Origin of the sequence: Pasteurella sp. WM03, assembly GCF_004570945.1 — a bacterium.
Taxonomy (GTDB): domain Bacteria; phylum Pseudomonadota; class Gammaproteobacteria; order Enterobacterales; family Pasteurellaceae; genus Rodentibacter.
In genome coordinates this window covers 1-57,671 of sequence record NZ_SPPO01000002.1, presented here as the reverse complement: position 1 = coordinate 57,671, position 57,671 = coordinate 1, and the positions used below count along the sequence as shown (strand labels likewise).

Genomic DNA, 57,671 nt, shown 5'->3' with positions numbered 1-57,671 from the left:
CGATTGGGGCGTGAAAACTACTATTAATTTCTACGGTGTCATAATGGCAGCAATAGTGAGTTAAAAAATCCTCTTTTGCCGTGCCTAAAGGATAAACCGTGCCGAGGAGATCGCTATCAGCGTAACCGCCTGTACCAATGTAAATATGAGACATTTAATATCCTAGATAAGAACTTAGTCACTAATTGTAAGAGAGAAGATGAAATTTTAAAACGGTTAAAGATAGATGAACAGTTGCCCTATACCAACTACCTCAAATATTTACTAGAATTCAATGATCACCCTAAAACCACTGATTTTTCCAAAATCTATCACATTTTCTAACCGCACTTTGTAGTGATGAAGTTCTGCAATACGAAATACAATAGACAAACCTAAACCGCTTCCTTTTTCATTTTGCCCTGCCGGACGATAAAAACGTTGCCCTAACCGGGCTAAATCGTTTTCATTCACTCCACCGCCATTATCTTCCACAATCATTTTGTCTTTAGATAAAATGATTTTCACCAAAGCCCCTGATTTTGCATACTTAACGGCATTATCAATAAGATTTCTCAACATCAGCGAAGCTAAAATAGGCTGCCCATTCTTTTCGAAAGGAATGGAATTTTCTTCAAAAGATAACTCAATATGTCGTTTTTGTGCATTAATATAAAGTTCACTAATTAATGAAGGAATGATTTCTTGCCATTTAATAGGGTGTAATTCATCAAGCTCTTTCAAATTATCCAAACGGGATAAGGTCAAAAGTTGCTCAATTAACTGACTCGCACGATCAATCCCCGCGGTTAAATGACTTAATGCTTGATCCCGAATGCTTTTGTCATCACCGGCAAGCTGGGCAACTTCGGTTTGAATACGCAGTGCAGCTAATGGGCTACGTAATTCATGGGCTGCATCGGAAGTAAAGCGACGCTCTCTTTTTAACGTCACTGAAGTTCGGTCAAAAAATTGATTTAAATTTTTCACCAACGGCAAAATCTCTGTCGGGACATTTGAGGTCTCAAGAAGTGACACATCACCCGGTTTTCTTCGTAATAGTTCACGGCTTAATTGGCTAATCGGTTTTAATGCTTGATGAATTAAATAGAAAACCACCGTCAATAAAATAGGTAAACTCCCAAACCAAATAGCGGTTTGCCCAAACACCATTTTATTCACTAATTCTTCACGATATTCTATTTCTTGTCCGACTGCAATTCGCAACTCCCCCTGTGCAACTGGTAACCAATAAATACGCCATTTATCATCATCGTTTTCAATATAGGCGGAAGTAAATCCCTCCTTATTGCTAAAGATAAAATTATCTCCGTTATCACCATCACTTAATAGCCGCTCCCCTGTTTTGGAAAATATCGCAAAAGCAAGGGCATCGTCATCGTATTTCCGTTTTAATGGTTTAAATCCACCACGATTAAAGTTTGTATGATCAAGCAAAATATTTTGTAAATCAGAAGTAGCGAGACGTTCTGCAAATAAAATTTGCTGCGCATCAAAAACATCATAAGCTTCCTTTTTAGCCATAAACCACGCCACGGCTGTTGAAATGAGCCAAACCAACAACGCAGTAAAAAATAATCCGCTCATTAAGCGGAATTTCAAACTTTTATTTGACATCACCTTGTCCTAATGCATAGCCCACTCCGTGAACAGTACGGATAAACTGTTTACCCAATTTTTGGCGTAAATTGTAAATATGAACATCTAATGCTGCGCTACTAATTTCTTCTTCCCACGTTGATAATTTTTCTTCAATCATTGAACGGGAAAGGACACGATCTTTGTTAAACATAAAAAGTTCCAATAACTTATATTCCCGTGTTGTGAGAGAAAGTGGTTCTCCGTTAAACCGAACCGTTCGTTGATTGGGATCGAGTGCCACATTCAAGTGTGTTAGAACAGGCGTGGTATGTCCGTAGCTACGGCGAATTAACGCTTGCAAACGTGCAACAACCTCAGCCAATGCAAAAGGTTTACAAAGATAATCATCCGCCCCTTTTTGTAGCCCTTTTATGCGTTCATCTAAGGTATCTCTAGCCGTCAAAATAAGAACAGGAACAGACTGATGATCCCTCCGCCATTGTTGCAGAATATCTAACCCGTCCATCTTGGGTAAAGTAAGATCCAACACGACGGCATCATAAGGAGCAGAATCCAGTGCATTTAAGCCGGTTTTGCCGTCCGTGAACCAATCCACAATAAATCCGGATTTTGATAGCCCGATTTGCAACCCATTGCCGATTAATGCATCATCTTCAATTAATAAAATTCGCATAAATTTATTCACAAACTCGTTCACTCGTGTGTTCACCTCTCACGAGGTCGCTGGCAAAGCCAACGTTCAAAAAACATTGTTTTTTGTGACCGCACTTTTAAAACAAAATGGTGAGTAAGATACTCACCATTTTCTCATTATTAATTTGCTTTTTCTACGCTGAACACTTCAACTTCCGCTTTTTCAAAAGCTTCATTATCCAGTTTACCCGTGATACGAATTTTATCTTGTGGGCCAACATTTAAACCGTTCCATACGCGATTTTTAATTTCTACTTTAATACGTGCCGTACCATCAGTGAAAAGATATTCATCATCATCAATCTGTTGGGAAATATTCCCTACTAATGTCACAATACTATTATCTCTTGCAGAAAGCGCTTGTTTCACGCTAATTACCTGTACCGCACCTTGTTGAAATCCGCCTTGTGCAGTGTTGGCATTACCACTGAAACCTGCAAATGCAGTCGAAGTTGCAATGGTTAAAAGAGCTGCTAATGTTAATTTTTTCATAAAGTTTTCCTCTTAGATTGTGGTTAAATAACTCATCGTTTAAAACATCTCTGCTTTGTTGAGATATATTAAATAACATAAATCTTAAGAAAAGGTTAAGAAAGGGATACTTTTTTCAAAAGGCTTTTATACTCCCAATTAAACTTTTATGGCTAAGCGACATTTGGTGTCATTAGGCATTCTTAATTTCTTTTAAGTTATCAGAAATGATATCTAACAATGGTTTCCATAATTCAAAAATATAGCTTGCAAGCTCACCACTAGGAATTTAGCTAAGAATTTTAGCATCCCATTTTTCATAACCATCTTCAAACCATTTCCCGACTAATTTCTTCTATCTCCGCAAGATGTTTAATTTTATCATTTTCATATTGCACCATTAATCATGAGCCGGATCTTGTTGTATCAGAGCAAGAAGTTTGATTTCAGCCTGATGTTCTACACCTGATTGATTACGATAATCCCCTTCAAGTTAGCGATTATTGTAAAATAGTACGAATATCACATTGAATCCCAAGGTCTTTCTTTTTGTCTGTGCTTCTGCTACCGTAATTCCCCCTGTTTTGGAATAAGATTTGATTGTAAATAGTTTGTTTGAGACATCATCTCCCCACTTCAGAATAATTTATTCGTTTCTCAATATGGCTTTTCAACTCATATTTTTCTTCATCACTAAGAAAAGCGGCACGGATGGCGTTTTCAAGCAATTGTTTGGCTTCATTTTCATTTAATTGGTATTCTCGTGCCAATAAATTAAATTCTTGCTGAATATTCGTTTGAGAAACAGTCATATTGTCGGTATTTAATGTGGCAATAATTCCCTTCACAAGGAATCTTCTAAGCGGATAATGCTTTAAGTGATCGATAGCTTTAGTTTGTAAATTACTGCAAGGACACATTTCCACAGCAATTTGACGATCGGCTAAAGATTGCATCACTAATTCAGATTCTGCCGCACGAATACCATGTCCGATACGGCTTGCACCAAGATTAATCGCTTGTTGAACATTCTCCGCACCTGCGGCTTCACCAGCGTGAATGGTAAAAGGTACATCAAGAGATCTCGCAAGCTCGAATTCTTTTGCAAAATTTATGGTAGGATAACCAGCTTCAGGGCCGGCTAAATCCACCGCAACCACTCCCGCTTTTCCTGTTGAAAGATATTTTTTTGCCATTCGTAAGGTTTCTAAATTCCCTTCTTGCGAGCCTATACCACGTAAACAACAGAGAATTAAATTGGCTTTAAATAATCGACTTCCCCTTAATCCTTCTTCTAAACCGGCTAAAGCCGCTTCCACCACCTGTGATTGGGTTAAACCGTTTTGGGTGTGAAGTTGTGGAGCAAAACGAATTTCAACATAGGCTAACCCTTGTTGATCTAAACGTTTTAATAAATCAGCAACTGCAGAGGTGATCGCTTCCGAACTTTGCAGTAAAGAAACGGGAATCGCAAAACAGTTAAGGTATTGATTAAGATCGGTGCAATCTTGGGGAGCGGAAACAAAAGAAAGAAGCTGTTCAACATTTTGGGCGGGTAAAGCGATATTCTGTTTTTCCGCCCATTCAAACATCCATTGTGGGGAAAGTGAGCCATCTAGGTGGAGATGTAAATCAATCAGGCTGTATTTGGCAAAATTTTTCATTGTTCTACTCATTATTTAGAAAAAAATTGCACGGCATTTTAATCTCAAAAGAAAAGGAGAACAAGAAAGGGCTGTCAATATAGCCCTTTCTTTACTTTTTACTTCACTTCTCTAAATAAAATCTCACTTGGAATCACCGAACCTTGCCAATAGAGTTCCGTGGAAATTTTTTCTGCTAGTTGTAGAAAGGCTTGAGTGATTTCACTTTCCGGTGCAGAAACAACGGTTGGATTACCGGCATCTAAATCTTCACGAATCCGAATATGTAATGGTAACTGTGCCAACACTTTCACCTCGTATTTTTCAGCCATTTTTTCCGCACCGCCCGTGCCAAAAATGGCTTCGTGATGACCGCACTTGCCACAAATGTGCATTGACATATTTTCTACAATACCTAGTACCGGCACAGAGACCCGTTCAAACATAGAGACCCCTTTTACGGCATCAAGCAATGCGATATCTTGCGGCGTTGTGACCACTACAGCGCCGGTTACCGGAATTTGTTGTGACAGGGTAAGTTGAATATCGCCGGTACCTGGTGGCATATCAATCACCAAATAATCTAAGCTATCCCATAAGGTTTCACTGAGCAATTGGCTCAATGCGCTACTTGCCATCGGACCACGCCAAATAGTTGCACTGTTTTCATCCATTAAAAAACCGATGGAGTTCGCTGATAAACCATGGGCTTTAATCGGTGTGATATGTTGATTGTCAGGAGATGTTGGGCGTTGATGTGGTACGCCGAGCATATGAGGCACAGAAGGTCCATAAATATCCGCATCTAAAATCCCTACTCGCGCCCCTTGGGCTTGTAACGCAAGGGCTAAATTCACGGAAACACTGGATTTTCCTACTCCCCCCTTGCCTGATGTCACCGCAATGATGTTTTTCACACCCTTAACAGCAGGTTGATTATTCGCACGTTTTAAGGTAGCAATTTGATAATTCACGTCCCATTTGATTGCTTTGCAATCTGCTACTTCTAACAGTTCATCAGAGATTGCTTGCTTAAGTTGCGCCACACCGCTATTCCACGCAAAAGGGAATTGTAATGCAATACGTAATGTGTCTCCCCCTTTTTCTACTTTTTTTAGGGTATTCAGTGCGATAAGATCTTTTTGTAAGCTAGGATGTTGAAATTGTTGGAAAATTTGTTGAATTTGAATTTTCTGTTCAGCGGTTAGATTGTCGGAAAAATAGGCTGTCATAATATATCCTGTTAAAAATACTAAGGTGAGTAAATTAGTCGGGATATTTAATCACGGAAAGTGCGGTCTGTTAAGCTAAAGTTTTTCAAGCTAGAAAAAATACCCTTTCTCAGGTAAGATAGCGACAATTTTGTGTAATAAAAGAGAATAAAAATGACATCTCCATCCCGTAAAATTTTAGTCACCTGCGCTCTGCCCTATGCCAATGGGGCAATCCATTTAGGCCACATGTTAGAACATATTCAAGCGGATATTTGGGTGCGTTTTCAACGTATGCGTGGTAACAAAATTTATTTTGTGTGTGCCGATGATGCCCATGGTACACCAATCATGTTAAATGCTGATAAATTAGGTATCACACCGGAAGAATTAATCGCTAAAGCGAAAGCAGATCACATTCGTGACTTTGCCGGTTTTAATATTAGTTTCGATAATTACCACTCCACACACAGCGAAGAAAATAAACAAATCACGGCTGAAATTTATAACAAGTTAAAATCAAAGGGTTTCATCAAAAGCAAAGTGATTGCGCAACTTTATGATCCTGAGAAAAATATGTTTTTGCCGGATCGCTTTGTCAAAGGCACCTGCCCTAAATGTAAAGCGGAAGATCAATATGGCGATAACTGTGAAGTCTGTGCTTCCACTTATAGCCCGATGGATTTAATTAATCCACGTTCTGCCGTATCCGGTGCGACACCTGTTATCAAAGAGTCCGAACACTTTTTCTTTGATTTGCCGGCATTTGAAAATATGTTGCAAGACTGGACACGTTCCGGTTCACTTCAACCTGAAATCGCCAACAAAATGCAAGAATGGTTTGAAAGCGGTTTGCAACAATGGGATATTTCCCGTGATGCACCTTACTTTGGTTTTGAAATTCCAGGGGAAAAAGACAAATTTTTCTATGTCTGGTTAGATGCGCCGATTGGTTATATGGCATCATTCAAAAATCTTTGTGATCGTGAAAGCATTGATTTCAATGCGTTTTGGGCAGAAAACAGCGAGACGGAACTTTATCATTTTATTGGGAAAGATATCGTCTATTTCCATAGTCTATTTTGGCCCGCTATGTTAGAAGGCAGTGGCTACCGTAAACCGACTAATGTTTTTGCTCACGGCTATGTAACGGTGGACGGAGCGAAAATGTCAAAATCCCGTGGCACATTTATTCAAGCCAGTACCTATTTAAATCACATTGACCCTGAATGTTTACGTTATTACTATGCGGCGAAACTGAATAACCGCATTGAAGATCTTGATTTCAATCTTGATGATTTTGTGCAACGTGTGAACACGGATATCGTTAATAAACTGGTGAATTTAGCCTCTCGCAATGCAAGCTTTATCACAAAACGCTTTAACGGAAAATTAGCCGATAAATTAGAAGATGAAGCGTTATTTTTAGAATTTATCGCTCAAGCAGAACAAATCGCCAACTATTATGAAACCCGAGAATTTAACAAAGCGATTCGTGAAATTATGACATTGGCAGATAAAGCCAATAAATATATTGACGATAAAGCCCCATGGGTGATCGCAAAAGAGGAAGGTAAAGAAGCTGAACTCCAAGCGGTTTGCTCAATGGGCATTGAATTATTCCGTGTCTTGATGACTTACTTAAAACCGGTATTACCAAAACTGGCTGAACGCTCAGAAGGTTTCTTACAAAGTGAATTGCGTTGGGATAACCTTCACCAACCTTTGCTTGGGCATACCCTTTCACCGTTCAAAGCCCTTTTCTCCCGTTTAGAGAAAAAACAAATTGACGCAGTGGTGGAAGAAACGAAGAAATTGTTTGCGGAATCAAATAAGTCTGCGGAAAAAACTGCAACAAAATCGACCGCACTTTCTAATGTAGAACCCATTGCCGACACCATCAGCATTGATGATTTTGCCAAACTGGATCTGCGTGTGGCGAAAGTATTAAAATGCGAAGCGGTGCCGGAGTCCAACAAACTTTTACGTTTTAAATTAGATCTTGGCGACCATACCCGCCAGGTATTCTCAGGCATTAAAGCCGCGTATAACAAACCGGAAGAATTAGAAGGTCGGTTCGTGATTATGGTGGCAAATCTTGCGCCACGCAAAATGAAATTCGGCGTATCGGAAGGAATGATTCTTTCCGCTGGCAGTGGTGGCAGTGATTTATTCTTGCTTTCTGCAGATAGTGGTGTCACAGCCGGTATGCAGGTGAAATAATCAATTGAGTATTTATTCAGGCGGCTTCGGTCGCCTTTTTTATTTTTCCATTGAAAATTTAAAACATATAACCTACTATCAAGCTCAACTATTTAACCTATTGGAGATCACAATGAAAAATGAATTAATCTGCTATAAACAAATGCCTATTTGGACAAAGGATAAACTTCCCCAAATGTTTCAAGAAAAACACAATACCAAAGTCGGCACTTGGGGAAAAATCAGCGTGTTAAAAGGTCAGCTCAAATTTTATGAATTAACAGAAGAAAACAATATTATTGCCGAACATATCTTTACACCTGAAACAGATATACCATTCGTTGAACCTCAAGCTTGGCATCGGGTAGAAGCCTTAACCGACGATTTGGAATGTACCCTTGGGTTTTATTGTAAAAAAGAAGATTATTTCAATAAAAAATATAATATGACGGCAACCCATTCCGAAGTAAAAAATGCGGTTAAAATAATTAATTCTTGTAAAACCCTCGATCTTGGCTGCGGGCAAGGCAGAAATTCACTCTTTCTCAGTTTGCTTGGTTATGATGTCACGTCTTGGGATCATAATGAAAATAGCCTGACTTTCTTAAATGAAGTGAAAGAAAAAGAAAATCTGACAATTTCCACCGCACTTTACGATATCAATACCGCCAATATTCAGGAAAACTATGATTTCATTCTTTCCACAGTCGTCTTTATGTTTTTAAACCAAGAACGCATACCCGCAATTATCAAAAATATGCAGGAACATACAAATACAGGCGGATACAATTTAATTGTTGCAGCTATGTCCACAGATGACGTGCCTTGTCCTATGCCTTTCTCTTTTACTTTCAAAGAAAATGAATTGAAAAATTATTACCAAGGCTGGGAGTTGATTAAATACAATGAAGAAATGGGTGAATTACACAAGACCGATAAAAACGGCAATCGGATTAAAATGAAATTTGTGACAATGTTAGCTAGAAAGAAATAATCATCTGATTATAAAAGAAAAAACCGCATTTTGTGATAACAAAGTGCGGTTTGTTTTTTGCGAGAATTTTTAATTATTCTTCAATAGAACGTAATAATTCGTTAATACCAACTTTACCTAAGGTTTTTGCATCCACTTTTTTCACGATCACCGCACAGTAAAGGTTGTATTTACCACATTTTGATGGAAGGCTACCTGACACCACCACCGAGCCTGCCGGTACACGACCGTAATGAATTTCACCGGTTTCACGATCATAAATTTTGGTAGATTGACCAATGAATACGCCCATTGAAATCACACAGCCATCTTCAACAATCACCCCTTCAACTACTTCGGAGCGTGCACCGATAAAACAGTTATCACCAATAATGGTCGGATTAGCTTGCAATGGCTCTAATACGCCACCGATGCCCACGCCGCCGGATAAGTGAACATTTTTACCGATTTGCGCACAAGACCCCACCGTTGCCCAAGTATCTACCATTGTACCTTCGCCCACATAAGCACCGATATTGACATAAGATGGCATTAAAACACAGTTTTTAGAAATATATGCCCCTTTGCGTACAGTGGCAGACGGTACCACACGGAATCCTTCTTGTTGGAAACGTGCTTCCGTGTAGTCAGCGAATTTTAATGCGACTTTGTCATAATATTTTGTTTCCGCACCATCAATCATTTCATTATCGTTAATGCGGAATGAAAGCAATACCGCTTTTTTTAACCATTGGTGAGTGACCCACTCACCATCAATTTTTTCTGCCACACGATATTTGCCGCTATCTAACCCTTCGATCACTTCCTCGATCGCTGCACGGGTTTCTGCATCTACGGTTTTTGGCGTGATATCCGCACGTTTTTCAAAGGCAGATTCAATAATTGCTTGTAAATTTGACATTCTACTTCCTATTTAGTTAATGAATAAAACGGCGTTAGTTGTACCATATTTTTAATATTCAAGCAAAAAACACCGAAAAAAATCACCGCACTTTGTCAATCCAAAGTACGGTGATGAGAAAGCTATCCTATTGGATTAATTAAAAGATAGCCAGTGCTAAGCCAACAAGAAAAGACATACTTAACACTACTGCAACAACGGCATAACCTAAATCACTCATATTTTCTCCTTAAATTGATGTTAAATCCTCGCCATTCTAACAAGAAAAAGAAAAAAAACGACCTTTTTTTAAAAAATTTTTGTTATCCACTTAACTATTCTTAAACAATCCCTATAATGGAAAAAATTTTTTTAAGGAAAATCAACCTATGGCAACGATTAAAGATGTGGCAAAGATGGCTGGGGTATCCACAACCACGGTTTCCCATGTAATTAATAAAACCCGATTTGTTGCAAAAGAAACGGAAGAAGCCGTTCAGCATGCGATTAAAACCTTAAAATATTCCCCAAGTGCTGTGGCAAGAAGCTTAAAAGTCAACACGACTAAGTCAGTAGGCATGATCGTCACCACCAGTGAAGCGCCTTACTTTGCTGAAATTATCCATGCAGTAGAAGAACATTGCTATCGTCAAGGTTATTCACTTTTTTTGTGTAACACGCAAAATGATCCTGAAAAAATTAAAAATCACTTAGAAATGTTAGCAAAAAAACGGGTGGATGGCTTACTTGTGATGTGTTCCGAATATACTCAAACCTCCCTCAATTTACTTGCTAATTTCTCTACTGTCCCAATGGTTGTTATGGATTGGGGACCAAATGGCGACACCGATATCATTGATGATAACAGCTTCAGCGGTGGTTATTTAGCGACAAAATATTTGATTGATTGTGGTCATAAAAAAATTGGGATTATCGCCGGTGAACTCAGTAAAACCACAGCCAAAACCCGCTATGAAGGTTTTGAAAAGGCTATGAAAGAAGCCGATCTACGGATCAATAAAAACTGGGTCATGGAAGGCTATTTTGAACCTGAAGACGGTTATGAATGCATGAATAAAATCCTCGCTCAAGCAGACTTACCCACCGCCGTATTCTGCTGTAATGATGTCATGGCATTAGGCGCCATTTCCTCAATTACAGAAAAAGGATTGCATGTCCCCGATGATATTTCAGTGATAGGTTATGACAACATTCATTCATCACGTTTCTATGCACCGCCATTAACCACCATTCACCAATCTAAATCTCGATTAGGTGCACAAGCAGTGAATTTATTATTTGAGCGAATTGCACAAAAAGACAAAGACGATTTATCACACACCCAAAGCCGAATTGATATTCATCCGGAACTGGTGGTCAGAAAATCCGTTAAAACTATTTCATAAAATTCACTAAAAATGACCGCACTTTAAACATATAGAAAGTGCGGTTCTTTTTTTGGAATATTTAATTTTCTTGTTTTTTATCAATCTTTTTTCTTATAGGGTTTGACCGAACACCTATTTTTAGTTATATCTACCGCAGTTTTATTTTTTACCTTATTTTAGGAGTTTTTATGACACAAGAGTATGCAACTCTACGCAATAACATCAATATGTTAGGGCGTTTTCTCGGAGAAACCATTAACGATGCACAAGGTGCCGATATTCTTGAACTTATCGAAAATATCCGCAAACTATCCCGAGATTCCCGTGCAGGAGATAACAATGCACGCCAAGCACTGCTCGACACGCTCGCGAATATTTCAACAGATAATATCATCCCCGTAGCACGAGCATTCAGCCAATTTTTGAACCTAACCAATATTGCGGAACAATATCAAACTATTTCTCGTGAACATTCACAAAAAGCCCCTTCAGAACGCTCTTTACACGCCCTATTCACACGTTTAAAAGCTGAAAATGCCTCAAAAGAGGACGTCTATAAAACTATTGAAAAACTATTAATCGAACTCGTCTTAACGGCACACCCAACAGAAACAACACGCCGTTCACTCATCCATAAACATGTTGAAATCAATAAATGCTTAAGCAAATTAGAACACGGTGATCTCACTCCAAAAGAACGCAGCGTGATTGAACGTCTGCTCCTTCGTTTAATCGCCGAAGCTTGGCATACTAATGAAATTCGTACCGTTCGCCCAACTCCTTTTGACGAAGCGAAATGGGGTTTTGCGATGTTAGAAAACAGCCTTTGGCAAGCCGTACCGGAATTTCTACGTCAATTAAATGAAAATGCACGTGAATTCTTAGGTTATGATTTGCCGGTGGGGTTAAAACCCGTTCGCATTTCTTCTTGGATGGGCGGAGACCGTGATGGCAACCCATTTGTTACCGCTAAAATTACTCAAAAAGTGCTGAATTTTGCCCGTTGGAAAGCAGCGGATTTATTCCTTCAAGATATCAGCAAACTTGCCGATGAACTTTCTATGGTGAAATGTACTGATGAATTTCGAGCAAAATATGGCGATCATTTAGAGCCTTATCGTGCCGTGGTAAAAGAATTACGTACAAAACTCACCACGACCCTCGCCTACTTTGATGATCTCCTTGCGGATCGTCTGCCTCGTGTCACAGAAAATGACATTATTTTAGAGGATAACCAACTTTGGGAACCGCTTTACGATTGTTATCAATCTCTTATGGCATGCGGTATGCGTATTATTGCAAACGGCTCATTGCTTGATATTTTACATCGTATCCGTTGCTTTGGCGTCACCTTGTCACAAATGGATATTCGTCAAGAAAGTACACGTCATACCAATGCCATTGCGGAAATCACAGGTTATATCGGTTTAGGTGATTATTCCCAATGGACAGAAGAAGACAAACAAGCTTTCCTTATTCGAGAATTAAGTTCACGTCGCCCATTAATTCCACAAAATTGGACACCCTCTGCCGAAACACAAGAAATTCTTGATACCTGTCGAGTGGTTGCCTCACAAAAACAAGGGGTCATTGCCTGTTACGTTATTTCTATGGCTCAAAATGCCTCTGATGTACTCGCTGTTCATTTGTTATTGAAAGAAGCAGGCGTTCCTTATCATATTCCTGTTGTCCCCCTCTTTGAAACGCTAGATGACTTAAATGCAGCCGAAGATGTAATGACTCAGCTTTTCAACATTGGTTGGTATCGAGGCGTAATTAACAACCGCCAAATGGTGATGATAGGCTATTCTGATTCCGCCAAAGATGCCGGTATGATGGCTGCCTCATGGGCACAATATCGTGCACAAGAAGCCCTCGTGAATTTAACTGAAAAACTAGGGATTGAACTCACCTTATTCCACGGACGTGGCGGCACAATCGGTCGAGGTGGCGCGCCGGCTCATGCTGCTCTACTTTCTCAACCACCACGCTCATTGAAAAATGGCTTGCGTGTCACAGAACAAGGTGAAATGATCCGCTTTAAACTCGGTTTACCGGCTGTCGCAGTGGAAACCTTCGACCTTTACGCGAGTGCAATTTTAGAAGCCAACCTTTTACCCCCACCAGAGCCCAAAGCAGAATGGCGTGCCATCATGGATGAACTTTCCACGATTTCCTGTAAAATCTACCGTGACGTGGTGCGTGGTGATAAAGACTTTGTGCCTTACTTCCGCAGTGCGACACCGGAACAAGAACTCTCTAAATTACCCCTAGGTTCACGCCCGGCAAAACGTAATCCAAACGGGGGGGTAGAAAGTCTTCGAGCCATTCCTTGGATTTTCGCTTGGATGCAAAATCGACTCATGTTACCGGCATGGCTAGGCGCCGGTGCAGCAGTACGTCAAGTGATTGAAAGTGGAAAAGGTGATGTGATTGAAGAAATGTGTCAAACATGGCCATTTTTCTCTACCCGAATCGGTATGCTAGAAATGGTATTCAGCAAAGCAGACCTTTGGCTTTCACAACAATATGATCAACGTTTGGTGAAAAAAGAGCTTTGGTATTTAGGCGAAAATCTACGCCAACAATTGAAAGCAGATATTCAAACGGTACTTTCCCTCTCTCACCGTAATGAATTAATGTCTGATTTGCCATGGATTGCCGAGTCTATTGCGCTACGCAATATCTACACAGATCCACTTAATCTTCTTCAAGTGGAGCTCCTCCACCGTTTCCGTGAAAATCCGGATCAAACAAATCCTGATGTAGAACAGGCATTGATGATCACCATTACCGGTATCGCTGCCGGAATGCGTAATACGGGTTAGGTAATAAATGAAATAAAGTTGCGGTCAAAGCTGAGACAAATTTCAGTATTATGTAGCAAATGCACAAAAGTAGAAATTTTAATGATATATAGTGGAGACACATTGTATGTGTTCATTATAGAATCAAATCATTTCATCGGACACACGAAGTGTGTCCCTACATGTCGTTGAAATTTATAATACCCGCTAAAAACAAAAAGTGCGGTTAAAATTAACCGCACTTTTTATCTTCTATTTTTTTCGTTCAATCCATTTTCCATCAATAAAATCAACAATCCATTTTGTTGCCTTGCCGTCTTTTTCTGAAGTGACATACTGTTTTTTCTCTTTACGGCTAAAACGGATAATGGCTTCATTCCCTTCCGGATCTTTTGCAGGAGCATCGGCTAAATATGCCAATTTTTCCGGCAAACGATCCCGATATAATGCTAATTCAGCAACTTTTGCCGGGCGTGTTTCACGGGATTTAGGGAAATTATGGGCTGACATAAATACCCCACTTGCACCATCACGTAATACAAAATAAGCATCAGATTTTTCGCATTTCAATTCAGGGAAATGTACAGGTTCTTCTTTTGGAGGAGCAACTTCACCATTTTTCAAAATTTTGCGTGTATTATCACACTTTGTGCAAGCCATATATTTGCCGAAACGACCTAATTTTAGGTGCATATCCGAACCACATTTATCACACTCAACAACAGGCCCATCATAACCTTTAATTTTGAAAGAACCTTCTTCAATCAAATAGCCGTCACAATTTGGATTATTACCACAAATATGGATTTTACGTTCAGTATCAATAACATAGCTATCCATTGCAGTATCACATTTTGGACAACGTTTACGCTCCATCAATGCTTTTGTTTCGGAAGATTCATCTAATACGTTTAATAATTCAGCTTCGGGAATTAAATTAATCGTCGTTTTGCAACGCTCTTTAGGTGGTAAAGCATAGCCTGTACAGCCCAAGAATACCCCAGTGCTTGCCGTACGAATAGCCATATTTCTGCCACAAGTCGGACATTGAATATCCGTTTCAACCAAGCTATTCGGACGCATGCCGCCTTCCAGTTCGTCTAACTCTGCTTTTGATAACTGATTAGAAAAATCTTTAAAAAATTGATTTAATTCCGTTTTCCAATTTACGGAGCCTGAAGCGATTTGGTCAAGCACATTTTCCATATTGGCTGTGAAGTCATAATTCATCAAATCACCAAAAGATTCATTGAGGCGATCCGTGACAATTTCCCCCATTTTCTCGGCATAAAAACGGCGGTTTTCTGTTCTTACATAGCCACGTTCTTGAATTGTAGAAATGATCGCCGCATAAGTAGAAGGACGACCGATTCCCCGTTTTTCTAATTCTTTTACTAATGCTGCTTCAGTAAAACGGGCTGGCGGTTTAGTAAAATGTTGGCTTGGTTGCACTTCTTTTAAATTCAATTTTTCGGCAACCGCCACTTCAGGCAACTCTTGATCTTCAGGATTTTTCCCCATTTGCGGTAAGACTTTCGTCCAACCATCAAAACGCAAAATTCTCCCTTTGGCTTTTAACGTATAATCACCCGCAGTAACAGTAAGCGTGCTACTATCATATTGTGCCGGTGGCATTTGACAGGCTAAAAATTGACGCCAAATTAAATCATAAAGACGCACAGCATCTTTATCCATTCCTTCTAAATGTTCCGGTAACGTGTTGACATCTGATGGACGAATAGCTTCATGGGCTTCTTGCGCATTTTCTTTACTGGAATAAAAATTCGGTTTTGTCGGTAAATATTGTGCACCAAAACGATTTTCAATATAACTCCGAGCCATATTGAGCGCATCTTGACTCAAATTAGTCGAGTCCGTACGCATATAAGTGATATAGCCTGCTTCATAAAGACGTTGTGCAAGCATCATGGTTTTTTTCACACCAAAGCTCAAACGGGTACTGGCTGTTTGTTGTAATGTTGATGTGATAAAAGGTGCTCTCGGGCGTGAACTGGTCGGTTTAGTTTCTAAATCTGTGACAACGTAATCAGAAACTTTCAAAAAATCGACCGCACTTTGAGCCTCTCTCTGATTTTTAGGATCAAATGTTTTTCCTTGATAGTCTGTCACATCCAAACGGATATTTTCTTTGCCTAAAGTTTGGGTGAGAACGCCTACTTCCCAATATTCTTCCGGTTGAAATGCCTTAATTTCACGCTCACGTTCCACTAATAATTTGACTGCAACAGATTGTACACGTCCGGCAGATAAACCTCGTGCAACCTTTTTCCAGAGTAACGGTGATACCATAAAGCCCACCACTCGGTCTAAAAAACGGCGTGTTTGTTGAGCATTCACCCGATCCATATTCAATTGTTCAGGTTTTTCAAAGGCTTGTTTAATCGCATTTTTAGTGATTTCATTAAATACTACACGGCTAAAACGGTCATCATTACCGCCAATGACTTCACGTAAATGCCATGCAATAGCCTCTCCTTCCCTATCCAAATCGGTGGCAAGATAAACATGATCAGTTTTCTTTGCCAGCGATTTTAATTCTGCTACTACTTTTTCTTTTCCCGGAAGGATTTGATAATTGGCTTTCCAATCGTGATAGGGATCAATCCCCATGCGTTTAACTAAAGCGCTACGTTCTTTTTCTGCTTTAATTTTCGCTTTTTCTTCGACACTCATCCCTTTGGTCGAAATTGGCTTAGCTTTTTCGCCGCTACTTGTCCCCACTGTGGGTAAATCACGAATATGTCCAACACTGGATTTCACCACATATTGGCTGCCTAAATATTTATTAATGGTCTTCGCTTTTGCCGGTGACTCGACTATCACCAAAGATTTACTCATTTTATTACCCAATTTTTGCTAGCATTTTGTAAAATTGGCGGTATAGTGCAAACTTACGGTAGCAAAATCAAGTTTTTTTTGAAATAAAGGGATATAAATGGACAAACTCAATGCGATTTCCATTTTTTGTAAGGTCGTTGAAACCCAGAGTTTTACTCAAGCAGCATTACAACAAAATATTTCTGTCGCAATGGCAAGTAAATTGGTTTCTCAACTTGAAGAACATCTCAAAACCCGTTTGTTACAACGTACCACAAGAAAAATTATGCCCACCGAAGCCGGTATGATGTATTACCAACGTTGCCAAGGGATTTTACAGGATTTAGATGAAGCAGACGCCAGTATTAGCAATATGACCACAAGTTTGCAAGGCAATCTTCTTATTTCGGTACCACGTGATTTTGGCTTGTTATTTATTTCCCCTAACCTACCTATGTTTATTGCGGCACATCCTAATTTACATATTGAAGTAGAATTTAATGATAAAAAGATCGATCTCCTTGCTGAAGGCTACGACCTTGCTTTACGCATTGGCTATATGCAAGATAGTTCTTTAGTGGCGCGTAAAATTAGCACCTCTACTATTCACTTTGCCGCCTCTCCCCGTTATCTTGATCAATACGGTGTTCCAAAAACACCTAATGATTTAGAACAGCATGAAGGGCTACTTTATAAAAGTACATTAAATCAGGTGAACTGGCAAAGCGTACGGCCAAATCAAACACAACGCTTTAAAATCAAATCAAAAGTTGTGAGCAATAATGGATTAGCACTATTGGATATGGCAAAAGCAGGACTTGGGATTGTGAATTTACCCCGCTTTATTCTCGGTGATGCCTTTGAAAGTGGCGAATTAGTGGAAATTTTACCGGAATACAAACAGCAAGAATTGGAAATTCACGTGGTGTACCCAAACCGCCGACACTTACCGGCAAAAGTACGGGCATTTATTGAGTTTTTGGCGAGTTTAGGGCTGTGTTCAGAAACCTAGGATAAATGGCGTGTTAAGCGGACACACGCAGTGTGTCCCTACTGCTCATTTGCTTTTAGCGAATAATACCAAAAAACACAATCAAAATTGACCGCACTTTTTCATCGTCCTGAAACATTTTTTCGTGGTGAATTACACCTCAATTAAAATCAAAATTGCCGCCTCACCGCCCCATTCTCTCGGAGCTTGATGCAACGCACGTACTTTGGGATGTTGAACAAGCCAACGGGGAATTTGTTTTTTCAACGTGAAACTCCCGTAACCGGTCATAATGCTCGCACAATCTACACGTTCATTTTCGCAGGCAAGCAATAAAGCCGCTAATTCCATTTTTGCCTGTTCACGGGTTAAACCGTGTAAATCTAAAAATAATTCGGGAGAAAAGTCCCCTCGGCGTAATCGTTTCAGTAAATGAGAATCCTCACCTTCACGAAGGTACTTTACCATACCATCATTTTCATTAAGAAGAGGTTCATATTCATCGGAAAAATAAAATAAGGTATCCTCTTTTTCACGAATATCACGCAAATGGGATTTTTTTTGACTGCTCTTTTGACGCAGAGCGATAAAAGTATCTTGTTTAATGGGCTTAATACCTTTCGTTTCAGCACGAAATAACTCAAATTCGTCTTTCATTTTTTCTCACTCATTTCAAATTTTGCGTATCATATCATAGTTATAAACCGCCTTATGTGGTATAACTACGCAAATTTTTTTATAAGGAAAATATGATGGAAACCACATATAACCAAGAATTAGTGGCAACAATTTTAGAAGATAATGTTGCTCATGAACTTTATACCATTCAAGATTTTCTCCGTTGGACATATAGCGTATTTAACCGTTCTGATATTTACTATGGGCAGGGATATGATAATGCTTGGGATGAAAGCCTTCAGCTCGTGCTTGCCGGTTTACAATTACCTATTGATCTACCGACCGAATTATTCCACAGCCGTTTAACCCCCTCAGAAAAAGAAAGCCTCGTCCAACTGGTTTTGACCCGTATCGAACAACGTGTACCGGTTGCCTACCTAACAAACAGTGCATGGTTTTGTGGCCATGAGTTTTATGTGGATGAACGCACCATTATTCCTCGTTCGCCAATTAGCGCACTCATTCAGGATCACTTTGACGGATTAGTGAAACAATCGCCACAACACATTCTTGATCTTTGTACCGGCAGTGCTTGTATTGCAATTGCCTGTGCCTATGCTTTCCCTGAAGCGGAAGTAGATGCCGTAGATTTATCCGCTGATGCCTTAAATGTTGCAGAAATCAATATTGCCCGTCACCAATTGGAACACCGTGTCTTCCCCATTCAGTCAAATCTATTTGAGAATATTCTTGGTCAAAAATACGATCTTATTGTGACAAATCCACCTTATGTAGATGAAGACGATCTTGCTGATATGCCGGAAGAATTTCACTTTGAACCTGAACTCGCTTTGGGATCAGGTAAAGACGGTTTAGACATCACCAAACAAATTCTAAAACAAGCACCTGATTATTTAACGGAAAACGGCCTATTGATTTGTGAGGTGGGAAATAGCATGGTAAGCCTAATTGAACAATATCCTGATGTGCCATTTAAATGGGTTGATCTTAAAAATGGTGGGCTGGGTGTTTTTGCGATTAATCGAGAAGATTTAGTGAGATATCACAATATTTTTTGATATTTGATAAAAGTGCGGTCGTTTTTTGAAATTAAAAAACGTACGGCATAGGAGCGTCCCTAATAAGATTTATTGAGAATAAATATCTCACTTATATTTTCTAGGATAATTTTATGATCGTGACAATAAAAGATCTTGCAAAAGAGGCGGGAGTCTCTTTGGGAACAGTTTCTAATGTTCTCAATGGGAAAAATGGGGTAAGTTTAGATAAAATAGAAAAAGTTCAACGAGCGATTGATAAATTAGGTTATCAGCGAAATATACAGGCGGTAAATTTAAAGCGTGGTATCAGTAATAAAATTGCGATTATTTTACCTAATATTATCGAGATGAAATATAGTTATTTATATGAAAACTTAAATTTAAACTTTCAAGAAGATAATTTTATTTTAGAGCTTTATCTTTCTTACAATAAAAAAGAAAAAGAAAGAGAAATAATTAAAAGAATCAAAGAGGAAAATTATCTTTTCGTTATTTCAGATTCTTGTGTAGATAATGCGAAAGAATATGGAAATCTATTAGAAAAGTGTTTATTTATTTATCGGAATATTGATGGTGGTAAGAATATTATTCAGTTCGACTATACTTCAGTAATTGATCATTACATTCAACACTGGGTGAGAGAAGATATAAAACAGGGAATTATTATTAAAGATGAATTTTCTGATTTTTCACAAGAAGATTATGCCTATTTGATGACAAAAGCAATACAGGAAAATATTAAACTAGAGTTTATCGAACAACATAAAAACAGTCATTTACTTGCTTTTGAACTCGCTCAATCAGAAAACCACTCAATGCTATTTACCACTTCGTTTGAAACGGCAAAGTTAATTCATAATGCGTACTATTTTTCAAATAAACCTTTCCCTAAAATTTATACGTTTTATCGAAATAATTTTAATAATGATACTCGCTTTAGGTTATATGGGCTAGACTACGGCTATATAAGTAAAAAAATATTAGCCTATATTAGAAAGGAAAATACAGCCATTGAACCTTTTCATTTTAGTTTTTTAGATTTTCTTCCACAAAATAGAGATCAAAATAAAAATAATACAATCAAAATTCTAGCCGTTAACACTCCCTCTATTGACGCATTAAAGAAACTTATTCCACACTTTACCAAATTAACAAATATTCAAGTACATATTGATACCTGTACGTTTGCAGATATTCCTAATGAGTTAGGAAAAAATACTCGGACAAATCAGTATGATATGGTAAGAATTGATATGGAGAGCTTGCCTTATTTTGCACAATCTTATTTATTGCCATTAGATTTTTTAACAATTGAGACATTAGAAGCTCATTTCTCAGCCAGTATTATTCAAAAATTTTGTCAATTTCAACAAACAATCTATGCTGTTCCTTTTGATCCAAGTATTCAAATGCTTTTTTATCGCAAAGATATATTTGAAGATGCGAAAATTAAACGCTTGTTTTATGAAAAATATAATAAAGAATTAACATTACCAACAAATTTTGAACAATTTAATCTTTTATTACACTTTTTTCAATCGGGAGTTGTCGACTATCCTGAAATTAAAAAAGGTTCAGCATTAATTATTGATGATGAAGGCACACTCGCTAGCGAATTTTTTGTTAGATACTATGCTAATTTCCCTTCTATTTTTAAGAATGGAAACATTTTATTTAACCGGAAAGCCGTAGAAGAGAGCTTAAGCCAACTAAAAACCTTATATGAAAATGCTATTCGACTCGAAAAAAGCTGGTGGAAAGATGAGTCTGAACTCTTTCAACAAGGAGAAATTCCATTACTTCTTGTTTATATGAATCACTTTTCGCCTATTTCCAATCATAACTCGCTCTACCCTGTTGGATTTACTTCTGTTCCGAATCAGCGTCCATTATTGGGAGGAGGATCTTTGGCTATTTTAAAACAAACGCCAAATCAGACCGCTTGCGAATGGTTTATTAGTTGGTTTTTACAACATATTATTCAAGAACAATATAGCCAGCTAGGTGGTGTATCGGCAAGAAATGATTTAATGGATAATCAAAGTATTACGCAATCTCTACCTTGGTTAGCTTTAGCAAAACAGACGAAATTCTACGGCATTAGAGAAAATGTATTGGGTGATCAGGCTATTCACTTACGCCAGATCGAAGCCATTATTGGTAAAGCAGTAAAAGATTATTTATTAAAGGATCGATCAGAAGTCGCTACCGCTGAATTTATACAGCAACAAATAGATCTTCTTTAACCATCTAATGGATTTAACATCTTTCTTTGAAAAATAGCAAAAAGATGACCGCACTTACGGAGGCTATCAGGGTTGGATACCACCAAAACGTTGCCCATTGTGTTGCAATTTCCGGCAATTTATCGTGAGTGAGCGTGTGGTTGTAAATCAATCCAATCAGAGAAGACGAGATGAGTATTCCCAGACCATTTGAAAAAATATGGCGTAAACTTTGGGCTTGTGTGCGTATATGATTTTGTGCTTTGCTGTTCACATACATATCGCCAACGGTGAAAAAAAACGTCCAGCAAATGCCTTGCAGAACTAAACTGGTCAGAATATAGAGTAAAGGTTCTGTGGATATTGCGGACATCGCAAGCAGTAAAGAGCGCACTGCCCAAGCGATGATACCAATGAACATAATCGGTTTAAATCCCCACCGCTTAATCATTAAACTAAGAAAAAGCATCATCAGTACTTCCGATACCACACCAATTTGCATCATATTTGCTGCATTTAGATGGAAATCTTTAAGATAAACAGGCATATAGGCGCTGTAAGCTGTTTTGCTGATCATCACTAAAAGGGTTATCATCATAAAAAGACTGAAATAACGATCTTTAAATAGCTGAAAGGCATCTAAACAAAATAAGGTTCGCCAGTTGAGAGACGTTGTGATTGGCGGTGTATTGGGCAGACTAAAACAATAAATCCCATAAATAATCGACGCAAATGTGGCAACTTTAAAGACGACAACGTGATTAAAAATTTCGTAATAACCCATTGCTAAACCTGAGAGAATAAAACCGATATTCCCCACAACCCGAATAAACGGAAAAAGGCGGCAGTCTTCCAAATGTCGAAAAGCAATGCTGTTGGAAAGGGCAAGAGTCGGATAATAGAGTAAACCTACAGTGAAAATCAGCACGAAAAAAACAGTATGATATTAATGAGAAATCGCAAGTGCGACCTGATAAAGCACTAGACTATTCAGTAAATGTAACGTACCAAGTACTTTTTCTGCGGCAAAAAAGCGATCTGCAATCATTCCGATAAACAATGGGGAAATAATAGTAGCTAAGCCAAGTAGTGTGTAGGTTGTGCCAATAGTATTTCTCATATCGTAATCCGATAATACTGCACCAATCATCATACTCCAAGAACCCTGTACAAAATATTGCAGTAACATCATTGTCATCAATCTGATCGTAAGCATTTTTTGCATAGTACTTTATTACCCCACAGGTAGAACAAGAAATTATGCTGATTTATAATGGATATCGCTGACATTCATTAAACGTTCTGCCGCTTGTTCCGGTGTTAAATCCCGTTGTGTTTCTGCCAACATTTCATAGCCGACCATAAATTTACGCACTGTTGCAGAGCGTAATAATGGCGGATAAAAAGTGGCGTGTAATTGCCAATGATCGAGATTTTCACCATTTTGAAAAAATGGCGCATAATGCCACCCCATTGAGTAAGGAAAAGGGCATTCAAACAGATTATCGTAGCGAGTCGTAAGCTGTTTTAGAGCAAAAGCGAGATCCGTTTTTTCATTTTCAGTCAATTCTTGCATTCGGCGAATATGGCGTTTTGGCAATAACATCGTTTCATAAGGCCAAGCCGCCCAATAAGGTACAACGGCTAACCAATATTCTGTTTCCACCACGTTTCTTCTTCCCTCTTTACATTCGGCATTCACATAATCCAACAGTAAATTTGAGCCGTATTTTTGCATATAGTGATGTAAGTTTTTATCTTTACAGGCAATCTCGTTCGGTAAAAATGAATTTGCCCAAATTTGACCGTGTGGGTGAGGTTGCGAACAGCCCATCATTTCCCCTTTATTTTCAAATACTTGAACCCATAAATAGTGTTTGCCTAATGCTTCAATTTGAGTATTCCAAGTATCAATAATCCCTCGAATTTGTGTGATGGTAAGTTCTGGCAAGGTTTTATTATGATCGGGAGAATAGCAAATAACCTTCGCTAAACCTTGTACGCCCATTATTTGAAACAGAGGGTTATCAGATTGAGAGGTATTAGGGGTATCCGGCATCAATGCAACAAAATCATTGTCGAAAACAAAAGTGCCTTGATAGTCCGGATTTTTTTCACCCGAAATACGATTATTATTGGGACAAAGTAAACAATTAGGATCGTAAGCAGGTAAATCATTATTAGGTAACTTATCGACTTGTCCACTCCAAGGACGTTTAGCGCGATGCGGCGAAACTAAAATCCATTCATTTTTTAAAGGGTTGTAACGTCTATGAGGGTGATCGGTGAGATTGAATTTCATTGTGTATCCTTTTTACAAAAAGTGCGGTAGAAATCACCGCTTGCTTTATACAAGCGGTGAGATATTGAGCAATTATTCTTCAAGTTTAGCTACTTTTAACCCGAGTTCTTTCGCTTTTTGAATAGTTCGGATTTTACGTTCCTCAATGATTGCCACCAGGAAAAGCAATATGACAGCAATAATACAAGCAACATTAAAGACGATGAAGACATCTGCCCAACCGTGTAAATGATGACCGAAAACGGTTAAACCATCACGTTTTGGATCGGCAATTAAAGCAAGCCCGACTTTTGCTGTGGAATCGCCAAATAAGTACCCGAATGTTCCCGCTATACCATTTGCAACACTTACGCCTCTTTTTGGTGCAAGATTGATAATCGAAATAGGAATAAGAGTAAGTGTACCGAAAATCATTGCCCCTAAGCTAAATAAAGCAATGTTTACGGCCATAACACTCGTCCCATCACGGTAAAAATCAATCACAAAAAATACAATGGCTAAACAGACTGTACCCACAGCAGCGGTTCGTCCTTTAAAGAAATCGGCAATTGTGCCCCAGAAAAGGCTACCGATAAATGCCCCTGCCTCAAACCACAAAATTGTATTTACGGCATCATAGTTATTGAAATGTAATGTCTCACGCACATAGAGCGGTGCCCAGTTATCGATCCCAATGCGTAAAATATAGCCAAATACGTTGGCACAGCAAAGTACCCAAACCCAAGGGTTAGAAAGCAGATATTTTTTGAAGATTTCCCATTTTGTCATTGTTTCTGCCGCAGTATTTTCCTCTTCAATAGGCTCTTCAAAAATTTCCTCACTGCGATTCCAGCCTAATTCTTCCGGATCATCTTTCCCCCAATAGAGCCCGATAATACCGATAATTAAGGCAATTACAGCAGGAAAAATAAACATACCGGCAATATTTCCGCCAAAGAATGTATTTGCCCCCCATAAGGCTATAGCACCTGCAATTGCGCCCCCTACATTGTGTGAGCTGTTCCATAGCCCCATTGCAGTTGCACGTTTGGTTCTCGGTACCCAGCGGTAAATCGTACTATAAGAAGCCGGGCCACCAGCTGATTGGAATACGCCGTTTAATCCCCAAAGCACGATAAACACACCAACGACCGAGCCAAAGAAACTTAATACTAATCCCATAGCCATCACAACAATAGACTAGGCAATGAGTAATGCTGAAATGATCTTTTTGGTATTCCTACCATCAATAAAATACCCCAGCACAGTTTTACCGATACCGTACACAATAGAAAATGCCAAACCAATGTAGCCTAATTCTAGAGTAGAAATGCCGTATTCTTCTTTTAAAAACGGCTATGCCGCTTTAAAGTTATTACGGATCAAATACATACACATATAAGCTAAAAACACTACCATAAAGGCTTTTAAGAACTGTTTAAACCATTGGCGACGTTGCTCTGCCGTAGTTAAACCAATGGGTGGAATTTTTTTAATATCAAAGAAACTCAACATACGATGCTCCTATATAAGTCAATTATTGGTTAATGAATATTTCGCAACCTTTAACATGTTTAATATTCAAACAAGCATTACGTAAATCAATAAATCGGGTTAATTCAATAGATAAATCGGATTGGAAAACATTTGCTCCTGAATTGAGATAGCTTTTCCAAAGCGAATAGTCAAAACGCTCCGCAGCTCCGTCTGCATCATTTAGAGTGTTTATCCATAGGCGAACTTTATGCTTATCGGCAAGTGCGACAAGTTCGGGAGTAATGTCAGACATAAAGGTGTGCATAATCTTGAAATTTTCCCCCCACATTTGTTGGAATTTATGAAAATCGGCAACAGGGTTTCCACCTTTGGTGATCGCAAGGTTAATCGGCAGAGGTAAAATGCCTGTTTTATCCGTAACAGCTTTGACTTTTTCAGCATTGTTGTTATAGGCTAACAAGTTGTCTGTACCAAATTCTTTGACTAACGTTGATAGCTTTTCAACATCAATTTCTTTTAAATCCAAATCAAGAAACACCTGATCTTTTGCTACTTCAAGTGCTTCTTTTAACGTGGGGACGCGATGAATTTGCCCATCAAAACCATCGGTTAATTTCAATTGTTTAATTTGTTCTAATGTCAATTTAGAGACGAGCACTTTGCCCGCAAATTTGCCCTCTTTTTCAGCCAAATGAGGAAAAACCTCCTGTACATTCGTTGTTCTATCCAACGTTTCGTCGTGAACAAGAACATAATGTCCATCAGCAGTTAAGCGTGGATCAACTTCAATAATACCTACACCACGGTTAATCGAAAGGTTGATCGCGGCAATGGAATTTTCCGGAAAAATTCGGCTCTCAACACCTGCTTGGGCACGATGCGCCACCGTCATCGGTGAGAAGGGATAAGTTTCAAAATTCTCAAGAATTTTCTTTGTTGCATTATCTGCAAAACTTGTAGACGAAAGAGCTAATAATAAACTTATCGCTAAGGTTCTAGCTAATTTCATAGTGATTCTCCTATAAAAAATTTTACACATTTGAAACGTTTCAAATTTAATAATAAATCAATAATGAAACGTTTCAAAATATAAATTTTCAATAATGAGAGAAAGATCACAAAATTTTACAAAATGATAAAAAGTATAGAGATAAATATGTTAGAACGATGGGGGGAGTAAATATTTATGATTTAATAATATAATTTTTAATTTTCCAATAAAAAAGAGCGGTCAACATTCCCTATGAATTTCAACCGCTCTTTCTTTCCTTTCTACAAATACGATTACTTGACTTCTAATTCCACGTTATCAAACAATTTTTTTACCGCATTGTTATCACGCAAGCGTTCGGCTTTTTCTACCATTGGACGGGTGAGGTGCGGTGAGAAATATTCGATAAAATCATACATATAGTTACGTAAAAACGTGCTTTGCTTGAAGGCGATTTGTGTCATACTGGAACGGAATAAATGACCGGCATCAATCGCAACAAGATCACTATCAAGCTCGGTGTGTGCCATGCCTGCCATAATTCCTACGCCTAGTCCTAAACGCACATAAGTTTTTATTACATCTGCATCAGTAGCGGTAAAAACAATATTCGGTAAAATTCCGGCGGCGTTAAAGGCGTAATCTAAATCGGATACGCCGGTAAAACCGAAAGTATAGGTGACAAGGGGGTATTTCCCGAGTTCTTCAATCGTGAGATTTTTCACTTTTGCCAAGGGATGCTCTAATTTCACTATGACAGAACGATTCCACAAGTAGCAAGGTAATTGAATAAGATCATCAAACAAATAGGGGGCTTCCGTGGTAATTGCTAAATCCACTTCACCGGACATGAGCGCATCATGAATTTGTGTGGGTGAACCTTGATGAATATGCAAACTGACATCAGGATATTGTTTAGAAAAGCGTTCAATCACTGAAGGTAACGTATAACGTGCTTGCGTATTTGTCGTCGCAATACGTAATACCCCATGATCAGGACGCGTATATTCATAGGCAACCGATTTGATACTTTCCGCTTTTACCAACAATTCACGTGCAATAGAAATAATTTTTTTCCCTGCCGGTGTAATGGATTTTATATGTTTGCCATTACGTTCAAAAATTTCCAAGCCTAATTCATTTTCTAACAAACGGACTTGTTTGCTGATACCCGGTTGTGACGTATAAAGCGTATTTGCCGCTTCCGTCACATTCAAATTTTGATTCACTATTTCCACAATATAGCGAAGTTGTTGCATTTTCATCTTAAATACCTATTTTTTATAGCGTTTTCCTAATTCTGAATAACGTTTTACCGCTTTCCGAATTTGCCCTGATTTTGGTCGACGACGAGGCCTTGTGACATCAAGTTTGGTTTCTGTTTCCGGTGGTAGTCCGACCAATTCACGCAGATAGTTAACGTTTTCAAGATCCATTTCTTCCCATCCGCCTCGTGGTAAACCTTTCATTAATTTGATATTTCCATAACGGATACGAATCAAACGGCTGACTTGAATTCCTTGGGATTCCCACAAACGGCGTACTTCTCGATTACGCCCTTCCGTTAAAGTGACGTCATACCACTGGTTCATTCCGACACCACCAATAAATTTAATTTCTTTGAAATTTGCCGGCCCGTCCTCAAGCTGAACGCCTTTGCGTAACCGAGCTAACATAGCATCATCCACTTGCCCGAATACCCTTACGGAATACTCACGCTCCACTTCTCGGCTTGGGTGCATTAGACGGTTCGCCAATTCGCCGTCTGTGGTAAATAATAATAAACCGGAAGTATTAATATCCAAGCGTCCCACAGCAATCCAACGAGCACCATTCAAACGTGGTAAACGATCAAATACGGTTGCTCGCCCTTCCGGATCACTACGGGTGCAAAGTTCACCTTCCGGCTTGTAATACATCAAGACACGACACATTTCTTTTTGTGCCTGTTGAAGATTAATAATACGACCGTCAATACGCACTTTAACCCCCGAATGAATGTCAATGCGATCACCCAGTGTCGCGATTTTCCCATCTACACTCACCCGATTTTCAGCAATCATCACCTCAATTTCGCGGCGTGATCCCTGCCCAGCACGCGCGAGAACTTTCTGTAATTTTTCGCCCTCAATTTTCGTGTTAGATAATGATGTTTGGCGTTTCGTTAGGGATTTATGCTCAGAATGTACGGTACTTTGCTTCTTTTTATGATCAAAGTGCGGTCGGTTTTCACTCTGTTTTCTGATATTTTTGTTGGATTGATTGATTTTCATCTTATTTCCTTTGTCGCTTTCACAAGCGTCTTTGTATAAATTAAATAAATGGCTCAGTAGAACCACTTCCTTCACGTAAGATAACGGGTGTATCTTCCGTTAAATCCACCACGGTTGTGGGCGCTTGTCCTAAATATCCGCCATGAATGATTAAATCCACTTGGTGTTCTAAACGCTCCCGAATCTCTTCAGGATCCGATTGCGTGATATGTTCTTCCCCCGGCAGCATCAACGAACAGGAAAGAATCGGCTCACCCAATGCACTGAGTAAATCTAAAGCGATTTGATTATCCGGTACCCGTAAGCCAATGGTTTTACGTTTTGATGTCATTAAACGACGTGGTAATTCTTTTGTGGCCGTTAAAATAAAGGTATAACGCCCCGGTGTATTATTTTTGATTAGACGATAGGCAACATTGCTTACCATGGCATAATGAGACAATTCGGATAAATCACGACACACCAAGGTGAAATTATGCCCATCCGGTAATTTTCGAATCGCAATAATACGATCCATCGCATGTTTATCCCCGAGCATACAACCTAGTGCATAACCGGAATCCGTGGGGTAAACAATGACTCCTCCTTTACGCAAAATTTCTACTGCTTGGTTTATTAAACGTACTTGTGGGTTTTCAGGATGAATATAAAAAAACTGGCTCATAATTTTTTCCTTAGAATATTGCTAGGATTATACACCTTTTATCATCACGTTATAAAAATTTGTTATAAAAAACCGCACTTTGAATACATGATCAAAGTGCGGTCATTTTTCAATGCATTTTTATTTTAGCAATGTTCTCAGTGCCGAACCAATCTCCGCTAAACTTCTTACTGTTTTCACTCCTGCGGATTCAAGGGCTGCAATTTTATCTTCAGCGGTGCCTTTACCGCCACTGATAATCGCCCCAGCGTGTCCCATACGTTTACCTTTTGGCGCGGTAACACCTGCAATATAACCAACCATCGGTTTAGTGATATGGGCTTTAATATAAGCCGCTGCTTCTTCCTCCGCAGATCCCCCTATTTCACCAATCATTACAATGGCTTCAGTTTCGGGATCATCTTGGAAACGTTTTAAAATATCAATGAAACTTGAACCCGGAATCGGGTCGCCACCGATTCCCACACAAGTGGATTGTCCAAAGCCTTCATCAGTAGTTTGTTTTACCGCTTCATAAGTCAACGTACCGGAACGGGAAACAATGCCGATTTTCCCTTTTTTATGAATGTTTCCCGGCATAATACCAATTTTACATTCATCCGGCGTAATTACTCCGGGGCAGTTTGGACCGATCATTACTACACCGGTTTCATTTAATTTTTGCTTTACCATTAACATATCAAGTGTGGGAATGCCTTCAGTAATACACACGATAAGTTGAATGCCTGCATCAATAGCTTCTAAAATCGCATCTTTACAAAATGGGGCAGGAACATAAATCATCGTTGCAGTCGCACCGGTAGCACTAACAGCCTCGTGCACGGTATTAAATACCGGTAAGCCTAAATGTGTACTTCCCCCTTTATTTGGTGAAACGCCCCCCACCATTTTTGTACCATAAGCAATAGCTTGTTCGGAATGAAATGTACCCTGTGCTCCGGTAAAGCCTTGGCAAATGACTTTAGTCTCTTTATTAATTAATATCGACATACTTATTCTCCTTTCACTGCATTCACCACGGCTTGTGCGGCCTCTTGCAAACTATGGGCGGCAATTAAATTAACACCACTTTCCGATAAAATTTTACGTCCTAATTCTGCATTCGTCCCCTCTAAACGTACGACCACAGGCACTTTAACTCCAACTTCTTGAACTGCAGCAATTACGCCTTCCGCAATGAGATCACAACGAACAATACCACCAAAAATATTGACTAAAATTGCTTTTACACCTTTATCCGTCAAAATAATTTTGAAGGCTTCAGTAACACGTTCTTTTGTCGCGCCACCTCCAACATCAAGGAAATTTGCCGGCTCACCGCCATAAAGTTTAACAATATCCATTGTTCCCATAGCAAGCCCTGCGCCATTTACCATACAACCAATATTGCCTTCCAATGCCACATAATTTAATTGGTGTTTTTCAGCTTCGGCTTCTCGTAAATCACTTTGACTTAAATCTCGCAGTGCGAGTAAATCTTTATGACGAAACAGGGCATTATCATCAATAGACATTTTGGCATCCAAGCAAACTAAATTTCCTTGCTTTGTGATCACAAGTGGATTGACTTCCAAAAGAGCAAGATCTTTTTCAATAAACAATTTTGCTAATCGCACAAATACTTGGGTAAACTGCTTATTTTGTTCCCCGCTTAAACCTAATTTAAAGGCTAGTTCTCTGCCCTGATACGGCATGCCTCCAAATAATGGATCAATTGTGACTTTATGAATTAAATGAGGCGTTTCCTGTGCGACATCTTCAATATTCATTCCACCGGCAGAAGATGCCATAAAAACAATTTTTTGTGAGGAACGGTCGATCACTGCACCAAGATAAAGTTCTTGGTCAATATCACAAGTTTCTTCAATATAAATACTGCTAACAGGTTGCCCCTGTTTATCGGTTTGGAACGTGACCAAACGATTTCCCAACCATTTATGAGCAAACGCTCGGGCTTCTTCTGCATTATGTACCAGTTTTACCCCACCGGCTTTACCACGCCCTCCTGCATGGACTTGACATTTTGCGATCCAACGCTCACCGTTAAGTTGGAAAAGCGCCATGGCTGAGTCATCAGGCGAATGACAAATAATCCCTTCACTTACCGGTAAGTTATATTCTTTAAAAAGCTGCTTTGCTTGATATTCATGTAGATTCATAAGATTACCTGCATTTTTTTCACTGTTTATGGGAAAATGAAAAATATCATTTTTTCGTAAAAAAATAAAAGTGCGATCAAAGCTGACCGCACTTTCCACCTAAATTTCTAACAGTAATCTTGTTGGATCTTCTAATAATTCTTTAATCGTCACAAGAAAACCAACCGATTCTTTACCATCAATTAACCGATGATCATAAGAAAGTGCCAAATACATCATAGGACGAATCACAACTTCTCCATTCAATGCGATCGGTCTCTCTTTAATCGCATGCATACCTAAAATCGCACTTTGTGGTGGGTTAATAATTGGGGTGGACATTAATGAGCCAAATACTCCCCCATTTGTGATCGTGAAATTACCACCCGTTAAATCTTCCACAGTCAACTTACCATCACGCCCTTTTTCTGCAAGGTTTTTGATTTGTTTTTCAATTTCTACCATACTGAGCTTATCACAGTTACGTAACACCGGTGTAACTAAACCTCGTGGTGTTGAAACCGCAATACTAATATCAAAATAGTTATGGTAAACAATATCATCACCATCAATAGATGCATTGACCTCCGGATAACGTTTCAGTGCTTCAACAACGGCTTTGATATAAAACGACATAAAACCTAAACGCACATCATGCTGTTTTTCAAATTTTTCACCGTAGGTTTTACGCAATTTCATTATCGGTTGCATATCCACTTCATTAAATGTCGTGAGCATTGCTGTGCTATTTTTTGCTTCTAGTAAACGTTCTGCAATGCGTTTGCGTAAACGTGTCATTGGAACACGTTTTTCAGAACGAGACTGGTAAGCCACAGTGCTAACGGTATTTTGCTCTGTTGCGACTTGTTCTTTTACCTTCTGAGCCTCCCGTTTAGCGAGCTCACGTTCAATATCTTCACGGGTAAGTCTTCCCCCCACTCCTGAACCTTGAATTTGTGACGATTCAAGATCGTGCTCTGCCAATAAGCGGCGAATTGCCGGACTTTGATCCGAGGCGTTATTATGGCTATTTTCAATCGCTGCATTTTTGCGATCTGCCGGCGTAGGTTCACTACTTTCCTTTATCGTTGCCGGGCTCACATCACCGGCTTGTGTAGTGGAAAGTTTACCAAGCACTTGCTTGCTCACCACTGTCGCGCCTTCCGACTCTAAAATTTCAGCAAGCACTCCATCAGATTGTGCCGGCACTTCCAGCACAACTTTATCCGTTTCAATTTCAACTAAGACATCATCACGTTTTACCGTTTCCCCTACTTTTTTATGCCATGTTGCCACTGTCGCATCTGCAACAGATTCAGGGAGATCGGGAACAAGAATTTCAATTGTCATATTTTTTCCTTATTTATTTTCAAGTTTTTGTAGGAATATGAAACATAAATCTTTGTGCAAGAATACTGAAATATGTAGCTTCATACCCTACAAATCATTGTTATTTTTGACCGCACTTTTACCGTGTTAGTGCATCATCCACCAGTTGTTTCTGCTGTTTAGTATGTAGTGACATATAACCCACTGCCGGTGAAGCTGATGCTGGACGACCTGCATACTTCAATTTCACTTCATCCGGAATAGAACTCTCAAAGTTATGTTTACTACTATACCACGCCCCTTGATTGAGCGGTTCTTCTTGACACCACACATAATCGTTCACATGAGCATAAGGTTCAAGGGCTTTTTTCACATCTTCGTGAGGATAAGGATAAAGTTGTTCAATTCTAATAATAGCGACATCGGTTTGATTGTTAGCACGACGTTGTTCCAATAGATCATAGTAGACTTTGCCGGAACACAATACGACACGTTTAACACCTTTCGGATCAAGTTCATCCACTTCTCCAATCACCGTTTGGAATGCACCATTAATGAGTTCGTCAAGCGTTGATACAGCCAAAGGATGACGTAATAAGGATTTTGGTGAAATCGCAATTAACGGTCGGCGCATTTTACGTAAAGCCTGACGACGTAACATATGGTAAACCTGCGCAGGAGTGGATGGAATACAAACTTGCATATTTTGTTCGGCACAGAGTTGCAGATAACGCTCTAAACGTGCGGAAGAATGTTCAGGTCCTTGCCCCTCATAACCATGAGGCAATAGCATGACTAACCCACACATTCTTCCCCATTTTTGTTCACCTGAACTGATAAATTGATCAATGACAATCTGCGCCCCGTTAGCGAAGTCGCCAAATTGTGCTTCCCAAATTGTAAGCGTTTTAGGATCTGTGGTGGCATAACCATATTCAAAAGCAAGAACAGATTCTTCCGAAAGTACGGAATCCCACACTTCAAAACGTCCCTGATTAGCGTGTAAATGAGTGAGTGGCACATAGCCGGTTCCATCATTCTGATTGTGTACAACAGCGTGACGATGGAAAAATGTGCCACGCCCTGCATCTTCACCGGATAAACGAACATTTGTCCCTTCATCAAGCAAGGTTGCGTAAGCCATAGTTTCAGCCATTCCCCAATCGAATAATTTTTCACCTTGGTACATAGCTTTACGATCATTATAAATTTTTTCAACTCGAGGATGGGCTCGTAAGCTTTCCGGATATTCACATACACGTTTAGCCAACGTGATGAAACGCTCTTTAGGGAATTGGTTATCATAAGGTGATGTCCAGTCGTAATTCAAATATTGCAACCAATCCATTTTTGCCGTATCCATTTCACGCCATTCAGCCACGACACGATCACCATTGTCTAAAGCATCACGATAGAGATTCATCATTTCAATCGCTTGCTCTTCCGTAATGACACCTTCATTAACTAACCGATCGGCGTAAACCTTACGTGGTGTCGGATGTTTTTTAATAATGCTATACATCATTGGCTGGGTTGCCAGTGGCTCATCCGCCTCATTATGACCATGACGGCGATAAGAAATCAGATCAATGAAAATATCACGTTTGAATAGATTACGATATTCCACCGCCATACGGGCAGCGAAGGCAACGGCTTCTGGATCATCACCATTAACGTGGATAATTGGTGCTTGGATCATTTTGGCAATATCGGTACAGTATTCAGTGGAACGGGTATCATTAGGATTTGATGTGGTAAAACCAATTTGGTTATTGATAACGATACGAATCGTTCCGCCCACGGTATAACCTCGAGCATTAGACATATTTAAGGTTTCTTGTACAACCCCTTGTCCTGCCACCGCTGAATCGCCATGGACGGTCACCGCTAACACTTGAGTTCTTTCACTATCATTTCTCTTCGTTTGACGTGAACGAACCGCACCAATGACGACAGGGCTAACAATTTCCAAATGAGATGGGTTAAATGCAAGCGTTAAATGAACAAGATTTTCATCTACGGCAAAATCAGAAGAAAAACCTTGATGATATTTCACATCCCCCGTGCGATCGCCTGAATGTTTACCGGCAAATTCATCAAACAAATCTTCCGGTTTTTTACCCAATACATTGACGAGCATATTCAGACGACCACGGTGTGCCATTCCCATCACTACATCTTTCACACCTTGCTTGCTGGCATGGCGAATAATTTCTTTCATCAGAGGAATAAAAGCATCACTTCCTTCTAAGGAAAAACGTTTTGCCCCTGGGAATTTCGCTCCAAGATAGCGTTCTAAACCATCAGCCGCAGTTAATTCATTAAGAAAATTGATTTTTTCTTTATGGGTAAAGAGCGGTTGATTTAAGCGACTTTCTAACTTATTTTGAAGCCACATTTTTTGTTCCATATCTTGCACATGCATAAACTCTAAACCGATAGAACCACAGTAGGTTTCTTTCAGCATACCGTTTAAGTCGGCAAGTGTAATGGTGTCGCGTTGATAAACATAGTGATTAATATTGAAGGTTTCATTGAGATCCTGCTCGGTAAAACCATGATAACGGTAATCTAATTCCGGCACACTGGAAACCTTCCAACGATAATAGTTCAGAGGGTCAAGTTTTGCTTCCAAATGACCTCGAAATCGGTAAGCATTAATGAATTGTAATACTTTTACTAATTTTGCACTCGCTTCAGGATCAATGACCGTGACAGTGTCCGAGTTATTTTCACGAGCTAAACGACGGAAATAATCACGAACCGGCGAGTGAGGCTGCTCAAGTGCGGTTGATTTTGGAAAGGAATCGAACGTGTTTTTCCAACTCTCATCAATCGAATGGGGGTCATCTAAATAGCGTTCATATAATTCTTCGATATAGGCTTGGTTTGCACCACCTAATGCCGTTGTTGCCAACCATTCATCAAAAGCTTTGTTTGGTTGCATATTCACCTCGAATGATATTATCTGGTTAAGTTCGCCCGACATTATACATAGGATTAAAAAGGAAAAAATATTCCATTTAAAAGTTTGTTACAAATTTGTGATCTAGCTCAACAATATTTTTATTATTAACTAAAAATAACAAAGCCTGACAAACTGTCAGGCTTAAAAAAGTGAGGTTAAATTTAACCAGCTTTTAGAAAGTGAGATAAGGTGAAATTTTCTCAATCGTCGTTTCACCTAATCCATTAATTTTTGATAATTCCGTCACATTCTTAATTTTTCCAACTTGATTGCGATAATCAATAATTGCTTGAGCTTTTTTCTCACCAATACCGGAAAGTTTTTGCAACGTTTCGGCATCCGCCTTATTAATATTTATCTTTGCACTTGAGACAACTTTGTCTTTTTCCTCTTTCGCCTTATCTTTTATTGAATTTAATTTTTCAGTTGTTTTTTCTTTCATTGATGAAGAATTGGAAGCTTTCACTGACTTCACCTTTTCTTTCGTAGAATCAAATTTTTCTTTTGTAGATTCCTTTGCGGATTTCACTAAATCTTTTGTTTGTTCTTTTGTGCTGACGGCTTTTTCTACCATGCTTTCTTTTTGGTTTTGAGAGATGGAATTTATATTGGTAACGGCTTCTTTTTTAAAACTTGTGACAGCATTCTCATTTGCAAATGCGGAACCGGAAACAACTAATGCCAGTGCGATTAAACTTAATAAAGATTTTAAAGATTTCATAAAAAACTCCTATAAATAATATTTTGTTAAAGGACGGTTATAAGACTAAGATTTTTCATATTAGTTCGTTTTTAATAAACAAAAAAAGTGCCTCGGAGAGGCACTACTCGGAAAGCAAAATTTATACCGGCTATTTAAGATAGCACTTATTTTAAGTGGGTTCAGGATACGCCGATAAAAAATTTATGCAAATACCTATTTTCAAATTTGTGAACTCAGTCACGGTTTTTCTTAAATATTTTATTTTTTCAATAAAAAAGGCGCTTATTTTGCGCCCTTTCTTTAGAAAGAAAACGTTAACCGTTAATAAATTTTTCACCTAATTCTATATCTGCACGTAATGTAGGAAGCATTGCATCCAATGCATTTTGTTCAAATTCACTTAAGATACCAATTGGTAAAATTTCTTCTACGCCTTCTTTACCTAAACGAACCGGCTGTGCAAAGAAACGGGCATACTTGCCATCACCTTCCACATAAGTGCATTCTACCACCGTTTCTCCACTTAACCCTTTCACTAATGAACGAGCAAAACGGGCTGCCGCTTGAGCCATAGAAAGCGTAGCCGATCCGCCTCCGGCTTTCGCTTCTACCACTTCAGTACCTGCATTTTGGATGCGTTTTGTTAAAGGTTCAATTTCCTCTGCGGAAAATTCAGCATAAGGGACTTGAGAAAGTAAAGGAAGAATCGTCACTCCGGAATGTCCCCCAATAACAGGTACAGTTGTACGAGAAACATTTAGGTTTTTCAATTCAGCAACAAACGTCTCTGAACGGAGAACATCTAGGGTTGTGACACCAAATAATTTACGTTTGTCATAAACACCCGCTTTTTTCAATACCTCTGCAGCGATTGCCACGGTTGTATTAACCGGATTAGTAATGATACCTATGCAGGCTTTCGGACAAACAGCCGCTACTTTTTCAATTAAACTACGAACAATACCGGCATTAATATTAAAAAGATCAGAACGATCCATTCCCGGTTTACGGGCAACGCCAGCTGAAATTAATACCACATCAGCCCCTTCAAGAGCAGGGCTTGGATCTTCACCGGAAAATCCTTTCACTTTTACTGCAGTTGGAATATGGCTCACATCCGCCGCTACACCAGGGGTGACCGGCGCAATGTCGTAAAGCGACAACTCTGTCTCTGCCGGTAATTGTAATTTTAATAATAATGCTAATGCCTGACCGATACCGCCGGCCGCACCTAATACTGCAACTTTCATGTTTGCTCCTTATTAAATGAATGAAACAGGTGAATTTTAAAAGGTTAGTTCATAAATTACAAACACAGAAATTCAATTATGAGATCTAGCTCAAATTTCTATCTATAAATCTTTTGTTTTATGAATTTATTTTGGATTTTAATTGCATATTATGAATTTTTATGCAACGCTTATGCAAATTTAATATTCCTCAAGGTCAAAAGTGGATAATTTAACAAAAGTATTTAAAGAACTACTTAGTCAGGAACGTTTTGCCTCACAAGGTGAGATAGTTGAAGCCCTAAAAAATCAAGGCTTTTCCGGTATTAATCAATCAAAAGTTTCACGTATGTTGAGTAAATTTGGGGCGGTACGCACACGCAATACAAAAATGGAAATGGTTTACTGCTTGCCGAATGAACTCAGTGTGCCGGCAACAAGTAGCCCATTAAAAAATTTAGTATTGGATATTGATCACAATGAATTTTTGGTCGTCATCAAAACAACACCCGGAGCCGCACAGTTAATTGCACGCTTACTTGATTCCATTGGAAAACCTGAAGGTATTCTTGGCACAATTGCTGGCGATGATACGATTTTTGTAACGCCGACATGCTCAACCTCAATTTTAACGCTGATCGGACGTATTCAAGACTTGTTTGAAAGTTCACTCTGATGAATATACTTATCACCGGTGGAACGGGACTAATAGGGCAAAGGTTAGTGCCTACACTTTTACAAAAACAGCATCAAATTGTACTCTTTACCCGTAATAAGGAGAAAGCGAAGCTCCTTTTTCCGCAAAAAACATTAAGATTTTTGACCGCACTTTCTTCCTTTAAAAATTTAGATGAATTTGATGTCGTAATTAATCTTGCGGGTGAACCTATTTTTGAAAAGCATTGGAGCAACGCAAAAAAGATGAAGTTATTTAATAGCCGAGTCAAGCTTACCCAGCAATTAGTCAATCTCATTAATGCGGGGAGTAATCCGCCACGCTTCCTTTCCGGCTCAGCCACAGGTATATATGGTGATCATTCAAATCAGTTACTCACTGAAGCAAGTCCAATAGCTCATAACACATTTACTGCCCAACTTTGTCAGGCGTGGGAAAATACGGCATTACAAGCTAATACAAATGTTTGTATTCTTCGTACCGGTATTGTGCTTTCTCCTAATGGCGGGGCGTTAAAAAAAATGCTTCCGTTATATCGTTGTCACTTAGCCGGTTATTTAGGAAAGGGCTCTCAATACTGGGCATGGATTGCGTTAGAGGATATGGTAAGAAGCATCATATTTTTACTTGAACAGCAAAAATGTCATGGCATTTACAATTTAGTTTCGCCACAACCTGTTACCAATCAAGTCTTCAATCAGCAACTTGCCCAAGCCTTAAAAACTTACGCCCTCTTCCCTATTCCGGCCTTTGTTTTAAGGCTTATTTTAGGAGAACGTGCAAATATGTTGCTAGAAAGCCAAAAGGTTTTTCCAAAGCGGCTTCTTGAAGCGGGGTTTACCTTTCACTATGAAGATTTAACCCAATATTTGACCGCACTTTTCTCACCAAAATAACATAAAAAAACGCACTTTGATTATCACCAAAGTGCGTTTTATTTCTTATTAAATCTAGTCGTTACTACTTGAGAAAATTGAAAGTAATCTTAGTAAACTTAAGAATAGGTTATAAATTGCGACATAAATACTCACTGTGGCACGAATATAATTTGTCTCACCACCGTGAATGATATTGCTAGTTTCATACAAAATCGTCATCGTTGAGAAAACAACAAATAATGCACTAATTGCAATGGCCAATGCAGGGATTTGGAAGAAGAAACTTGCCACCATACCGAGTAAAAGCACAATGAAAAGAGCAAACATCGCAGTTGCAAGGAATGACATATCTTTTTTCGTAGTCAACACATAAGCAGAGCAGGCAAAGAAAACAATTGCTGTGCCGGCAAATGACAACATGATTAAATCTTCCATACCATTTGCCACATACATATTGAGAATGGGTCCAATGGTATAGCCCATAAAACCAGTAAAGGCAAATGCTGCTAAGATACCCGCAGGACGGTCAGCTAAACGATGTGTGATGAAAAGTAAGCCGTAAAAGCCCACAAGTAAAACAATAATGTTTGGATAAGGCAAATTCATCGCCATAGAAATATAGGCAACTACTGCCGAAAATGCCATTGTCAGCCCAAGCAAGAAGTAAGTATTACGAAGCACTTTATGAGTGCTTAATAAGGATTCATCTCTTGAGTCAACAATAATGCGTGATTGCATATAAAAGCTCCTTAATTGTATAGTTAAATGCAGGTAGTAAAGTAAGGGTGTATGTGTAAAAAGTCAATGGCTGATGGAAAAATTATTACTCATTTAAACCCAAAAGAAGGCCAAACGAATAAATTCACAACGTATTATAAGATTTACCATTTTTTAATACATCTTTAACCAAAGGCATTGATAAGTCTCAAACCACTACAACTTTTAATTGATAGCATTAAATAGCCCATTGATAATATGTCTGGCATTTAAGCTTGTGCAAAAATTGTTGATGATACAACGCAAGCTAGAAATGCAGAAACCAATCGTGTTATAAAATCCCGAAAAAGTTACTGATGTGCTTTCCGATTGGAATTTCTTCTCATCAATCGGCTACACTGATAACTGTGGAGAATATCAACCTATGGGGATTGTACACAGTGGCAAATATGTGATAAGAAGTCACATCACCCCTCAGCATCCACACCTTAAATGCCCTCAATTATGGCAAGCAAACCTTAATTGCAGGCAGCTTGGTGAGTATCGCCACCTCCGATGAATCTGCCGAAGATCAGCAAATTCAAGAAAAAATGAAGAAGAAATTACACGTAGCGTATAAGCTGTTTTGAAGCAATAAGCCAAGGTAATTCATAACAATACTAGAACACAAACATACCCATAATTTTACGGGCTTGTGAGATATTACCTAATTCTTCGGCTAGATTAAGTAAACCGGTTTTGTGTTTTTTAGTTACATCAGAAAAGATAAAATCATTCAACCAACTAAGCCTTAGTTTCGGAAGATTTCACATAATTTCGGAACACTATTGAAAAATAATTGCTTCAGATTATTGATACATATCGGCTTTTTCTTGGCAAATAAAGTTCTCATTTTTTATGGAAAATTTCACGATTTAAGGTAAACTAACCGCAATTTTTATCCTATCTTTTTATATTTAGAGGTTTATATGTCTAAAATTGCATCAATTGTTGATGTGTTACAAGGAAAAGTCTCGATTGGTGAAACCGTTACAGTACGAGGCTGGGTTCGAACTCGTCGTGATTCCAAAGCAGGCTTATCTTTCTTAGCCGTGTATGACGGCTCCTGTTTTGACCCAATTCAAGCCATTATTAATAGCGATATTGAAAATTACGAAACCGAAGTTTTACGGCTTACTACTGGTTGCTCTGTAATCGTCACAGGTAAAGTCGTTGAATCACCTGCTGAAGGGCAAGCTGTTGAATTACAAGCAGAAAAAGTGGAAGTAACTGGATTTGTAGAAGATCCCGATACCTATCCAATGGCAGCAAAACGCCATTCAATTGAATATTTACGGGAAGTCGCGCACTTACGTCCACGCACTAATATTATCGGTGCCGTAGCACGTGTACGTCATTGTTTAGCACAAGCCATTCATCGTTTCTTCCACGAACAAGGTTTTTATTGGGTGGCGACCCCACTTATTACCGCCTCTGATACAGAAGGTGCGGGAGAGATGTTCCGAGTTTCTACTTTGGATCTTGAAAATCTTCCACGAGATGAAAAAGGTGCGGTCGATTTTAGCCAAGATTTCTTTGGTAAAGAATCGTTTTTAACGGTTTCAGGGCAATTAAATGGTGAAACCTACGCCTGTGCACTAAGCAAAATTTACACTTTCGGTCCAACTTTCCGTGCTGAAAACTCTAACACAACCCGTCACTTAGCTGAATTTTGGATGGTTGAACCTGAAGTGGCCTTTGCAACCTTAGCGGACAATGCGAAGCTTGCCGAAGATATGCTGAAATATGTATTCCGTGCAGTACTAGCCGAACGCAAAGATGATTTGGCTTTCTTTGAAAAACATGTTGATAAAGATGTAGTTACTCGTTTGGAAAACTTCGTAAATTCTGATTTTGCCCAAATTGATTATACCGATGCTATTGATGTTCTCCTAAAATCCGGTAAGAAATTTGAATTCCCGGTTTCTTGGGGAATTGATCTTTCTTCCGAACATGAGCGTTATTTAGCAGAAGAGTACTTCAAATCCCCTGTTGTGGTTAAAAACTATCCGAAAGATATTAAAGCATTCTATATGCGCTTAAATGATGATGGAAAAACTGTCGCCGCAATGGACGTATTAGCGCCGGGAATTGGTGAAATTATTGGCGGTTCACAACGTGAAGAACGTTTAGAAGTGCTTGATAAACGTATGGAAGAAATGGGTCTAAATCCTGAAGATTATTGGTGGTATCGCGATCTTCGTAAGTATGGTACCGTTCCCCATTCCGGCTTTGGTCTCGGTTTTGAACGCTTAATTGTCTATGTCACCGGTGTACAAAATATTCGTGATGTTATCCCATTCCCGCGTGCACCGAGAAATGCTAATTTCTAGGTAAAAATAGTCACTCAATTGACCGCACTTTTATGTGCGGTCAAATTTTTTATTTTAAGGAAAGCAATATGAATAAAATTGAACAGCTTTTTGCTAATAATGCAAGTTGGGCACAACGGATGAAAGAGGAAAACTCCACCTATTTCAAAGAGCTTGCTGATCACCAAACCCCTCATTATCTTTGGATTGGCTGCTCTGATAGTCGTGTCCCTGCAGAAAAACTAACAAATTTAGAACCTGGAGAACTATTTGTCCACCGTAATGTAGCAAATCAAGTGATTCATACGGATCTCAATTGCCTTTCTGTTGTACAGTATGCAGTGGATGTACTCAATATTGAGCATATTATCATTTGTGGCCATACGAATTGTGGTGGAATAAAAGCGGCAATGGCAGATAAAGAATTGGGATTAATTAATAATTGGCTACTTCATATTCGCGATATTTGGTTTAAACATGGCCACCTACTTGGCAAACTTTCTGCGGAAAAACGTGCCGATATGCTCACCAAAATTAATGTTGCAGAACAAGTATATAACCTTGGTCGCTCTTCTATTGTGAAAAGTGCGTGGGAACGAGGGCAAAAACTTTCCCTCCATGGCTGGGTCTATGATGTTAATGATGGATTTCTCGTCGATCAAGGAGTAATGGCAACAAGTCGTGAGACCCTAGAAATATCTTATCGAAATGCAATTGCCCGTTTGCTCACTCTGGAAGAAGAGGACATTCTCAAAAAAGAACAAGATAAGTAATGAAAAAGTGCGGCCAATTTCAACCGCACTTTTTATCTTTTAAGATATGATGTCGCTATTGCATAAAGATATTTTTATACATTCATTACATCATATCGCTCTTTTATTTTGCTTGTTCTGTTTGCATATATAGTAACCGATCAATATTTGTAAGATATTGTCCCAGCTCTTGTGTTTCAGGTTTATGAAGATAAGGGATCTTACCTAATAGTGGGGCATCAATATTTTTTTCTAAAAAATCAATAATTTCTGCATAATGGCTTAAAAGTGGATTAACTCGATTTGCTACCCAGCCTAATAAAGGAACGCCCAAACTTTGGATCGCTTGAACCGTTAATAAGGCATGACTAATACAACCATCTTTGATTCCCACAACAAGTACAATCGGCATTTTTCGCTCTTTTACCCAATCAGCAAAACCCTTATTATCCGTCATAGGAGTTAATAAACCAAATGCCCCCTCTACGGCAACGGATTGATACTTATGACATAGGGTATCAAGCATTTTATTAATTTTATCTAATTTAATACGTGATTTTGTTTCAACCAACATAGGTAAACTATGATTAAAGGTATAACTATTAATTTCCTCATAGGTAACATTTTGCTCGGTAGAATCCATTAATACCAAAACATCACTATTTTCTTTATTATCATAGTCACCCACAACATCCTGTTCAGTAGGATAAATGCTATCTTCGGCGCTACATGCAATTGGTTTAAAGCCAACAATATTTATTCCACGACTTTGTAATGCTTGGATAATCGCTCGACAAGCTGTGGTTTTACCCACATCGGTATCTGTCCCTGTAATAAAAAAGCTGCTCATTTTCTTCTCCATACATTCTATTGTTTATAGGCTTGAAAAATAGCAGCCTAAAAGTGCGGTCGATTTTAAAAGTATTTTTCCGGTAAAAATTTGAGCTAACTCAATATTTATAATCTTTCAAAAAGAAATTCAAGGGTTATTTGATCTCACTCAAACTATTAAATAGCCCGTCATCTTGTTCTGGTATCTGTAAATAAAATCCTTGTGAAAGAATTTTCTCTTTCACATCATACTTATCTGCATGGCGAAGAGATTGATTACCGGCTAAATTAAACATCATCACCAGTTCAGGTTTACCAAAATGAGCCATTAACATTGATGGAACAGCAGAAAAATCATCACGTTTTTGGATATAAAGATAACTCCCAGGCTTTTTCCGACTTCTATAAATCGAACATAACATTCTCTTTCCCTCTAAAAAAGAAAATCCCCACCGGAATTCCGGTAGGGATTATGCCTCTTACAAACTTATTTTGTTGCGTCTTTCACTGCTTCAGCGGCATCAGCTGCTTTTTCAGCTGCTACTTCTTTCATTGAAGACATCGCTTCTTTTGCTTCATCAATCTTTAACGCTGCAGCATCTTTTATTTCAGCCGCTTTATCTGATGCCATATTTTTCATCTCTTCCATCTTAGCCACAGTAGCCTCTTTTGCTTCTTCAACTTTAGCGACAGTTGCATCTTTCATTTCAACGGCTTTGTCCGATACCGTATTGGTCATCTCTTCAATCTTAGCGACAGCAGCATCTTTTTTAGCCTCCGCAGCGTCTTTCACTTCAGCCATTTTATCTGACGCCGCATTTGACATCTCCTCAATCTTTGCGACAGCAGCATCTTTTGTTTCTTCAACTTTAGCCACAGTTGCATCTTTCATCTCAGATACTTTTTCTACTGTTGAATTTTTTGCCTCTTCTGCTGCTAATTTAACCGAGTCCATTGCATTGCTTGCAGCTTCTTTCACCTCAACCACAGCTTGTTTCGCTGAATCTTTTACTTCGGTTGCTGCATTAGTTGCCGCTTCCTTAGCTGTTTCCACCTTTTGTGCTGCCTCTTGTTTATCAAAACAACCTGTTACCGCTAAACTTGCACCTAGTACCAATGCTGCTAATGCTGATTTTTTCATTTCTTATCTCCTATTGGGTTAAATGAATGGGAAAACATATTGAGTTTTGCGTGGTGTAGTTTACGTAAAAAAATTAAAAATAAAATAGTCAGATATAAAATTTACATTTTTTCAATATAAATCTGATGATTAAACAATCAAACACATCCCTATCATAATGAAATACAAACACTTTTTAAAAGTTCCAATTTGAAAATTTATTTTTTGTAAAGAAATCATACATTAAAAACGATGATATTTTAATCAAACCGGAGCTGTAAATATTTTCGTTTTTAATCAAGCTATTAGAAAAATAGCCACAGATAATAGAAAACCACTATAAATTGCTCTCCCCTAAAATAAACCTCTTAGATCTACCCTAAATTTCTTATTGTTCTTCCTTTCATAAATAGGGATAATAGCGCCCTTATTTCAAAGGCTAGTAACAATGACACATTATATCTTATTGATTATCGGTACAGCATTAATTAACAATTTCGTATTGGTGAAATTTCTTGGGCTTTGCCCGTTTATGGGAGTATCAAAGAAAATTGAAACTGCCATCGGTATGGGATTAGCAACAACTTTTGTTCTCACCGTTGCCTCCCTTTGTTCATATCTAGTGGATCACTATATTCTTTTGCCTTTGAATGCTACATTTTTACGCACGCTTATTTTCATTTTAGTGATCGCGGTTGTGGTTCAATTTACTGAAATGGCAATCAATAAAACCAGCCCAACACTTTATCGTTTACTGGGTATTTTCCTACCCTTGATTACAACAAACTGTGCTGTACTGGGGGTTGCATTACTCAATGTAAATCTTGCTCATAATTTAACTGAATCGGTTATTTACGGTTTTGGCGCATCATTAGGCTTTGCGCTTGTTTTAGTACTCTTTGCTGCCTTGCGTGAACGTTTGACTGCAGCTGATGTCCCTATTGCATTTCGTGGCGCTTCCATTGCGTTAATTACGGCAGGTTTAATGTCCCTTGCTTTTATAGGCTTTACGGGGCTAATTAGATAATGATGTTCGCCCTATGATTTATCTTTTAATGACAATCACGGTGCTGATTTTATTTATCGGACTCTATCAAAAATTTTCAGGAAAAAGAAAGAAATAATGACTACACTACTCATTGTCATCACCCTACTCGCCTTAATTTTTGGTGCGGTTTTGGGCATTGCGTCCTTAAAACTAAAAGTGGAAGCCGACCCCGTCGTAGAAAAAATTGATGCCATATTGCCGCAAAGCCAATGCGGTCAATGTGGTTATCCGGGTTGTAAACCTTATGCGGAAGCTATCTGTAACGGTGATATGATCACAAAGTGTATTCCCGGTGGACAATCAACAATCGTAAAAATTGCTGAAATTTTGGGTGTAGATGCTCCACCAATGGAAGGGGTTGAAGAACCCATCGAAATGGTGGCATTTATTGATGAAAATATGTGTATTGGTTGTACTAAATGTATTCAAGCCTGCCCGGTAGATGCCATTATCGGTACAAATAAAACAATGCATACGATTATCCCTGATCTTTGCACAGGCTGTGAACTTTGTATCGCCCCCTGCCCAACAGATTGTATCTCGATGATTCCGGTAAAAAAAGATATCAACAATTGGGATTGGAAATTTGATGCAAAGCTAGTGATTCCGGTAGTAAATGTAAACGGTAGCGAAAAAAAATGGGTTGTGGGGGAATAAATGGCAGACATTCTATCTCGTTTTAATTCCGGTAAGATTTGGGATTTCAAAGGGGGGATTCATCCACCTGAAATGAAAGAACAATCTAATTATCAACCACTAAAGCGTCTTCCTTTAAGTCGGGATTTTTATATTCCACTCAAACAACATGCGGGGCTTGCCGGAAACCTTTTAGTCAAAGTCGGTGATTATGTTTTAAAAGGTCAGGCCTTGACGCAAGGCGATGGTTTACGCACACTTCCCGTTCACGCTCCTACATCTGGAACAGTTATAAATATTGCGCCGTATATTGCAGCTCATCCCTCCGGATTTGATGAACCAACAATTCATTTACAAGCAGATGGACTTGATCAAAGTATTGAATCACATCCTATTGAGGATTTTCTCAGCCTAACACCTGAACAGCTTATTGAAAAAATTTATCTTGCCGGCATAGCAGGTCTTGGTGGGGCGGTCTTCCCAAGTGCAGCCAAAATTCAATCTGCTGAGAAAAAAGTCAAACTCCTCATCATCAATGGTGCCGAGTGTGAGCCTTATATTACCTGTGACGATCGCCTTATGCGTGAACGAGCAGAGGAAATTATTGAAGGAACACGTATTCTGCGCTATATCCTACGCCCTGAAAAAGTAGTGATTGCCGTAGAAGATAATAAGCCGGAAGCCATTGAAGCCCTCAACCTCGCCCTACAAGGTGCAAATGACATTGAGGTTCGGGTCATTCCCACAAAATATCCTTCCGGTGCAGCAAAGCAACTCATCTATTTGCTCACGGGTATAGAAGTTCCTAGTGGCGAACGCTCCTCCAGTATTGGCGTATTAATGCATAATATCGGTACTGTATTTGCAATAAAAAGAGCGGTTATTAATGACGAACCTTTAATTGAACGTGTCGTTACCCTGACAGGCAATAAAATTCAAGAAAAAGGGAATTATTGGGTACGCCTTGGTACACCAATTCATCATGTACTCAGTTATACAGGCTATCAACTTGATGAACGTTTTCCTGTTTTTGCAGGCGGGCCGATGATGGGACTGGCACTGCCAAATCTTAATGCACCTATCACTAAAATTGTCAATTGTTTACTTGCGCCGGATTATTTTGAATATGCGGAACCCGAGCCGGAACAAGCCTGTATTCGTTGCTCAAGTTGCTCTGATGCTTGTCCGATAAACTTAATGCCACAACAGCTTTATTGGTTTGCACGCAGTGAAGATCACAAAAAATCGGAAGAATATGCTCTAAAAGATTGCATTGAATGCGGGGTTTGTGCCTATGTTTGCCCAAGCCACATTCCTCTTATTCAGTATTTCCGCCAAGAAAAAGCAAAAATTTGGCAAATGAAAGAGAAACAAAAGAAATCGGATGAAGCCAAAATTCGCTTTGAAGCAAAACAAGCCCGTATGGCACGTGAAGAACAAGAACGCAAGGCACGTTCACAACGAGCTGCAGAAGCTCGTCGTGAAGAATTAGCTAAAACTCACGGAGAAGATCCGGTGAAAGCGGCACTTGAGCGATTAAAAGCCAAAAAATCAAATGCTGAAGACACAACACCAATTAAAATCATCACCTCAGAAAAAGGTGAAATTTTACCAGACAATACTGATATGATGGCATTGCGTAAAGCTCGCCGTTTAGCACGTCAGCAAAGTAATAACCTCGCAAGCGAAATTTCAGCGCCAAAAACAGAAGAAAATTCGACCGCACTTGACCCGAAAAAAGCCGCCGTTGCAGCGGCAATCGCTCGGGCAAAAGCGAAGAAGCTATCACAATCAACAAATAAAATAACCAATGAAACTGAAAGTACTCTGCCACAAACAGCGGAAAACTTGACCGCACTTGACCCGAAAAAAGCCGCCGTTGCAGCAGCAATTGCTCGGGCAAAAGCGAAGAAACTTGTACAAACAACAAATAAAACAACCAATGAAACTGAAAGTACTCTGCTACAAACAGCGGAAAACTTGACCGCACTTGAGCCGAAAAAAGCCGCCGTTGCAGCAGCAATTGCTCGGGCAAAAGCGAAGAAATTATCACAATCAACAAATAAAATAACCAATGAAACTGAAAGTACTCTGCCACAAACAGCGGAAAACTTGACCGCACTTGACCCGAAAAAAGCCGCCGTTGCAGCGGCGATTGCTCGAGCAAAAGCGAAGAAATTATCACAATCAACAAATAAAATAACCAATGAAACTGAAAGTACTCTGCTACAAACAGCGGAAAACTTGACCGCACTTGACCCGAAAAAAGCCGCTGTTGCAGCAGCAATTGCTCGGGCAAAAGCGAAGAAACTTGCACAAGCACAACAAAAACGAGAGAAACCACAGGAATAATCCTTATGTTTAAAATGGCCAGTTCCCCTCACACTCATTCTGGAAAATTAACAGCACGTATCATGCTTTGGGTCATCTTTGCAATGATACCGGCTTTACTTGCTCAAATTTATTATTTTGGTTTTGGTGTACTCCTTCAATCAATATTAGCGATTACAGTTGCACTATTGGGTGAATTTATCGTAATGAAATTACGTGGCAAAAAACCGCTATCTGCACTTGCTGATTTCAGTATTGTATTAACTGCGTTAATCTTAGCAATGGCCATTCCACCCTATGCCCCCTATTGGCTCATCATCATCGGTACTCTTTGTTCCCTATTACTCGGTAAACAGGTTTATGGCGGTTTAGGACAAAATTTATTTAATCCTGCTATGGTTGGCTATGTCGTTTTACTCATTTCTTTTCCATTACAAATGACAACATGGCTTCCTCCTATTCATTTACTTCAAGAACCACCAACATTTTCAGATGCCGCTTCACTCATTTTTTCAGGGCTTACTACTGATGGCTTCACCCTGTCACAGCTTACGCAAAGTATTGATGGAGTCACACAAGCGACGCCATTAGACAGTGCAAAAATCTTCTATTCTAGTCACAGAGAATTAACGGATTTCTATGAACTCATTAAAATGCCAATTTTTATGGGGAACGGCACAGACTTCGCACAGGGATGGTGGCAAGTCAATCTTGCATTTTTACTTGGCGGTATATTCTTAATATTAAAACGTACGATTCATTGGCAGATTCCGGTCGCAATGCTCGTGACATTTTTCTGCTTGGCAACCATTACTGCCCTCACGGGAAACACACATCTGAGTGTAATGAGCCAAATGTTTAGCGGTGCAATGATGTTCGGAGCATTTTTTATTGCAACCGACCCTGTTACCGCTTCAATCACACCACGTGGAAAAATTGCCTTTGGGGCATTAGTCGGGCTTTTTGTCTATCTCATTCGCTATCACGGCAATTTCCCCGATGGCGTGGCATTTGCCATTTTACTCAGTAACATTTGTGTACCATTAATTGATCATTACACACGACCACGTGTTACCGGTTACCGCTTAGAAGGAAGAAAATAATGGGAATCTTTAAAATCACCTCACGCTATGCGTGGATCCTAGGATTAGTTGCGTTAATCTGCACGGCGATTTCCTCAGGCATTTTTTACCTGACAAAAGGAAAAATTGATGAAACCATGGCGGCACAGCAACGTAATCTTCTACTGCAAGTGATTCCCCATAACTATTTTGATAACAACTTAGTGGAAAGTGCGGTCATTCCCCAAAATGAAAATTTCAAAGGAATTCAAAAAATTTATTTCGCTAAAAAAGAGCAAAAAATTTCTGCTTATGCCTATGAAACCACCGCACCGGATGGCTATTCCGGCGATATACGTCTGCTCGTAGGCTTAACCCCTGCGGGTGAGGTGCTTGGCGTGCGGGTGATCGAACACCACGAAACCCCGGGATTGGGAGATAAAATAGAATTACGCATTTCCAATTGGATTTTAAGTTTCAATCATAACCCGATTAATGAAACAAACTTAAATGATTGGGCGGTAAAAAAAGATGGCGGTAAATTTGATCAATTTTCCGGTGCCACGATTACACCTCGAGCCATAGTTAATCAAGTAAAACGATCCGCTTTAGTGATGCTTAACAATCAGGCGGAACTCCAGCAACTGGCGATTCAATAAGGACTGTGATATGACAAATTTATCCGAAAAAACGACCGCACTTGTGGAAGAAGATATAGCTCATAATCCGGTTGAAGCCCAAATAAAACAGGCCGAATGGAAAACGATTTTCGCTCAAGGCATTTGGAAAAATAATCCTGCCATTGTTCAATTACTTGGGCTTTGTCCTTTGTTAGCCGTTTCCAGTACGGCGACTAATGCACTAGGCTTAGGGCTTGCTACTATGCTGGTGTTAACCTGTACCAATACGGTCATTTCTCTATTTAGAAAACAAATTCCCCATGAAATACGCATTCCTATTTATGTAATGGTTATCGCAACAACGGTTACAGTGGTGCAATTATTGATGAATGCTTACACTTATACACTCTATCAATCTCTGGGGATTTTTATCCCTCTCATTGTGACAAACTGTATTGTTATTGGGCGGGCGGAAGTCTTTGCCTCCAAAAATAATCTTTTACAGTCTATTTGGGACGGTTTCTCAATGGGGTTCGGTATGGCTTTAAGCCTTACTATGCTTGGCGCACTCCGTGAAATTTTCGGGCAAGGGACGATTTTTGAAGGAATCGAAAATCTTTTTGGCGAACAAGCAAAATTTCTCACTTTCCATATTTACCAAACGGATAGCAGTTTTTTACTTTTCATCCTGCCACCGGGCGCATTTATTGGATTGGGATTACTCCTTGCCCTAAAAAACAGAATTGATAACCAAAGAAAAATATAGATTGAACACACACTTAATCTTCCCCGTGTAAATCGCCCGACCGACTTGGCATTTTTAGGAAAATTCGTATTGTTTGACCCAACGGCGAGTTTACAAATTTTCCGTAAAGAAAATGACAACAAAGGTCGGAAAAGCGATTTAATCGGGTGTGTTCTTTGCTACTTTCTTGCACAAGCAAGAAAGTAGAAGGAAATAAAATTATGAATCAGAAAAAAAGAATCGAAATACTCACCCGTTTACGGGATCAAAATCCTCACCCTACCACCGAATTACAGTATAATTCGCCCTTTGAATTATTAATCGCCGTGATTTTATCGGCACAAGCGACTGATAAAGGGGTGAATAAGGCAACAGAAAAACTCTTTCCCATTGCCAACACGCCACAAGCGATTTTGGATTTAGGCTTAGATGGTTTAAAAAGCTATATTAAAACCATCGGACTTTATAATAGTAAGGCTGAAAACATCATCAAAACCTGTCGTGATCTCATCGAAAAACACAACGGTGAAGTACCTGAAAACCGTGAAGCTTTAGAAGCTCTCGCCGGTGTTGGGAGAAAAACAGCAAATGTGGTACTAAATACCGCCTTTGGTCACCCCACTATTGCAGTTGATACCCATATCTTTCGAGTATGCAATCGCACAAATTTTGCCCCTGGTAAAGATGTCGTTAAAGTAGAAGAAAAACTTTTAAAAGTCGTGCCCAGTGAGTTTAAAGTAGATGTACACCATTGGCTCATTTTACATGGTCGCTATACTTGCGTGGCGAGAAAGCCCCGTTGTGGTTCTTGCATTATTGAGGATCTCTGTGAATATAAAGAAAAAACAGAATATTAACCTTCTGTGTTCAAAATCAGTAAATTTTTAACCGCACTTTTGATTAAATAGGAAAAATAATGACAACAAATAAACAACAACGTCAAACTTGGTCGAGCCGACTGACTTATATAATGACCGTTGCCGGTGCAACCGTTGGTTTCGGTGCAACGTGGCGCTTCCCTTATCTTGTGGGTGAAAATGGCGGTGGTGCTTATGTACTGCTTTTCTGCCTTGCAATGATTATAATCGGCATTCCGATGATTTTAGTGGAAAATGTGATTGGTCGCCGTTTACGTGTCAATTCTATTGATGCCTTCGGAGATAAACTTCAAGACAAAGGCAAACACATTTCTAAATATTGGAAAATCCTGGGCTATATGGGGCTACTAGGTGCCTTTGGCATTATGGCATATTATATGGTACTTGGAGGATGGGTCATTTCTTATATAGTGAGCTTACTTAGTGGTACACTTGACATTTCAGCCCCCATTACGAAAGATATTGCCAAAAATTTCTACGATCTTCATATCGGCAATAGCCCTTATGAAATCATGTTATACACCTTTCTCTTCGTGGTGGTGAATTATATTATTTTGGCAAAAGGCATCATTGGCGGCATTGAGCGTTCAGTCAAATATTTAATGCCATTACTCTTTATCTTCTTAATCGGTATGGTGATCCGCAATGTGACACTGCCAGGAGCAATGGAAGGCATTACCTTTTATTTAAAACCGGACTTCAGCAAAATCACACCTCAACTTTTCGTTTTTGTATTAGGACAAGTATTCTTTGCATTAAGCCTTGGTTTTGGTGTTTTAATTACCCTTTCAAGCTATCTTAATAAAGAAGAAAACCTCATTCACACTGCAGTGATTACCGGTTTTACTAACACTATCATTGCCGTACTTGCCGGCTTTATGATTTTCCCTTCTTTGTTTACCTTTGGCATTGAGCCAAATGCCGGCCCAACATTAGTCTTCCAAAGTTTGCCTATCGTTTTCTCCCATTTATGGGCAGGTAAATTCTTTGCCATTATTTTCTTTAGCTTATTATTAATCGCTGCACTCACCACCTCAATTACGATTTACGAAGTCATTATTACCGCATTGCAAGAAAAATTGCGTATGCGCCGTAGCAAAGCAATTATTTTAACCTTAGGCGGAATTTTCTTGGTTGGTAATATCCCTGCTATTTTGGGCGATAATCTATGGAAAGATTTCAAGATTTTTGGCAAAAGTATCTTTGATTTCTATGATTATGCCAGTGGCAATATTTTATTTATGCTCACCGCATTAGGTTGTGCAATTTTCGTTGGCTTCGTTCTGAAAGATGAAGCTAAAAAAGAGCTTTCCCCAACACCGGATTCAACTTTCACCAAAATCTGGTTTAACTATGTAAAATTTATTGTACCGGTGATTATTATCATAATATTCATCAGCAACTTATTCTAACCCGTAAAAAACCGAGCCAATGCTCGGTTTTCTTATATCACTGACTTTCAGCAATACTTTTTTTCTCTTCCAATTCTTCCCAACGCAAGAATGTTTGTTCAATAAGAGCTTCCGTATCTGCCAATTCTTTTAGTTTTGCATCGGTAATTTCATGAGACTGTTGGAAAAAGGCAGGTTCGCCAACTTCCGCTTGAAGTGCGGCCAATTTTTCCTCTAATTCTTCCAATTGCTGTGGGAGTTGTTCCAATTCACGCTGCTCTTTATAAGATAATTTAACGGATTTTGGCTTAGAAGTGCGGTCGGTTTTTACCACGTTTTGTTGCAGTTTAGCCGGCGACTTTTTCACAACTTCTTGCACAGCTTTGCTTGCCCAAAAGTTTGCTTGCTGCTGTTTCGCATCAAAGAAACCGCCTACATATTTATTGACGACACCGTTCCCTTCAAACAAATAGCATTCCGTCGCAGTATTATCAATAAATTGACGATCGTGACTCACGATCAATAATGTGCCTTGATAATCCGTCAAAATTTCTTCTAATAACTCTAAGGTCTCCACATCTAAATCATTGGTAGGTTCATCAAGAATCAGCAAATTATTCGGTTTAAGTAATAATTTTGCCAACAACAAGCGATTACGCTCCCCCCCCGATAAGGCTTTCACCGGTGTCATCGCCCGTCTAGGCGGAAATAAGAAATCTTGCAAATAACCTAATACATGGCGTTTTACGCCGTTCACTTCGATATCTTGCTTACCATCGGCGACGTTATCCATCACCGTTTTTTCCGGATCTAGATCTGCACGATATTGGTCAAAATAGGCAATTTCTAATTTTGTTCCCGTACGAATCTTCCCACTTGTCGGTTGAATTTCACCGAGTAGTAATTTAATAAATGTGGTTTTTCCACAGCCATTTGGTCCGACTAAAGCAATTTTATCCCCACGCAAAATGGTGGTGCTAAAATCTTTTAACAATTGCTTCCCCGCCACCTCATAACTCACATTTTCCATTTCAAACACAATTTTTCCGGAACGTGCCGAAGTATCAAGTTGTAATTTTGCCGTCCCCATCACATCACGACGTTGGCGACGTTCCTCACGCATTGCCTTTAATGCTCGAACACGCCCTTCATTACGGGTGCGACGTGCTTTTATACCTTGGCGGATCCATACTTCTTCCTGGGCTAATCGCTTATCAAACAGCTCATTTTGAAGGGCTTCGACACGGAGATTTTCTTCTTTTGTCGTGAGATATAAATCATAGTTCCCCGGATAGGAAACAAGCTGTCCTCGATCTAAATCCACGATACGGGTCGCCATTTTGCGAATGAAAGAACGATCATGGGAAATAAATACAATGCTACCGCTAAATTCTAAGAGGAAATTTTCGAGCCATTCAATCGCCTCCACATCCAAATGGTTTGTCGGTTCATCAAGTAATAACACATCAGGATCGCAAACTAAGGCTCGTGCTAATGCCGCTTTACGCAACCAGCCACCAGAAAGTGCGGTCAGTTTTGTATTAGGATTTAAACCTAATTTGAGTAGCACTTCATTAATTTTATTTTCAAATCGCCAACCGTCTGCATATTCTAATTTTGTCTGAACTTGTTCTAGTTGATTTAGAGTTTGCTCGCTATAATTTTCTTCAAGCTCAACAGAAATTCTATGATACTCTTTTAATAAATCCGTTAAATGTCCGATACCTTCTGCAATGTAACCAAATACATTGCCTTCCGTATTACGTGGTGGATCTTGCTCAAGACGGGATACTACCAAATCTTTTTCGTATTGGATCTTACCGTCATCCAACAATACATCACCAGCAATAATTTTGAGTAATGTTGATTTACCCGCCCCATTTCGCCCAACCAAACAAACCCGTTCATTTGGCTCAATATGAAGTTCGGTATGGTCTAATAATGGTGCATCACTAAAAGAAAGATAACCATTTGTTAAGCTAATTAATGCCACGATAACCTCGTAAAAATTTGACTAAAATTATTCATAAATCACTAAAGTGATTTATTCACTCTTTAAAGCCGTTGGCAAAGCCAACGTTCAAAAAAACCTTGTTTTTTGTGACTGCACTATTTTATACGGTTTGGAAAGAAAAGCGAAAAGATGAAAATGAATATAAGAAAAAAGGACGCCTTTCAGCGTCCTCATTTTCTAAACTTTAAAAAATTAAAGTGCAGATTTTGCTTTTTCAACTAATGCAGCGAAAGCTACTTTGTCGAATACTGCGATATCGGCAAGGATCTTACGATCGATTTCAACAGAAGCTTTTTTCAAGCCGTTGATAAATTTGCTGTAAGATAAACCATTTTGACGAGCCGCCGCATTGATACGTGCAATCCATAATTGACGGAATTGACGTTTACGTTGACGACGGTCACGATATGCATATTGACCGGCTTTGATCACCGCTTGGAAAGCAACGCGATACACGCGTGAACGTGCACCATAATAACCTTTAGCAGCCTTAAGAACTTTCTTATGGCGTGCTCTTGCAATAACACCACGTTTTACACGAGCCATTATTTAATCTCCTATGTATATTTTTCTAAAATGAACTAAATCGTACGTTTTGCTTAAATAACGGCTTATGCGTATGGTAAGCAAGCTACGACTAAAACTTGGTCTGCTTTCGCAACCATGGATTTATGACGTAAATGACGTTTACGTTTAGTTGATTTTTTAGTCAAAATATGACGTAAGTGAGATTGTTTACGCTTGAAACCGCCGGAAGCAGTTTTTTTGAAGCGCTTAGCTGCGCCGCGTACTGTTTTGATTTTAGGCATTGTTAAAATAACCCCGCATTTTTCGTTTAAAAACAACATAATCAGGCGAACTAAAAAGTTACTTGGAGGCCTGATTATTTCCACTATAAGGCAAATTGCCTTTTCTCAAAGTAGTTAGGCTGCGTAGTCTACCCAACTTACAATGACTTTTCACCCAAGTGAAAAGATTTTTATTGAGATTAAAATCTCAACAAAAAATCCTTATTATTTTTTCTTCGGTGCTAATACCATTACGGCTTGACGACCTTCTAATTTACCAGGTGCAGATTCAACTACTGAAATTTCAGCCAAATCGTTTTTCACCCGTTCCAACACATCTAAACCAATGTCTTGGTGCGCCATTTCACGACCACGGAAACGCACAGTAATTTTTGCTTTATCACCGTCTTCCAAGAAACGGATAAGACTGCGTAATTTAACTTGGTAATCACCTTCGTCAGTACCCGGACGGAATTTAATCTCCTTCACTTGTACGACTTTTTGTTTTTTCTTCTGCTCTTTTGCGGTTTTGCTTTTTTCGTAGAGGAATTTACCGTAATTCATAATACGGCAAACCGGCGGCTCTGCATTTGGGCTAATTTCAACAAGATCAAGCTCCACTTGTTCAGCCATTTCTAAAGCCTGTTGAATAGAAACAATTCCTAATTGTTCACCTTCTTGGTCAATTAAACGAACTTCTTTAACACGAATTTCATCATTAATGCGATTTGGGCGATTTACTGCCGGTGCTTTTTTTACGGTTTTAATAATCGTATTCCTTCTATTGGTCTATGCAAAAACCTTTCACAACACGTAAAAGATTCCAAATGCTCTCACAAAAATAAGTAAGACGCGCGGATTCTATAGTATCCGTCAATTTTATGCAATAAAATTTAGCCATTCATACAAATTTCTATTTATATACATTCATAAAAGTGGGGGCTGACGTAGATTAGCTAGTATGTTAATCTACAAAAATGAAGATAACTCATTGTAAATTAAAGAAATCTATACAGAAAAAGCGCCTTGAGTTTTTTGTATTAGAAGTAACGGCTCGTTCAGCAGCAGATTTACTCGGTATTCAGCCTAATTCAGCAATCCTGTTTTACCGTAAAATCCGTGAGGTCATCAGCTATT

General features: G+C 39.1%; 49 protein-coding genes and 2 pseudogenes (1 of these 51 running past the window's edge). 20 read left to right on the top strand and 31 right to left on the bottom strand.

From position 1 onward, the window contains the following. From E4T92_RS02395 to apbC, 6 genes are all read right to left on the bottom strand, one after another. A protein-coding gene (locus E4T92_RS02395; RefSeq protein WP_135093287.1) for a DUF72 domain-containing protein crosses the window boundary here: on the bottom strand, positions 1-154 show its beginning. 683 nt of this gene lie to the left of the window's left edge; the window shows 154 of its 837 coding nt (coding positions 1-154); the start codon lies at positions 152-154; the stop codon falls past the left edge of the window. A 110-nt stretch (positions 155-264) separates the two neighbouring features. After that, positions 265-1,617 carry a quorum sensing histidine kinase QseC gene (gene qseC, locus E4T92_RS02390; RefSeq protein WP_135093286.1) on the bottom strand — a complete coding sequence of 451 codons (1,353 nt, stop codon included), beginning with the start codon at positions 1,615-1,617 and terminating at the stop codon, positions 265-267. Further along, complete coding sequence (locus tag E4T92_RS02385; protein WP_135093285.1) at positions 1,607-2,275, bottom strand: response regulator; 669 nt, start codon at positions 2,273-2,275, stop codon at positions 1,607-1,609. Before E4T92_RS02385 ends, qseC begins: the two co-directional genes overlap by 11 nt. Before the next feature lie 140 nt (positions 2,276-2,415). Beyond that, the gene (locus E4T92_RS02380) at positions 2,416-2,787 is read right to left on the bottom strand and encodes a YgiW/YdeI family stress tolerance OB fold protein (RefSeq protein ID WP_077540571.1); all 372 of its coding nucleotides are present in this window, start codon (positions 2,785-2,787) and stop codon (positions 2,416-2,418) included. A gap of 602 nt (positions 2,788-3,389) precedes the next feature. Further along, positions 3,390-4,430 (bottom strand): adenosine deaminase, encoded by a 1,041-nt coding sequence (gene add, locus E4T92_RS02375; RefSeq protein ID WP_135093284.1) that lies wholly within the window; start codon positions 4,428-4,430, stop codon positions 3,390-3,392. A gap of 98 nt (positions 4,431-4,528) precedes the next feature. Then, a complete protein-coding gene (gene apbC / locus E4T92_RS02370) occupies positions 4,529-5,641 on the bottom strand; it encodes an iron-sulfur cluster carrier protein ApbC (protein WP_135093283.1) in 1,113 nt (370 codons plus the stop codon). 153 nt (positions 5,642-5,794) lie between these two features. Here apbC and metG point away from each other — a divergent pair, with 153 nt between their 5' ends. Next, a complete protein-coding gene (gene metG, locus E4T92_RS02365) occupies positions 5,795-7,843 on the top strand; it encodes a methionine--tRNA ligase (protein WP_135093282.1) in 2,049 nt (682 codons plus the stop codon). Positions 7,844-7,955: 112 nt separating this feature from the next. Further along, positions 7,956-8,816 carry an SAM-dependent methyltransferase TehB gene (gene tehB / locus E4T92_RS02360; RefSeq protein ID WP_135093281.1) on the top strand — a complete coding sequence of 287 codons (861 nt, stop codon included), beginning with the start codon at positions 7,956-7,958 and terminating at the stop codon, positions 8,814-8,816. Between the two features lie 73 nt (positions 8,817-8,889). Here tehB and dapD read toward each other — a convergent pair whose 3' ends face one another. Further along, the gene (dapD, locus tag E4T92_RS02355; RefSeq protein ID WP_077540560.1) at positions 8,890-9,717 is read right to left on the bottom strand and encodes a 2,3,4,5-tetrahydropyridine-2,6-dicarboxylate N-succinyltransferase; all 828 of its coding nucleotides are present in this window, start codon (positions 9,715-9,717) and stop codon (positions 8,890-8,892) included. Between the two features lie 368 nt (positions 9,718-10,085). Here dapD and purR point away from each other — a divergent pair, with 368 nt between their 5' ends. Together purR and ppc are read left to right on the top strand one after the other, a co-directional pair. Then, positions 10,086-11,102: an HTH-type transcriptional repressor PurR gene (gene purR, locus E4T92_RS02350; RefSeq protein ID WP_135093280.1), complete on the top strand. Its 1,017-nt coding sequence runs from the start codon at positions 10,086-10,088 to the stop codon at positions 11,100-11,102. Positions 11,103-11,272: 170 nt separating this feature from the next. Beyond that, complete coding sequence (gene ppc, locus E4T92_RS02345) at positions 11,273-13,912, top strand: phosphoenolpyruvate carboxylase (RefSeq protein ID WP_135093279.1); 2,640 nt, start codon at positions 11,273-11,275, stop codon at positions 13,910-13,912. Between the two features lie 231 nt (positions 13,913-14,143). On the opposite strand, the gene topA is transcribed toward ppc, so the two are convergent. Further along, positions 14,144-16,750 (bottom strand): type I DNA topoisomerase, encoded by a 2,607-nt coding sequence (gene topA / locus E4T92_RS02340; protein ID WP_135093278.1) that lies wholly within the window; start codon positions 16,748-16,750, stop codon positions 14,144-14,146. Between the two features lie 97 nt (positions 16,751-16,847). On the opposite strand from topA, the gene E4T92_RS02335 reads away from it, so the two are divergent. After that, positions 16,848-17,741 (top strand): LysR family transcriptional regulator, encoded by an 894-nt coding sequence (locus E4T92_RS02335; protein WP_135093277.1) that lies wholly within the window; start codon positions 16,848-16,850, stop codon positions 17,739-17,741. 132 nt (positions 17,742-17,873) lie between these two features. Here the strand turns inward: E4T92_RS02335 and smrB are convergent, their stop codons facing one another. Then, positions 17,874-18,377 carry an endonuclease SmrB gene (gene smrB / locus E4T92_RS02330; RefSeq protein ID WP_135093276.1) on the bottom strand — a complete coding sequence of 168 codons (504 nt, stop codon included), beginning with the start codon at positions 18,375-18,377 and terminating at the stop codon, positions 17,874-17,876. A 95-nt stretch (positions 18,378-18,472) separates the two neighbouring features. Here smrB and prmB point away from each other — a divergent pair, with 95 nt between their 5' ends. Together prmB and E4T92_RS02320 are read left to right on the top strand one after the other, a co-directional pair. Then, on the top strand, positions 18,473-19,417 hold the full coding sequence (gene prmB, locus E4T92_RS02325) for a 50S ribosomal protein L3 N(5)-glutamine methyltransferase (RefSeq protein WP_077540548.1): 945 nt from the start codon (positions 18,473-18,475) through the stop codon (positions 19,415-19,417). Positions 19,418-19,530: 113 nt separating this feature from the next. After that, complete coding sequence (locus tag E4T92_RS02320; RefSeq protein WP_135093275.1) at positions 19,531-21,645, top strand: extracellular solute-binding protein; 2,115 nt, start codon at positions 19,531-19,533, stop codon at positions 21,643-21,645. 13 nt (positions 21,646-21,658) lie between these two features. Here the strand turns inward: E4T92_RS02320 and E4T92_RS02315 are convergent. From E4T92_RS02315 to mdh, 14 genes and pseudogenes are all read right to left on the bottom strand, one after another. Then, positions 21,659-22,777: pseudogene (locus tag E4T92_RS02315) on the bottom strand (MFS transporter). A 105-nt stretch (positions 22,778-22,882) separates the two neighbouring features. Further along, on the bottom strand, positions 22,883-23,926 hold the full coding sequence (locus E4T92_RS02310) for a UDP-glucose--hexose-1-phosphate uridylyltransferase (RefSeq protein WP_135093274.1): 1,044 nt from the start codon (positions 23,924-23,926) through the stop codon (positions 22,883-22,885). Between the two features lie 72 nt (positions 23,927-23,998). After that, on the bottom strand, positions 23,999-25,093 hold the full coding sequence (gene uhpT / locus E4T92_RS02305; protein WP_255518852.1) for a hexose-6-phosphate:phosphate antiporter: 1,095 nt from the start codon (positions 25,091-25,093) through the stop codon (positions 23,999-24,001). A 168-nt stretch (positions 25,094-25,261) separates the two neighbouring features. Further along, positions 25,262-25,420, bottom strand: coding sequence for a hypothetical protein (locus tag E4T92_RS11190; protein ID WP_228063529.1), 159 nt, complete (start codon positions 25,418-25,420; stop codon positions 25,262-25,264). A 22-nt stretch (positions 25,421-25,442) separates the two neighbouring features. After that, positions 25,443-26,411: a glycerophosphodiester phosphodiesterase family protein gene (locus E4T92_RS02300; protein WP_135093273.1), complete on the bottom strand. Its 969-nt coding sequence runs from the start codon at positions 26,409-26,411 to the stop codon at positions 25,443-25,445. A 275-nt stretch (positions 26,412-26,686) separates the two neighbouring features. Beyond that, the gene (gene cysB / locus E4T92_RS02295) at positions 26,687-27,658 is read right to left on the bottom strand and encodes an HTH-type transcriptional regulator CysB (RefSeq protein ID WP_077543126.1); all 972 of its coding nucleotides are present in this window, start codon (positions 27,656-27,658) and stop codon (positions 26,687-26,689) included. A 9-nt stretch (positions 27,659-27,667) separates the two neighbouring features. Beyond that, positions 27,668-28,666, bottom strand: coding sequence for a 23S rRNA pseudouridine(2605) synthase RluB (gene rluB, locus E4T92_RS02290; RefSeq protein ID WP_077543127.1), 999 nt, complete (start codon positions 28,664-28,666; stop codon positions 27,668-27,670). Between the two features lie 40 nt (positions 28,667-28,706). Further along, positions 28,707-29,330, bottom strand: coding sequence for an L-threonylcarbamoyladenylate synthase (locus E4T92_RS02285; protein WP_077543128.1), 624 nt, complete (start codon positions 29,328-29,330; stop codon positions 28,707-28,709). A 120-nt stretch (positions 29,331-29,450) separates the two neighbouring features. Next, complete coding sequence (gene sucD / locus E4T92_RS02280) at positions 29,451-30,320, bottom strand: succinate--CoA ligase subunit alpha (RefSeq protein WP_135093272.1); 870 nt, start codon at positions 30,318-30,320, stop codon at positions 29,451-29,453. A gap of 2 nt (positions 30,321-30,322) precedes the next feature. After that, entirely contained in the window at positions 30,323-31,489 is a 1,167-nt protein-coding gene (gene sucC, locus E4T92_RS02275; RefSeq protein WP_135093271.1) for an ADP-forming succinate--CoA ligase subunit beta, read from the bottom strand. Positions 31,490-31,588: 99 nt separating this feature from the next. Next, positions 31,589-32,818 carry a 2-oxoglutarate dehydrogenase complex dihydrolipoyllysine-residue succinyltransferase gene (gene odhB, locus E4T92_RS02270; RefSeq protein WP_135093270.1) on the bottom strand — a complete coding sequence of 410 codons (1,230 nt, stop codon included), beginning with the start codon at positions 32,816-32,818 and terminating at the stop codon, positions 31,589-31,591. Positions 32,819-32,936: 118 nt separating this feature from the next. Beyond that, entirely contained in the window at positions 32,937-35,744 is a 2,808-nt protein-coding gene (sucA, locus tag E4T92_RS02265) for a 2-oxoglutarate dehydrogenase E1 component (RefSeq protein ID WP_135093269.1), read from the bottom strand. A 193-nt stretch (positions 35,745-35,937) separates the two neighbouring features. Next, complete coding sequence (locus E4T92_RS02260) at positions 35,938-36,486, bottom strand: helix-hairpin-helix domain-containing protein (protein WP_135093268.1); 549 nt, start codon at positions 36,484-36,486, stop codon at positions 35,938-35,940. A 296-nt stretch (positions 36,487-36,782) separates the two neighbouring features. After that, positions 36,783-37,718: a malate dehydrogenase gene (mdh, locus tag E4T92_RS02255; RefSeq protein ID WP_077543133.1), complete on the bottom strand. Its 936-nt coding sequence runs from the start codon at positions 37,716-37,718 to the stop codon at positions 36,783-36,785. 202 nt (positions 37,719-37,920) lie between these two features. Between mdh and argR the strand changes: the two genes are divergently transcribed. Together argR and E4T92_RS02245 are read left to right on the top strand one after the other, a co-directional pair. Continuing rightward, entirely contained in the window at positions 37,921-38,373 is a 453-nt protein-coding gene (argR, locus tag E4T92_RS02250; protein WP_077543134.1) for a transcriptional regulator ArgR, read from the top strand. Continuing rightward, positions 38,373-39,269, top strand: a complete 897-nt coding sequence (locus tag E4T92_RS02245) for a TIGR01777 family oxidoreductase (RefSeq protein WP_135093267.1) — start codon at positions 38,373-38,375, stop codon at positions 39,267-39,269. The genes argR and E4T92_RS02245 overlap by 1 nt, the downstream gene beginning before the upstream one ends. Positions 39,270-39,323: 54 nt before the next feature. On the opposite strand, the gene E4T92_RS02240 is transcribed toward E4T92_RS02245, so the two are convergent. Further along, entirely contained in the window at positions 39,324-39,989 is a 666-nt protein-coding gene (locus tag E4T92_RS02240; protein ID WP_077543136.1) for a Bax inhibitor-1 family protein, read from the bottom strand. A gap of 947 nt (positions 39,990-40,936) precedes the next feature. Here E4T92_RS02240 and asnS point away from each other — a divergent pair. Then, positions 40,937-42,340 (top strand): asparagine--tRNA ligase, encoded by a 1,404-nt coding sequence (asnS, locus tag E4T92_RS02235; protein ID WP_135093266.1) that lies wholly within the window; start codon positions 40,937-40,939, stop codon positions 42,338-42,340. Positions 42,341-42,408: 68 nt separating this feature from the next. Next, positions 42,409-43,092 (top strand): carbonate dehydratase, encoded by a 684-nt coding sequence (can, locus tag E4T92_RS02230; RefSeq protein WP_135093265.1) that lies wholly within the window; start codon positions 42,409-42,411, stop codon positions 43,090-43,092. Between the two features lie 103 nt (positions 43,093-43,195). Here can and bioD read toward each other — a convergent pair whose 3' ends face one another. The 3 genes from bioD to E4T92_RS02215 all read right to left on the bottom strand — a co-directional run bounded on the left by bioD (position 43,196) and on the right by E4T92_RS02215 (position 45,043). After that, positions 43,196-43,921, bottom strand: a complete 726-nt coding sequence (bioD, locus tag E4T92_RS02225) for a dethiobiotin synthase (protein ID WP_135093264.1) — start codon at positions 43,919-43,921, stop codon at positions 43,196-43,198. Between the two features lie 136 nt (positions 43,922-44,057). Further along, complete coding sequence (locus E4T92_RS02220) at positions 44,058-44,324, bottom strand: YcgL domain-containing protein (RefSeq protein WP_135093263.1); 267 nt, start codon at positions 44,322-44,324, stop codon at positions 44,058-44,060. 65 nt (positions 44,325-44,389) lie between these two features. After that, a complete protein-coding gene (locus E4T92_RS02215) occupies positions 44,390-45,043 on the bottom strand; it encodes a histone (protein ID WP_135093262.1) in 654 nt (217 codons plus the stop codon). A 427-nt stretch (positions 45,044-45,470) separates the two neighbouring features. On the opposite strand from E4T92_RS02215, the gene rsxA reads away from it, so the two are divergent. From rsxA to E4T92_RS02175, 8 genes are all read left to right on the top strand, one after another. Next, on the top strand, positions 45,471-46,049 hold the full coding sequence (rsxA, locus tag E4T92_RS02210; protein WP_135093261.1) for an electron transport complex subunit RsxA: 579 nt from the start codon (positions 45,471-45,473) through the stop codon (positions 46,047-46,049). Positions 46,050-46,145: 96 nt separating this feature from the next. Further along, positions 46,146-46,727 (top strand): electron transport complex subunit RsxB, encoded by a 582-nt coding sequence (gene rsxB / locus E4T92_RS02205; protein ID WP_077543143.1) that lies wholly within the window; start codon positions 46,146-46,148, stop codon positions 46,725-46,727. Then, complete coding sequence (gene rsxC, locus E4T92_RS02200) at positions 46,728-49,058, top strand: electron transport complex subunit RsxC (RefSeq protein ID WP_135093260.1); 2,331 nt, start codon at positions 46,728-46,730, stop codon at positions 49,056-49,058. It abuts the gene before it with no gap. Between the two features lie 5 nt (positions 49,059-49,063). Next, complete coding sequence (rsxD, locus tag E4T92_RS02195; protein ID WP_135093259.1) at positions 49,064-50,140, top strand: electron transport complex subunit RsxD; 1,077 nt, start codon at positions 49,064-49,066, stop codon at positions 50,138-50,140. Further along, complete coding sequence (gene rsxG / locus E4T92_RS02190) at positions 50,140-50,757, top strand: electron transport complex subunit RsxG (protein ID WP_077543147.1); 618 nt, start codon at positions 50,140-50,142, stop codon at positions 50,755-50,757. The genes rsxD and rsxG overlap by 1 nt, the downstream gene beginning before the upstream one ends. Positions 50,758-50,767: 10 nt before the next feature. Beyond that, entirely contained in the window at positions 50,768-51,484 is a 717-nt protein-coding gene (locus E4T92_RS02185) for an electron transport complex subunit E (RefSeq protein ID WP_135093258.1), read from the top strand. A 200-nt stretch (positions 51,485-51,684) separates the two neighbouring features. Next, on the top strand, positions 51,685-52,320 hold the full coding sequence (gene nth, locus E4T92_RS02180) for an endonuclease III (protein ID WP_077543149.1): 636 nt from the start codon (positions 51,685-51,687) through the stop codon (positions 52,318-52,320). 59 nt (positions 52,321-52,379) lie between these two features. After that, positions 52,380-53,753 (top strand): sodium-dependent transporter, encoded by a 1,374-nt coding sequence (locus tag E4T92_RS02175; RefSeq protein ID WP_135093257.1) that lies wholly within the window; start codon positions 52,380-52,382, stop codon positions 53,751-53,753. Between the two features lie 37 nt (positions 53,754-53,790). Here E4T92_RS02175 and E4T92_RS02170 read toward each other — a convergent pair whose 3' ends face one another. From E4T92_RS02170 to infC, 4 genes are all read right to left on the bottom strand, one after another. After that, a complete protein-coding gene (locus E4T92_RS02170) occupies positions 53,791-55,725 on the bottom strand; it encodes an ABC transporter ATP-binding protein (RefSeq protein ID WP_135093256.1) in 1,935 nt (644 codons plus the stop codon). 213 nt (positions 55,726-55,938) lie between these two features. Next, positions 55,939-56,292, bottom strand: coding sequence for a 50S ribosomal protein L20 (rplT, locus tag E4T92_RS02165; RefSeq protein ID WP_005596075.1), 354 nt, complete (start codon positions 56,290-56,292; stop codon positions 55,939-55,941). Positions 56,293-56,357: 65 nt separating this feature from the next. After that, on the bottom strand, positions 56,358-56,555 hold the full coding sequence (gene rpmI / locus E4T92_RS02160; RefSeq protein ID WP_034613912.1) for a 50S ribosomal protein L35: 198 nt from the start codon (positions 56,553-56,555) through the stop codon (positions 56,358-56,360). 204 nt (positions 56,556-56,759) lie between these two features. After that, entirely contained in the window at positions 56,760-57,302 is a 543-nt protein-coding gene (infC, locus tag E4T92_RS02155; RefSeq protein WP_135093255.1) for a translation initiation factor IF-3, read from the bottom strand. A gap of 209 nt (positions 57,303-57,511) precedes the next feature. Between infC and E4T92_RS02150 the strand changes: the two are divergent. Further along, positions 57,512-57,671 (top strand): annotated as a pseudogene (locus E4T92_RS02150) (IS1595 family transposase); the annotation flags it as partial.

Bases quoted from the DNA above. Each gene is read 5' to 3' on its own strand.
- qseC (WP_135093286.1), bottom strand. From the start codon at position 1,617: ATGTCAAATAAAAGTTTGAAATTCCGCTTAATGAGCGGATTATTTTTT.
- E4T92_RS02385 (WP_135093285.1), bottom strand. From the start codon at position 2,275: ATGCGAATTTTATTAATTGAAGATGATGCATTAATCGGCAATGGGTTG.
- E4T92_RS02380 (WP_077540571.1), bottom strand. From the start codon at position 2,787: ATGAAAAAATTAACATTAGCAGCTCTTTTAACCATTGCAACTTCGACT.
- add (WP_135093284.1), bottom strand. From the start codon at position 4,430: ATGAAAAATTTTGCCAAATACAGCCTGATTGATTTACATCTCCACCTA.
- apbC (WP_135093283.1), bottom strand. From the start codon at position 5,641: ATGACAGCCTATTTTTCCGACAATCTAACCGCTGAACAGAAAATTCAA.
- metG (WP_135093282.1), top strand. From the start codon at position 5,795: ATGACATCTCCATCCCGTAAAATTTTAGTCACCTGCGCTCTGCCCTAT.
- tehB (WP_135093281.1), top strand. From the start codon at position 7,956: ATGAAAAATGAATTAATCTGCTATAAACAAATGCCTATTTGGACAAAG.
- dapD (WP_077540560.1), bottom strand. From the start codon at position 9,717: ATGTCAAATTTACAAGCAATTATTGAATCTGCCTTTGAAAAACGTGCG.
- purR (WP_135093280.1), top strand. From the start codon at position 10,086: ATGGCAACGATTAAAGATGTGGCAAAGATGGCTGGGGTATCCACAACC.
- ppc (WP_135093279.1), top strand. From the start codon at position 11,273: ATGACACAAGAGTATGCAACTCTACGCAATAACATCAATATGTTAGGG.
- topA (WP_135093278.1), bottom strand. From the start codon at position 16,750: ATGAGTAAATCTTTGGTGATAGTCGAGTCACCGGCAAAAGCGAAGACC.
- E4T92_RS02335 (WP_135093277.1), top strand. From the start codon at position 16,848: ATGGACAAACTCAATGCGATTTCCATTTTTTGTAAGGTCGTTGAAACC.
- smrB (WP_135093276.1), bottom strand. From the start codon at position 18,377: ATGAAAGACGAATTTGAGTTATTTCGTGCTGAAACGAAAGGTATTAAG.
- prmB (WP_077540548.1), top strand. From the start codon at position 18,473: ATGGAAACCACATATAACCAAGAATTAGTGGCAACAATTTTAGAAGAT.
- E4T92_RS02320 (WP_135093275.1), top strand. From the start codon at position 19,531: ATGATCGTGACAATAAAAGATCTTGCAAAAGAGGCGGGAGTCTCTTTG.
- E4T92_RS02310 (WP_135093274.1), bottom strand. From the start codon at position 23,926: ATGAAATTCAATCTCACCGATCACCCTCATAGACGTTACAACCCTTTA.
- uhpT (WP_255518852.1), bottom strand. From the start codon at position 25,093: ATGGCTATGGGATTAGTATTAAGTTTCTTTGGCTCGGTCGTTGGTGTG.
- E4T92_RS11190 (WP_228063529.1), bottom strand. From the start codon at position 25,420: ATGTTGAGTTTCTTTGATATTAAAAAAATTCCACCCATTGGTTTAACT.
- E4T92_RS02300 (WP_135093273.1), bottom strand. From the start codon at position 26,411: ATGAAATTAGCTAGAACCTTAGCGATAAGTTTATTATTAGCTCTTTCG.
- cysB (WP_077543126.1), bottom strand. From the start codon at position 27,658: ATGAAAATGCAACAACTTCGCTATATTGTGGAAATAGTGAATCAAAAT.
- rluB (WP_077543127.1), bottom strand. From the start codon at position 28,666: ATGAAAATCAATCAATCCAACAAAAATATCAGAAAACAGAGTGAAAAC.
- E4T92_RS02285 (WP_077543128.1), bottom strand. From the start codon at position 29,330: ATGAGCCAGTTTTTTTATATTCATCCTGAAAACCCACAAGTACGTTTA.
- sucD (WP_135093272.1), bottom strand. From the start codon at position 30,320: ATGTCGATATTAATTAATAAAGAGACTAAAGTCATTTGCCAAGGCTTT.
- sucC (WP_135093271.1), bottom strand. From the start codon at position 31,489: ATGAATCTACATGAATATCAAGCAAAGCAGCTTTTTAAAGAATATAAC.
- odhB (WP_135093270.1), bottom strand. From the start codon at position 32,818: ATGACAATTGAAATTCTTGTTCCCGATCTCCCTGAATCTGTTGCAGAT.
- sucA (WP_135093269.1), bottom strand. From the start codon at position 35,744: ATGCAACCAAACAAAGCTTTTGATGAATGGTTGGCAACAACGGCATTA.
- E4T92_RS02260 (WP_135093268.1), bottom strand. From the start codon at position 36,486: ATGAAATCTTTAAAATCTTTATTAAGTTTAATCGCACTGGCATTAGTT.
- mdh (WP_077543133.1), bottom strand. From the start codon at position 37,718: ATGAAAGTTGCAGTATTAGGTGCGGCCGGCGGTATCGGTCAGGCATTA.
- E4T92_RS02245 (WP_135093267.1), top strand. From the start codon at position 38,373: ATGAATATACTTATCACCGGTGGAACGGGACTAATAGGGCAAAGGTTA.
- E4T92_RS02240 (WP_077543136.1), bottom strand. From the start codon at position 39,989: ATGCAATCACGCATTATTGTTGACTCAAGAGATGAATCCTTATTAAGC.
- asnS (WP_135093266.1), top strand. From the start codon at position 40,937: ATGTCTAAAATTGCATCAATTGTTGATGTGTTACAAGGAAAAGTCTCG.
- can (WP_135093265.1), top strand. From the start codon at position 42,409: ATGAATAAAATTGAACAGCTTTTTGCTAATAATGCAAGTTGGGCACAA.
- bioD (WP_135093264.1), bottom strand. From the start codon at position 43,921: ATGAGCAGCTTTTTTATTACAGGGACAGATACCGATGTGGGTAAAACC.
- E4T92_RS02220 (WP_135093263.1), bottom strand. From the start codon at position 44,324: ATGTTATGTTCGATTTATAGAAGTCGGAAAAAGCCTGGGAGTTATCTT.
- E4T92_RS02215 (WP_135093262.1), bottom strand. From the start codon at position 45,043: ATGAAAAAATCAGCATTAGCAGCATTGGTACTAGGTGCAAGTTTAGCG.
- rsxA (WP_135093261.1), top strand. From the start codon at position 45,471: ATGACACATTATATCTTATTGATTATCGGTACAGCATTAATTAACAAT.
- rsxB (WP_077543143.1), top strand. From the start codon at position 46,146: ATGACTACACTACTCATTGTCATCACCCTACTCGCCTTAATTTTTGGT.
- rsxC (WP_135093260.1), top strand. From the start codon at position 46,728: ATGGCAGACATTCTATCTCGTTTTAATTCCGGTAAGATTTGGGATTTC.
- rsxD (WP_135093259.1), top strand. From the start codon at position 49,064: ATGTTTAAAATGGCCAGTTCCCCTCACACTCATTCTGGAAAATTAACA.
- rsxG (WP_077543147.1), top strand. From the start codon at position 50,140: ATGGGAATCTTTAAAATCACCTCACGCTATGCGTGGATCCTAGGATTA.
- E4T92_RS02185 (WP_135093258.1), top strand. From the start codon at position 50,768: ATGACAAATTTATCCGAAAAAACGACCGCACTTGTGGAAGAAGATATA.
- nth (WP_077543149.1), top strand. From the start codon at position 51,685: ATGAATCAGAAAAAAAGAATCGAAATACTCACCCGTTTACGGGATCAA.
- E4T92_RS02175 (WP_135093257.1), top strand. From the start codon at position 52,380: ATGACAACAAATAAACAACAACGTCAAACTTGGTCGAGCCGACTGACT.
- rplT (WP_005596075.1), bottom strand. From the start codon at position 56,292: ATGGCTCGTGTAAAACGTGGTGTTATTGCAAGAGCACGCCATAAGAAA.
- rpmI (WP_034613912.1), bottom strand. From the start codon at position 56,555: ATGCCTAAAATCAAAACAGTACGCGGCGCAGCTAAGCGCTTCAAAAAA.